Origin of the sequence: Actinoplanes sp. NPDC089786, assembly GCF_040684855.1 — a bacterium.
Lineage (GTDB): Bacteria > Actinomycetota > Actinomycetes > Mycobacteriales > Micromonosporaceae > Actinoplanes.
Window position 1 is genome coordinate 57334 of the sequence record NZ_JBFBGU010000019.1, and the last position, 40543, is coordinate 97876.

The 40543-nt window shown below is 71.9% G+C and carries 41 protein-coding genes (1 of these 41 cut by a window edge); 13 read left to right on the forward strand and 28 right to left on the reverse strand.

The genetic code is table 11. The features are described from left to right. Together AB0O15_RS36295 and AB0O15_RS36300 are read left to right on the forward strand one after the other, a co-directional pair. Window positions 1-606: the 3' portion of an aldo/keto reductase gene (locus tag AB0O15_RS36295; protein WP_364328549.1), read on the forward strand. It extends 324 nt beyond the left edge of the window; the window shows 606 of its 930 coding nt (coding positions 325-930); its start codon lies off the left edge, out of view; its stop codon occupies window positions 604-606. Beyond that, on the forward strand, window positions 603-1427 hold the full coding sequence (locus AB0O15_RS36300; protein ID WP_364328552.1) for a patatin-like phospholipase family protein: 825 nt from the start codon (window positions 603-605) through the stop codon (window positions 1425-1427). Before AB0O15_RS36295 ends, AB0O15_RS36300 begins: the two co-directional genes overlap by 4 nt. Here AB0O15_RS36300 and AB0O15_RS36305 read toward each other — a convergent pair. Further along, window positions 1424-2557: an FAD-dependent oxidoreductase gene (locus AB0O15_RS36305; RefSeq protein WP_364328555.1), complete on the reverse strand. Its 1134-nt coding sequence runs from the start codon at window positions 2555-2557 to the stop codon at window positions 1424-1426. The genes AB0O15_RS36300 and AB0O15_RS36305 overlap by 4 nt on opposite strands. A 48-nt stretch (window positions 2558-2605) precedes the next feature. Here AB0O15_RS36305 and AB0O15_RS36310 point away from each other — a divergent pair, with 48 nt between their 5' ends. Then, on the forward strand, window positions 2606-3205 hold the full coding sequence (locus AB0O15_RS36310) for a sulfite oxidase-like oxidoreductase (RefSeq protein ID WP_364328558.1): 600 nt from the start codon (window positions 2606-2608) through the stop codon (window positions 3203-3205). Beyond that, complete coding sequence (locus AB0O15_RS36315; protein WP_364328561.1) at window positions 3175-3885, forward strand: ferredoxin reductase; 711 nt, start codon at window positions 3175-3177, stop codon at window positions 3883-3885. Before AB0O15_RS36310 ends, AB0O15_RS36315 begins: the two co-directional genes overlap by 31 nt. Here the strand turns inward: AB0O15_RS36315 and AB0O15_RS36320 are convergent. The 6 genes from AB0O15_RS36320 to AB0O15_RS36345 all read right to left on the reverse strand — a co-directional run bounded on the left by AB0O15_RS36320 (window position 3846) and on the right by AB0O15_RS36345 (window position 10540). Further along, window positions 3846-4970 carry an NAD(P)/FAD-dependent oxidoreductase gene (locus tag AB0O15_RS36320; RefSeq protein ID WP_364328564.1) on the reverse strand — a complete coding sequence of 375 codons (1125 nt, stop codon included), beginning with the start codon at window positions 4968-4970 and terminating at the stop codon, window positions 3846-3848. The genes AB0O15_RS36315 and AB0O15_RS36320 overlap by 40 nt on opposite strands. A gap of 10 nt (window positions 4971-4980) precedes the next feature. Beyond that, a complete protein-coding gene (locus tag AB0O15_RS36325) occupies window positions 4981-5364 on the reverse strand; it encodes a hypothetical protein (RefSeq protein ID WP_364328567.1) in 384 nt (127 codons plus the stop codon). A 149-nt stretch (window positions 5365-5513) separates the two neighbouring features. Then, a complete protein-coding gene (locus AB0O15_RS36330; RefSeq protein ID WP_364328570.1) occupies window positions 5514-6833 on the reverse strand; it encodes an ABC transporter substrate-binding protein in 1320 nt (439 codons plus the stop codon). A 34-nt stretch (window positions 6834-6867) separates the two neighbouring features. Further along, window positions 6868-8379: an altronate dehydratase family protein gene (locus tag AB0O15_RS36335; protein WP_364328573.1), complete on the reverse strand. Its 1512-nt coding sequence runs from the start codon at window positions 8377-8379 to the stop codon at window positions 6868-6870. Continuing rightward, a complete protein-coding gene (locus AB0O15_RS36340) occupies window positions 8376-9170 on the reverse strand; it encodes a 6-phosphogluconolactonase (protein ID WP_364328576.1) in 795 nt (264 codons plus the stop codon). Before AB0O15_RS36340 ends, AB0O15_RS36335 begins: the two co-directional genes overlap by 4 nt. Next, complete coding sequence (locus tag AB0O15_RS36345; protein ID WP_364328578.1) at window positions 9167-10540, reverse strand: alpha-glucosidase/alpha-galactosidase; 1374 nt, start codon at window positions 10538-10540, stop codon at window positions 9167-9169. Before AB0O15_RS36345 ends, AB0O15_RS36340 begins: the two co-directional genes overlap by 4 nt. Window positions 10541-10741: 201 nt before the next feature. Here AB0O15_RS36345 and AB0O15_RS36350 point away from each other — a divergent pair, with 201 nt between their 5' ends. Both AB0O15_RS36350 and AB0O15_RS36355 read left to right on the forward strand, forming a co-directional pair. Further along, window positions 10742-11773 (forward strand): LacI family DNA-binding transcriptional regulator, encoded by a 1032-nt coding sequence (locus AB0O15_RS36350; protein WP_364328581.1) that lies wholly within the window; start codon window positions 10742-10744, stop codon window positions 11771-11773. Between the two features lie 117 nt (window positions 11774-11890). Next, the gene (locus AB0O15_RS36355) at window positions 11891-12682 is read left to right on the forward strand and encodes an SGNH/GDSL hydrolase family protein (protein ID WP_364328584.1); all 792 of its coding nucleotides are present in this window, start codon (window positions 11891-11893) and stop codon (window positions 12680-12682) included. Window positions 12683-12839: 157 nt separating this feature from the next. Here AB0O15_RS36355 and AB0O15_RS36360 read toward each other — a convergent pair whose 3' ends face one another. The 6 genes from AB0O15_RS36360 to AB0O15_RS36385 form a co-directional block, all read right to left on the reverse strand. Beyond that, window positions 12840-13460: a hypothetical protein gene (locus AB0O15_RS36360; RefSeq protein ID WP_364328587.1), complete on the reverse strand. Its 621-nt coding sequence runs from the start codon at window positions 13458-13460 to the stop codon at window positions 12840-12842. Between the two features lie 8 nt (window positions 13461-13468). After that, window positions 13469-14227: a hypothetical protein gene (locus tag AB0O15_RS36365; protein ID WP_364328590.1), complete on the reverse strand. Its 759-nt coding sequence runs from the start codon at window positions 14225-14227 to the stop codon at window positions 13469-13471. Beyond that, on the reverse strand, window positions 14224-15084 hold the full coding sequence (locus AB0O15_RS36370) for an ATP-binding cassette domain-containing protein (RefSeq protein ID WP_364328593.1): 861 nt from the start codon (window positions 15082-15084) through the stop codon (window positions 14224-14226). Before AB0O15_RS36370 ends, AB0O15_RS36365 begins: the two co-directional genes overlap by 4 nt. Further along, on the reverse strand, window positions 15081-15902 hold the full coding sequence (locus AB0O15_RS36375) for a hypothetical protein (RefSeq protein WP_364328596.1): 822 nt from the start codon (window positions 15900-15902) through the stop codon (window positions 15081-15083). Before AB0O15_RS36375 ends, AB0O15_RS36370 begins: the two co-directional genes overlap by 4 nt. Window positions 15903-15915: 13 nt before the next feature. Then, window positions 15916-16455: an RNA polymerase sigma factor gene (locus AB0O15_RS36380; RefSeq protein ID WP_364328599.1), complete on the reverse strand. Its 540-nt coding sequence runs from the start codon at window positions 16453-16455 to the stop codon at window positions 15916-15918. 65 nt (window positions 16456-16520) lie between these two features. Then, window positions 16521-17948, reverse strand: coding sequence for an MFS transporter (locus AB0O15_RS36385; RefSeq protein WP_364328602.1), 1428 nt, complete (start codon window positions 17946-17948; stop codon window positions 16521-16523). Window positions 17949-18026: 78 nt separating this feature from the next. Here AB0O15_RS36385 and AB0O15_RS36390 point away from each other — a divergent pair, with 78 nt between their 5' ends. Continuing rightward, the gene (locus tag AB0O15_RS36390) at window positions 18027-18764 is read left to right on the forward strand and encodes a TetR/AcrR family transcriptional regulator (RefSeq protein ID WP_364328605.1); all 738 of its coding nucleotides are present in this window, start codon (window positions 18027-18029) and stop codon (window positions 18762-18764) included. Window positions 18765-18845: 81 nt separating this feature from the next. Here AB0O15_RS36390 and tuf read toward each other — a convergent pair whose 3' ends face one another. From tuf to AB0O15_RS36405, 3 genes are all read right to left on the reverse strand, one after another. Continuing rightward, complete coding sequence (gene tuf / locus AB0O15_RS36395; RefSeq protein WP_364328608.1) at window positions 18846-20042, reverse strand: elongation factor Tu; 1197 nt, start codon at window positions 20040-20042, stop codon at window positions 18846-18848. 251 nt (window positions 20043-20293) lie between these two features. Then, complete coding sequence (locus tag AB0O15_RS36400) at window positions 20294-21070, reverse strand: L,D-transpeptidase family protein (protein WP_364328611.1); 777 nt, start codon at window positions 21068-21070, stop codon at window positions 20294-20296. Between the two features lie 26 nt (window positions 21071-21096). Further along, complete coding sequence (locus AB0O15_RS36405) at window positions 21097-22782, reverse strand: protein kinase (RefSeq protein ID WP_364328614.1); 1686 nt, start codon at window positions 22780-22782, stop codon at window positions 21097-21099. Between the two features lie 206 nt (window positions 22783-22988). Between AB0O15_RS36405 and AB0O15_RS36410 the strand changes: the two genes are divergently transcribed. Then, window positions 22989-25040 carry a response regulator gene (locus AB0O15_RS36410; RefSeq protein ID WP_364328617.1) on the forward strand — a complete coding sequence of 684 codons (2052 nt, stop codon included), beginning with the start codon at window positions 22989-22991 and terminating at the stop codon, window positions 25038-25040. Here AB0O15_RS36410 and AB0O15_RS36415 read toward each other — a convergent pair. From AB0O15_RS36415 to AB0O15_RS36435, 5 genes are all read right to left on the reverse strand, one after another. Beyond that, window positions 24976-25419 carry a roadblock/LC7 domain-containing protein gene (locus AB0O15_RS36415; RefSeq protein ID WP_364328620.1) on the reverse strand — a complete coding sequence of 148 codons (444 nt, stop codon included), beginning with the start codon at window positions 25417-25419 and terminating at the stop codon, window positions 24976-24978. The two genes, AB0O15_RS36410 and AB0O15_RS36415, sit on opposite strands and share 65 nt — an antisense overlap. Window positions 25420-25435: 16 nt before the next feature. Beyond that, complete coding sequence (locus AB0O15_RS36420) at window positions 25436-26002, reverse strand: hypothetical protein (protein ID WP_364328623.1); 567 nt, start codon at window positions 26000-26002, stop codon at window positions 25436-25438. A 28-nt stretch (window positions 26003-26030) separates the two neighbouring features. Beyond that, window positions 26031-26483, reverse strand: a complete 453-nt coding sequence (locus tag AB0O15_RS36425; RefSeq protein ID WP_364328626.1) for a hypothetical protein — start codon at window positions 26481-26483, stop codon at window positions 26031-26033. Continuing rightward, on the reverse strand, window positions 26480-26857 hold the full coding sequence (locus AB0O15_RS36430) for a hypothetical protein (RefSeq protein ID WP_364328628.1): 378 nt from the start codon (window positions 26855-26857) through the stop codon (window positions 26480-26482). The genes AB0O15_RS36425 and AB0O15_RS36430 overlap by 4 nt, the downstream gene beginning before the upstream one ends. 270 nt (window positions 26858-27127) lie before the next feature. Beyond that, a complete protein-coding gene (locus AB0O15_RS36435) occupies window positions 27128-28066 on the reverse strand; it encodes a ribose-phosphate pyrophosphokinase (protein ID WP_364328631.1) in 939 nt (312 codons plus the stop codon). Between the two features lie 55 nt (window positions 28067-28121). On the opposite strand from AB0O15_RS36435, the gene AB0O15_RS36440 reads away from it, so the two are divergent. Beyond that, window positions 28122-28949 carry an ATP-binding cassette domain-containing protein gene (locus AB0O15_RS36440; RefSeq protein WP_364328634.1) on the forward strand — a complete coding sequence of 276 codons (828 nt, stop codon included), beginning with the start codon at window positions 28122-28124 and terminating at the stop codon, window positions 28947-28949. A gap of 4 nt (window positions 28950-28953) precedes the next feature. On the opposite strand, the gene AB0O15_RS36445 is transcribed toward AB0O15_RS36440, so the two are convergent. Further along, complete coding sequence (locus AB0O15_RS36445; protein ID WP_364328637.1) at window positions 28954-29607, reverse strand: ATP-binding cassette domain-containing protein; 654 nt, start codon at window positions 29605-29607, stop codon at window positions 28954-28956. A gap of 50 nt (window positions 29608-29657) precedes the next feature. Here AB0O15_RS36445 and AB0O15_RS36450 point away from each other — a divergent pair, with 50 nt between their 5' ends. Together AB0O15_RS36450 and AB0O15_RS36455 are read left to right on the forward strand one after the other, a co-directional pair. Next, complete coding sequence (locus AB0O15_RS36450) at window positions 29658-31028, forward strand: Hsp70 family protein (protein ID WP_364328640.1); 1371 nt, start codon at window positions 29658-29660, stop codon at window positions 31026-31028. A gap of 7 nt (window positions 31029-31035) precedes the next feature. Then, entirely contained in the window at window positions 31036-31791 is a 756-nt protein-coding gene (locus AB0O15_RS36455; RefSeq protein WP_364328643.1) for a DUF6193 family natural product biosynthesis protein, read from the forward strand. A gap of 146 nt (window positions 31792-31937) precedes the next feature. Here the strand turns inward: AB0O15_RS36455 and AB0O15_RS36460 are convergent, their stop codons facing one another. After that, the gene (locus AB0O15_RS36460) at window positions 31938-32993 is read right to left on the reverse strand and encodes an aldo/keto reductase (protein WP_364328646.1); all 1056 of its coding nucleotides are present in this window, start codon (window positions 32991-32993) and stop codon (window positions 31938-31940) included. Window positions 32994-33076: 83 nt separating this feature from the next. Between AB0O15_RS36460 and AB0O15_RS36465 the strand changes: the two genes are divergently transcribed. Then, the gene (locus tag AB0O15_RS36465) at window positions 33077-34081 is read left to right on the forward strand and encodes a magnesium transporter CorA family protein (protein WP_364328649.1); all 1005 of its coding nucleotides are present in this window, start codon (window positions 33077-33079) and stop codon (window positions 34079-34081) included. 92 nt (window positions 34082-34173) lie between these two features. On the opposite strand, the gene AB0O15_RS36470 is transcribed toward AB0O15_RS36465, so the two are convergent. From AB0O15_RS36470 to AB0O15_RS36485, 4 genes are all read right to left on the reverse strand, one after another. Next, the gene (locus tag AB0O15_RS36470) at window positions 34174-34551 is read right to left on the reverse strand and encodes a hypothetical protein (RefSeq protein WP_364328652.1); all 378 of its coding nucleotides are present in this window, start codon (window positions 34549-34551) and stop codon (window positions 34174-34176) included. Window positions 34552-34593: 42 nt separating this feature from the next. Then, window positions 34594-36138 (reverse strand): helicase HerA-like domain-containing protein, encoded by a 1545-nt coding sequence (locus AB0O15_RS36475; protein WP_364328654.1) that lies wholly within the window; start codon window positions 36136-36138, stop codon window positions 34594-34596. 9 nt (window positions 36139-36147) lie between these two features. Continuing rightward, window positions 36148-38376 (reverse strand): tetratricopeptide repeat protein, encoded by a 2229-nt coding sequence (locus AB0O15_RS36480; protein WP_364328656.1) that lies wholly within the window; start codon window positions 38374-38376, stop codon window positions 36148-36150. A 347-nt stretch (window positions 38377-38723) separates the two neighbouring features. Continuing rightward, window positions 38724-39179 carry a nitroreductase family deazaflavin-dependent oxidoreductase gene (locus tag AB0O15_RS36485; protein WP_364328659.1) on the reverse strand — a complete coding sequence of 152 codons (456 nt, stop codon included), beginning with the start codon at window positions 39177-39179 and terminating at the stop codon, window positions 38724-38726. 84 nt (window positions 39180-39263) lie between these two features. On the opposite strand from AB0O15_RS36485, the gene AB0O15_RS36490 reads away from it, so the two are divergent. Then, on the forward strand, window positions 39264-39932 hold the full coding sequence (locus AB0O15_RS36490) for a TetR/AcrR family transcriptional regulator C-terminal domain-containing protein (RefSeq protein WP_364328662.1): 669 nt from the start codon (window positions 39264-39266) through the stop codon (window positions 39930-39932). Between the two features lie 8 nt (window positions 39933-39940). On the opposite strand, the gene AB0O15_RS36495 is transcribed toward AB0O15_RS36490, so the two are convergent. Next, window positions 39941-40462: a hypothetical protein gene (locus AB0O15_RS36495; protein ID WP_364328665.1), complete on the reverse strand. Its 522-nt coding sequence runs from the start codon at window positions 40460-40462 to the stop codon at window positions 39941-39943. Window positions 40463-40543: the final 81 nt, after the last annotated feature.

Here is a 40543-nt window from a genome sequence, read left to right on the forward strand (position 1 = left end):
AGCGCCGGGCGGCTCGGCGTCGAGCACCTCGACGTGGTGGTCCTGCACAGCCCGCCGGCCGAGGTCCTGACCAGCGCCGGCCACCACGAGGCGCTGCGCGAGCTGAAGACCAAGGGCCTGATCCGGGCGTACGGCGCGTCGGTCGACCAGGGCCGCGAGGTCGAGCAGGCGCACTGGGCGGAAGTGCTCGAGGTCCGGCTGTCCGCGCTCTACCAGGAGCCGCTGGACGCCCTGACCAACGCGCCCCGGCAGGGTTCGATCATCAAGGTGCCGCTGGAGTCGGGCTGGCTGTCCGGCGCGTACGACGAGGACTCCCGCTTCGACGACGTGCGGGCGCGCTGGTCGCCGGCCGACGTCGCGCTGCGGGCGTCGCTGGCCGGCGAGTTCCGGGCGCTGCTGCCCGAGGGGGTCGGCGTGGCCGAGGGGGCGCTGCGCTTCCTGCTCGCCCTCGACCCGGTCAGCACGGTCATCCCGGGCACGCGCAGCCGGGAACACCTGGCGGCGAGCGTCGCCGCGGCGGCGAAGGGCCCGCTCGATCCGGACACCGTGGACACCGTTCTCGGCTGGTACAAGGAACGACTCGGCGAACAGGCACTCCAGTGGTGAACCGGGCGGTTGTTCTCGGCGGTGGCGGCGTCACCGGTGTGGCCTGGGAGATCGGCATGATCCAGGGGCTGGCCGAGCGGGGTGTCGACCTGTCCGGGGCCGACCTGTTCGTCGGCACGTCGGCCGGGTCGGTGGTGGCCGCCCAGATCACCGCCGGGGCCGGGCTCGACGACCTGTACGCCCGGGAGCTGGCCGACACCACCGGCGACCGCAACGCCGTGATCAGCAAGGGTGTCGTGCTGCGCTTCGCCATCGCGGGTCTGCTGCCCGGGGCACGCGGCCGGGCCTGGCTGGGCCGGGCGGCGCTGAAGGCCCGCACCGTGCCCGAGTCGGAGCGGCGGAACGCGATCGCCGGCCGGGTGACCTCGGACGCCTGGCCGGCCACCCGGTTGCGGATCCCGGCCGTGGCCGCCGAGACCGGCCAGGTGGTGGTCTTCGACAACACCAGCGGTGTCTCGCTGATCGACGCGGTCGCGGCCAGTTGCGCGGTGCCACTGGTGTGGCCGCCGATGACGGTGAACGGCACCCGGTACGTGGACGGCGGAATCCGCTCGATCGCCAACGTCGACCTGGCCACCGGCTACGACCGGGTGGTCGTGCTGGCCCCGGCCACCTTGTCGGTGCGGAAGAGCACCCGACCGGGCGCTCAGACCGCGGCGCTCGCTCCGGGCGTACGCCGCATCTGTGTCGAACCCGGCGCAACCGCCCTCAAAGCCATCGGCAGCAACCCGCTCAGCCCGGAACGGCGCGCGGCGGCCGCCGAGGCCGGCCACGCCCAGTCGGCCGAGGTGATCGACGCGGTCGCCGAGGTGTGGGCCTAGAGCGGCGCCGAAGGGTCGGCGAGGCGCGCGAGGTCCACCGGCTCCCCGGCTCGGATCAGCTCCTGGATCCGGTCGGTGACGTCCCAGACGTTGACGTTCATGCCGGCCAGCACCCGGCCCTCGGTGGTCCAGAAGGCGATGAACTCCCGGGCCTCCACGTCGCCGCGGACGACCAGGTCGGGTGAGACGTCCGGCGGGACCCAGCCGGCGTACTCCATGCCCAGGTCGTACTGGTCGGTGAAGAAGTAGGGCAGGTGGTCCCAGCGCACGTCCTGGCCGAGCATGGCGCGGGCCGCGTACGGGCCGCCGTTCAGCGCGTTGGCCCAGTGTTCGACCCGGACCCGGGCGCCGAGCAGCGGATGGTCGATCGCCGCGACGTCACCGGCGGCGAAGATGTCGGGATCCGAGGTCCGGAACGACGAGGACACCAGGATGCCGTCCTCCACCTCGAGGCCGGCGTCGATCGCCAGCTGGTCGTTGGGCGTGACCCCGATCGCGGCCAGCGTCACGTCGGCCTCGAAGCCGTCGGGCAGCTGGTCGACGAACGAGACGCCGTGATCGCGGTGCAGGTTCGCGAAGAGCGTGGCCATCTGTACGCCGAGCACCCGCTGCAGGGGCAGCGTGCCCCGGGTCACCACGGTCACGTCGGCGCCGCGCTCACGGGCGGCCGCGGCGACCTCCAGACCGATCCAGCCGGCGCCGAGGATGGCCAGGCGGGTGCCCTCGGTCACGGCCGCGGCGATGCGGTCGGAGTCCTCGTACGTCCGCAGGGACAGCGTGCCCGGCAGCCGCCTCGGCGTGGCGCCGGTGGCGAGCAGCAGCTTCGTGTACGGGATCTCCTCGCCCCCGTCGGTGCGGACGACGTGAGCGGAACGGTCGACGCTGGTGACGGCCACGCCCGTACGCAGCTCGATGTTGTGCTCTTCGTAGAACCCCGGCGCGTGCACGTACGGCTCGTCCCGGCTCGCCGTACCCAGCAGCAGGCCCTTGGAGAGCGGCGGGCGCTCGTACGGCCGCTCCTGCTCGGCGCCGATCAGCGTGACCCGCCCGCCGAAGCGCTCGGCCCGCAGCGTCTCGGCCGCCTTGGCCCCGGCCAGCCCTCCCCCGACGATGACAAATGCTTGATCCATCACACAACCTTTCCATCGAGGCGGCCGAGTGCGGTTTACTCAGTCTCCATGAGCATCATCTCGACCGGCTTCGGCGGCCGGCGACGGTCCTCCGAACCCGAGCTGCCGCCGGGGCAATACCTCACGACCGACTTCCCGGTGCTCTCGATCGGGCCGACCCCGCGCATCCCGCTCGATCGCTGGCGCTTCACGATCACCACCGAGTCGGGTGACAAGCAGCAGTGGACCTGGGACGAGTTCACCAAGCTGCCGGCCGAGGACGTGACGACCGACATCCACTGCGTCACCAAGTGGTCCAAGCTCGGCACGACGTGGCGCGGGGTCTCGGTCGACACGATCCTCGAAGACGTGGAGACCGCGGCCGACTTCACCATGGTCCATGGGTACGGCGGCTACAGCACCAACGTACCGATGGAGGATCTGACCAACGGCCAGGCCTGGATCGCGTACGAGTTCGACGGCGAACCGCTGGCCCCCGAACACGGCGGACCGGCCCGGATGCTCATCCCCCACCTGTATTTCTGGAAGTCGGCGAAGTGGGTCAACGGCATCGAGATGCTGAACGACGACGAGCCGGGCTTCTGGGAAGAGGCGGGCTATCACATGTACGGGGACCCATGGCGCGAGCAGCGGTACCAGGGCGACTGAGCTGGCGGGTGGCCACGGTCACCGAGATCCGCCCGGAGACGGCCACCGCCAAGACCCTCGTGCTCGACGTCCCCGACTGGCCCGGCCACCTGCCCGGCCAGCACATCGACGTGCGGCTCACCGCGCCGGACGGCTACCAGGCCCAGCGCAGCTACTCGATGGCCAACGCTTTCCGTGCCGGCGCCGAGGACAGGCTCGAGCTGACCGTGCAGCGGGTCGACGACGGCGAGGTGTCGGAATACCTGACATCCGGTGTCTCGGCCGGCGACAAGCTGGAGCTGCGCGGGCCGATCGGCGGCTGGTTCGTCTGGCGCTCCGCGTCGACCGCGCCGGTGCTGCTGGTCGCCGGCGGCTCGGGGGTCGTGCCGCTGATGGCCATGATCCGGGCGCGCGATCGTCAGCCGTTCCGGCTCGTCTACTCGGTGCGGACGCCGGACGACGTTCTTTACCGGTCGGAGTTGTCGCGGTTCAAGCCCGGGCTCGACGTGCACTACGTCTACACCCGGGTGCCGCCGGCCAAGCGGCTGAGCGTGGCGACCCTCAACACGCACGGCTGGCCGGCCGACTTCGAGCCGGAGTGCTTCGTCTGCGGGCCGACCGCGTTCGTCGAGGCCGCGGCCGACATGCTGGTGGCGCTGGGTCACGACCCGCGACGGGTCAAGACCGAGCGATTCGGGTAGCCAGCCGCTTCGCCTCGATGCCGGCCTGGCGCAGCATGCCGCCGAGATTCACGTCGTACCCGATGAAGTACAGGCCCGGCCGGGCCGGTGGGCCGCCGCGGACGAGCGGCACCCCGGTCTCGTCGAACAGCGCCGGGTCGGCGAACAGCTCGCGCAGCCCGGTGCCGTAGCCGGTGGCCGCGACCACGGCGTCCGGTCGCACGCTCGTGCCGTCGGCCAGCAGCACCGACGTCTCGGTGAAGCCGGTCACCGCGGCCACCGGGACCACCCGTCGGGCCAGCACGTCCCGGACGATGCCGACATCCTGCAGCGGCACGTAACGCTTGGTGCGCAGGCGGGTCTTCAGCCCCCTCGGCCGGGCGGACGATGCCGTACGCCCGCAGGTCGGGCACCTCGAAGCGGGCCAGGGTGGCGGCCAGCGGGTTGAAGACGCGCTCCGGCAGCCCGCCCAACAGCACGCCGCTCAGCTGGGCCGGCCAGCCCGCGACCTCGCGGCGGATGATGTGCGGTGGCGTCCGGATCGCGATCCGCACCGAGGCGGCGCCGCCCGCGGCCAGGTCGCTGGCGATCTCCGCGCCGCTGTTGCCGATGCCGGCGACGAGCACGTCCTGGCCCCGGAACGGCTCGGCGTTGCGGTACGCCGACGAATGCAGCAGCGTGCCCGCCCACGACTCCCGGCCCGGCCAGTCGGGCACCACCGGCGTGTGCAGGTAGCCGGTGGCGACGACCAGGGTCTCGGTGGTGTGCTCGGCGCCGTCGGCCAGGGTGAGCGACCAGCCCGGCTTGATCGACTCCACGGTGGCGCCGGTCCGGACGTCGAGATCGAACTTCGCGGCGTACGCCTCCAGATAGCGCACCAGGTCGTCGCGCCGCACCCAGCGCCCGTACTCCCGGGGGATGGGCAGGCCGGGGAGGCCGGACAGCCGCCTCGTGGTGTGCAGCTTGAGCCGGTCGTAGCGGCCGCGCCAGCTCGAGCCCACGCCCGGGCCGCGCTCGAGCACGACGGAATCCACGCCGCGGGCCTTGAGCGCCGCCGCCACCCCGAGGCCGGCCGCGCCCGCGCCGAGCACCGTCACGTTCTCCATGCGGAGCAGCTTAGAAGTTGCGGAGGGTGCCCCTCAATCGATCGCCCAGCGTTTTCGGGGACGGCGGCGGCGTCTTCACCGGAGCCCCCGGACGCGGCGTGGACCGCCCGATCGGCTGGTCGTAGTCGGCCCGCGCGATCGCGTCGGTGATCTGCGCGTCGGAGAAGTTCTCGGAGCCCGGGATGGACGGGACGAACCCGACGAGCACGCCGTTGCGCATCACCTGCGCCTCGAGTCCCGCGGTGCCGTCGTTGTCCCAGACCGCCTCGCGGCCGTCCGGCAGGACGACCCGGATGCCGTACTGGGTGATGCCGGCATGCGGCAGCTTGATGTGCGCGAAGACGTTGCGCTCCCGAAGGACGGTGATGATGCGCTCAGCCTGTGCCTGTTCCATGCCTCGAAATTAGCGCCGAAGCCTGGAGAAACCCTGAGCGTTGGCTAAACGCGAGCTATCGGGTGACGCCGGTGAACGCCATCGACGCGACGAACCAGCGTTGCGCGAGCACGAAGCCGGTGAGTCCGCGGGCCAGGACACCGCGACGCTCAGCCATTCGTGAGCGCCGGAGCGGCCTTGCGAGCCGCCTCGTCCAGGGCCCCCTTGGCCGGGGCAGCGCCTTGCAGGACCTTCGAGATCTCCTCGCCGACGTAGCCGGACATCTCCACATATCCGGTCACGGCCGGCCGTGGCTGTTTGGCGTTGGCGAAGTTGTCGAAGAACTTCTGGGCCCCGGGCGCGTAGGTTGTGACATAGTCGGCGAACTCGGTGCTGTCCTTCTCGGACGCCCGCAGCGGAAGGTTGCCGATCGCCAGGTTCCAGCGCGGGTCGACCTCCTTGCTGGTCAGCCAGCGAACGAAGTCCCGCGACGCGCCGGCCCGGTTGGGGTCGCTGTGGTTGTAGAGCACCCACAGGTCGGGGCCGGACACGGTCTGGTGGTCGCCGTTGAAGCCGGGCAGAGAGGCGACGCCGTAATCGACCTTGTTCGCTTTCAGGTCGTAGAGCGTCCACGGGCCCGACATGACCATTCCTACGCTGCCCGAGAAGAACAGCGGAAGGTACTTCTCGTTGGTCTGGTCCAGATACATCGATTTGTCGTCGACGGCCATGGATCGCAGGAACTCCAGGGCGGCCACCCCGGCATCAGAGTTGAACGCCGGCTTGCGCCCGTCGAGAATCTTGCCCCCGCGCTGCCACAACAACGGCCACAAGTGCCATGTCGTGTCTTCGCTCCCGGCGACCGAGTACGCCGTTCCGTAGATGTTCCGGGACGGATCGGTGAGCTTCTTCGCCGCCGATCGGAAGTCGTCCCACGACCAGGTGTCCGTCGGGTACGGCACGCCGGCCCGGTCGAAGAGCTTCTTGTTGTAGATCAGGCCGAGGTTGTCCACCACCGCCGGCACGCCGATGACCCGTCCCTCGACGGTGGCCGTCGCCCGCGCGGCGACCGGGAACTCTTCCCACGCCACGGCCGGATCGGCGACGAAGGTGGTGAGATCCTGGGCGCGGCCGCTGCCGGCCAGCTCGGCGGCCCAGGTTCCGTAGGCGTACGAGATGTCCGGGTAGGTGCCGGAGGTGAACGCGGCGGACAGCTTCGTCAGCAGCTCGCCGGTCTCCGCGGCGCCGGCCGAGACGTTCAGCGTCACGTTGGGGTGCGCTGCCTGGTATTCCTTGGCCAGTTTCTCCGCCAGCGCCTGGGCGTCAGCGGTTTGACCGGTCCACCAGGTGAGCGTCACGGGCGCCTTCGGGTCGTACCCTTCGGCTGCGTCCTTGCTGTTGTCCGGTACGCCGGCATTGTTCGTACAGCCGGCGACGGCCAGGATCGATGCGGCCCCCGTCGCCAGGAGAAGCCTGCTGATGCGTTTCATGATGTCCTCCAGGGGTGTTGGTCAGGTGTCGCCGTCACAGCACCGCCCCCAGCTGCCACGGCACGAACTCCTCGGCGCCGAATCCCAGCTGTTCGCTGGCCGTGCGCCGGCCGGATGCGGTCTCGAGGATGCGGTTGAACAGTCGCCGGCCGACCTCCACAACGGACTCCTGCCCGGTCAGGATCGTTCCGGCGTTGAGATCCATGTCCTCGCTCATCGCCGTGAACGTGGAGTTGTTGGAGCAGACCTTCAGGCTGGGCGCGGGGCGGCAGCCGTAGACCGATCCGCGGCCGGTGGTGAAGCAGACGATCTGCGCGCCGCCCGCGACGATGCCGGTGACCGAGACCGGGTCATAACCCGGCGTGTCCATGAACACGAGGCCGTTGGCCCTGATCGGTTCGGCGTAGCGGTACACCGCCCGAAGGGGACTGCTGCCGCCTTTGGCCACCGCGCCGAGAGACTTCTCGGTGATGGTGGTGATCCCGCCGGCCTTGTTGCCGGGTGACGGGTTGCCGTCGAGGGTGGTCCCGGACGCCGCGGTGTAGCGCTGCCACCAGGCGATGCGTTCCAGCAACGCCTCGGCCACGGCGGGCTCGGCGCGGGCGGTCAGCAGATGCTCCGCACCGTAGATCTCGGGGGTCTCGGCCAGCACCGCGGTGCCGCCGCACGCCACCAGCAGGTCGGCGGCGACACCGAGCGCCGGGTTCGCGGTGATGCCCGAGCACGAGTCCGAGCCGCCGCAGTTCAGCCCCAGGATCAGCTCCTTGGCGGCGACCTTCTGACGGCGGACCGCGGCGGCGGCGGGAAGGAGCCGGCCGACCGCCTCCACACCGGCCCGGACGGCCGCGGTGGTGCCGCCGTGTTCCTGGATCAGGACCCGCTGCACCGGTGTGGCCCGGCCGGCGTCGCCGAGGTCCAGTTCGTGCACCTGGTTGACCTCGCAGCCCAGGCCGATGGCGACGACACCGGCGACGTTGGCGTTCGCTCCGTACCCGGCCAGGGTCCGCCGCAGAATCCGCAGCCCTTCCCCGTCGGCGAGCCCGCAGCCGCCGGTGTGCGTCAGCGCGATGACGCCGTCGATGGCCGGTTCCCGGGCCAGCAGGGGCTCCACCCGGGCCGCGACGAGTTTGGCGACGGTCGCCGAGCAGTTCACCGACGTGACGATGGCGAGGTAGTTGCGGGTGGCGACGCGGCCGTCCTCGCGGACGATGCCGTTGAAGCTGGCGTCGGCCGGCGGTGTCGGCGACGGCGCCGGGCCGCCGGCCGGGCGTTCCGGCCCGGTGGCCGTGAAGGCGAGGTTGTGCGTGTGCACGTGATCGCCCGCCCCGATCGGCCGGCCGGCCACGCCGATGATCTGGCCGTACTTGCGGACCGCCTGGCCGGCGGCCAACGCACGGCGGGCGAGCTTGTGGCCGGCGGGGACCCCGGACGTCACGCTCACATCGGCACCGTCGGCCCGGGCGGCTACCCGTTCGCCGGGGCGCAGCGCGCGCAGGGCCACGGCGACATCGTCATCCGGGTGCAGCACCAAGGTGTCCGCGTTCACTCAGCGTCTCCCGTGCGTTCCGGGTTCCTCGGCTCGAGCAGCGAAGCCGAGTCGCGGTCCAGCAGGAGCCGGGCGTGCGGGGTACGCCGGAGAATCGATGCCGGGCAGGTGCCGTCGACCGGCCCGGTGAGAGCGCGGTGCACCGCCTCGGCCTTCCGGCGCTCGGGCGCCAGGCACAGCATCGTCGCGGCACTGCGAAGACCGGTGATGGTCAGGGTGATCGCCCGTGCCGGGACCTCGTCGAGCCGATCGAAATGTCCTTCACCGACCTGTTGCCGGCGTGAGCGTTCGTCGAGGTCCACGACCTTGACCCAGTCCGCCTCGCCGAAGTCCGCGGGCGGGTCGTTGAACGCCAGGTGCCCGTTCTCGCCGATGCCGAGCACGCACAGATCGACGGGATGGGCGCGGAGCAGCGCCTCGTATCCTTGGCACGCCAACGTCAGGTCGGCCGGGTGGCCGGGCACCGGGTAGAACGCCCGAACCCGCACCTCGTCGAGGAGGTGGCGGCGCAGGAACTCGGGGAATCCCGCCGGATGGCCGGCCGGCAGGTTCAGATATTCGTCCATGTGGAAGACGGTGACCGCCGGCCAAGCGATGTTCTGCTTCCGCAGGGCCGCAAGAAAGGTCACCTGCGAGTTGCCCGTGGCCAGCACCAGGTTGGCGGTGCCCGAGCGTTCCACCGCGGCATTGATGATCTGGGCGGCCGCGTCGGCGGCCGCCACGCCCATCGCCTGGTTGCCGGGATGGATCTCCACATCGAGGTCGTCGATGCGGAACGTCGCCGTTTTCATGGGGTGTTTCCTTTGCGCGAGGCGTGGGTGACGGTGTTGGCCGGGGCGACCGCGATCAGCCGGCGGCTCTTCAGGTCGGGCAGTGCCGGTCCATGCGCGGCCAGCAGTTCGTCGACCAGAGCGACCGCCCGGTCGGGTTTGAGGATCGCGGAGACCTGCGGATCGACGAGCGCCGCTTGACGGACGAGGTCGAGGTCGTGCTGGAGGACCGCCTGCACCGTGAGCTGCTGCACCGCGACGGCCTGCCGGTTGAGGGCCGCGGGCCCGGGCGGCAGATCGGGTACCCGGTCGAGAGATACGGCACCGTTGCGGACCGTGCAGGCGACCTCGACGGCGGCCTCGGCCGGCAGATTGCCGATCAGGACGCCGTCGGCGATCTGGTTGGCGACGTTGGGGTGGAACGTGTAGGGACGGCCGGATTCGAGGGCCGCGATCAGGGCCGGCGCGTACTCGTTGCTCGGCTCGGTCAGCAGCGCCTGGGCGCCGCCCAGCCGCCCGGCGAGCGCGTCGTGATCGGCCTGCTGCTGATCAAGAGCGTCCAGGCGCTCCCGCCCGACCGGAATCCGTAGTCGTTCGGTTTCGCCGTCGTGCGGCAGGAAGTAGGAGAAGTACTCGGCCGTGTGTTTGCTGGATTCGCTGCAGAAGTAGCCGAAGTGGCGCATCAATGCGAAACGAACGCCGTCGCCGGCGACCAGGCCGGGGTCGGAGGCCGGGAGCGCGAAGAGGCTCGGATACAGGTCGTGGCCCCCGGACTCCAGCCGGGTGAACCACGCCATGTGATTGACCCCGGCCGCGTCCCACACCAGATCGGCGAACGGGACGTCGAGGTAGCCGGCCAGCTCCTCGGCGGTGTTGACGATGCTGTGACACAGGCCGAAGTGCCGCACTCCGGTGGCGGCGGCCAGGGCCATCACCACCATGGACATGGGGTTGGTGTAGTTCAGGAACAGCGCGCCGGGCGCCAATTCCTCGATGTCGTGGGCGATCCGCAGAATCTCGGGGATGGTCCGAAGACCGCGTGAAATACCGCCTATGCCGAGGGTGTCCCCGACAGTTTGGGTGATGCCGTATTTCGCCGGGATCAGCAGATCCGCCTCGATGCCCGGCCGGCCGCCGACCAGAATCGTGTTGATCACATAGGTGGCGCCCGGCAGGGCCTGCCGGCGGTCCAGCCAGGCCGTGACCTGTGCTCCCGCCTTGCCGCCTTCGGCCACGAGCCGACGGCAGAGGGCGGTGGCAAGGGCCAACCGGGCGGGGTCGGTGTCGACCAGCCGCAATTCGACGTCGCGGGTGGCCGGGTCCTGCATGAGGTCGCTGACCAGCATTCGCGTGAAAACGGTGCTGCCCGCCCCGATGATGACGATTGCCATGGCTGCTCCGGATCTGCGTCGCTTGGTGTACCGGTCTACTAAACCGGTACACCGACCCTAGCGGCGAGGCTTCCTCAGGGCAACGGGTCTCGCGGCGGAGTTTCGATCAGCTGCTGAGCCGCGGTTCTCCCCCACCTATCTGCCGCACAACCGGTGGGTACGGTGGACCGGTACACCACGTGGACGTAGCGACGGGGCGGCATGCCAGCAGATAGGCGCAGACGGTCGACGCAGGTCACGATCCGTGAGGTCGCGGCGGCCAGCGGAGTCTCGGTGAGCACGGTGTCCAACCTGCTCAACGGTCGTACCGCCGCGATGACCTCCCGGACCAGGGAGCGAATCGAAGAAGCCATGCGTTCACTCGGGTACCGGCCCAGCCGGATAGCGCAGAGCCTCACGACCAAACGGACCCGGACCATCGGGCTCGTCATCGACGAGATCAGCACCAACCTGTTCCTGGCGGCGTTGACCGCCATCGAGCCTCGGGCCAGGCAGTCGGATCGAAATCTCGTGGTGTGTCATGCCTCCTCGGCGCAGGAGGAAGCCGCGGTGGTCGAAGTGCTGATGCAGCAGCAGGTCGACGGCATCATCTTCCTCTCCACATCGCAGTTCCGGGACGACTCACATCTGGCGGCGCTGACCGATCAGGGGATGCCGGCGGTCCTCATCAACCGCGGGCAGGCCAACCCGTCGTTCTGCGAGATCAGCTGGGACAACGCGGAAGGGGTCGCGGCGGCGGTCGATCACCTCTACCACCGAGGCCACCGCCGCATCGGACATCTCTACGGACCGGCGGGCCGGCGGAGCACCGAAGACCGCATCAAGGGATATCGCTCAGCGATGTCTCGCCACGGGCTGGTCGTCGACGAGCACCTTCTCGCCCAGGCCGACTACACCGAGCCGGCGTCCCGATGGACCCAGGTCGCTTCCGACATGCTCGGCTCCGAGCGTCGCCCGACGGCGGTCATCGCCGCCGACGACACCGTCGCGGCGGTCATCCTCCAGGTCGCGGCCGGCCTGGGCCTGCGGGTTCCGCAGGACCTCGCCGTTGTCGGCATCGACGATCAGCATTTTGCCGCGCTTCTCGTGCCCCCGTTGACGACGGTCAGCCTGCCGATCGCGGAGGCGGCCACGCGCGCTTTCGACATGTTGCTCAACCGCCTCGACGACCCCGGCCTCGCACCCGAACGACTTCGGCTGCCGGCGAGCCTGACGACCAGGGGGTCGGCCTGAGAGGGCCAAGACATCGATACACGTTACTACGGAGTAACAATAAAAACACCATGTTTCTTTTGTTACACCCTTGACTTACCGTCGAGTAACCCTCACCCCGCTGAGCGGAGGAACTCGATGAGACGCACCACCGTCCTGGGAACTCTCGTCATCTCATCCCTACTCACCCTGGCCGTCGCGACCCCGGCCGCGGCGGCATCGGGCAGCGTCGACTACGTCGCGCTGGGCGACTCGTACTCGTCCGGGGTCGGCGCCGCCGGGCAGAGCGGCCTCTGCCTGCGCAGCCCCAACGGCTACCCCGGCCTGTGGGCCGCGGCCAACGACCCGCGCTCCTACCGGTCCGTCGCCTGCGGCGGCGCCACCACCGACACCCTGCGGGCGACCCAGCTCATCGCCCTGAGCCGGAAGACCGACCTGGTCACCGTCACCATCGGTGGCAACGACGCGGGCTTCGCGCCCACCGTGATCAGCTGCACCATCGTCACCGACGCCGCCTGCCAGGCCGTCGTCGACGACGCCGCGGTCGTGGTCCGCGAGGAACTGCCGGCCAAACTGGACGCCACCTACCGTGGCATCAAGCGCGGCGCCCCGAACGCCGAGGTGCTGGTCCTCGGCTACCCGATCCTGTTCGACGTGAACGCGCCGAGCTGCGGGTTCGCCGGCATGAGCATCCCGAAGCGGCGGGCCATCAACGCGGCCAACGCGGAGCTCAACGCCCTGATCGAGGACCGCTCCGAGGCAGCCGGGTTCACCTATGTCGACGTGACCGACGAGTTCGCCGGGCACGGGATCTGCGCCGGTGCCAACTGGATCCACGGGTTGCAGATCATCCCGCCGACCAACTCGTTCCACCCCACGGCCGACGGTTATCGCTACGGCTACCTGGCCGCCCTCTCGTCGGCGCTGTGAGCCCGGGGCGCGCGGCGGTCGGTGCCGGGTTGCTCGTCGTCGCCGGCGCGAGCTCGGTGTTCGGAAAGATTGGGTACGCCCACACCACCTGCTCGCCCTCTCGGCGAGCAGGTGGGTGGTCCGGCCCGTGCCGCCCGTTCCGGGCGAAGATCGATGGTCACCGGCCAGACCGCCGCGCGGCCGGGTCGCGCATCGCGGCCAGCAGCACGCAGGTCGCGCCGGCCAGCACGATCGACCAGCGCAGGTGCGCCGGCGTCCATTCCGGGCCGGGGCCGACCAGCATCGGGGCCCGGCCGATCGACGCCGCCACGAACAGCGACGCCAGCAGCGCCGGCGTGGTGATGATGCCGGGGTGCTCGAACCCGTGGCGGCGGGCCCCGGCGGCGACGGCCCAGACCAGGGCGAGCGCGGCGACCAGCTCGGTCGTGAGGCCGAGACCGAGAGCCCACCGCTCGCCGGCCGGCGCCGAGGGAAGCAGGTAGGCGAGCACGGCCGTCCACAGCGGAGCGACAACCGCCACGGCCCCGGCGAGACGCAGCCCGAGCCGGCGGGCGAGACAGTACGGGCTGGCCTGCAACGTGACCGCCGCATCGTCGTCGAGGACGTACCCGCTGCTCAGCGCCAGCAGCAGGCCCAGCACCCGGAGGTCGCCGATGACGTCGGGACCGCCGTCGAGGCGGGCCGCCAGGTACAGCACGACGGCGACGGCGCCGGCCGCGAACGGGGCCAGGCGCAGGCTGCGCGCCAGGTGGCCGCTGCGGAGGAGCTCGGCCGCCACGGACGGTGTCATGACAGTTGGAGCCAGCCGACGGCGAGGGTGGCGGCCAGGACCGGCAGGCCGACCAGGGCCAGGCGGGTCCGCTGGGCACGACCGCGGTAGACGGCGGCCACGGCGGCGCAGGCGCAGAGGCCGGCCAGGTAGACGACGTGCAGCCACGGTTCGCCCGGCACCGGCGCGCGGCCTTCCAAGGGAAATCCGGTCGTCCACCACATCCACCAGATGCCGGAGTCGAACCGGCCGAACACGACCACTGCGCCCAGGGTGGCGACGACGAAGGTGATGAGCGCCCCGCCCGCGAAGGGCAGCCGGCGGGCGGCCAGGACGCCGAGCAGCCCGGCCCCGGTGAGGACGAACGGCAGCTGGGCGAGCTCGCCGGCGGTCAGCAGGTCGTCGGGCGGGATGGTGAAGCCGCGGTCGATCAGCGCCATGGCGCCGGCCGCGACGGCGCCGGCCGCGGCCAGGGGCAGCGCGACGCCCAGGCACATGGCCCAGGTCCGGTCGGTGTCCGAGGTCGGCGTGACCCGCAACATCTCCTCGGCCCGGCTGCGGCGGGCGCGGCCGGCGACCAGGTTCGCCGGGAAGATCACGATGATCGGGCCGAAGAACGCGACGGCGGTGAAGATGGTGCCGTACCAGTAGCCGGCGGTCCGGCCCCCGGTGGCCGAGTCGGCGGCGCTGGTCAGGGCCACGACGACGGGTATCAGCCAGAGCACCGGATGGCGGGCGAGATGGCGGGCCTCCCGGCCGATCAGGGATCGGGTCATGAGTGGGTGACCTCCCGGCCGGGTTCGCCCATGAGCAGCAGGTACGCGTCCTCCAGGGTGGGCGGGATCAGCTCCGCGCGGGCGGGCGGGTCGCCGACGTTGCGGTAGGTGCCGTCGCCGGTGCGCCAGGCCGTGATCGCGGCGGGTGAACGCCGCTCGTCGGTCCACACGCGGCCGTCGGCGCGGGCGGTCAGCTCGGCCGGCGTACCGGTGAATCGGGCCCGGCCCTGGTGGATCACGGCGATCGTGGCGCACAGGGCGGTGATGTCCTCGGTCTGGTGGCTGGACATGACCACGGTGCGGCCCTCGCCGGCCTGCGAGATCATCTCCCGGAACCGCAGCCGCTGCTCGGGGTCGAGGCCGACCGTCGGCTCGTCGAGGACGAGCAGGTCGGGGTCGCCCAGCAGGGCCTGGGCCAGGCCGACCCGGCGGCGCATCCCGCCGGACAGGGCCCGGATCCGCTTGGCGCTCACGGCCGCCAGCCCGGTCAGCGCGATGACCCGGCGCACCTCGTCGTGCCGGGGCCGCCGGTCGGTCATCTCCTTGAGGATGGCCACGTAGTCGATGAATTCGAAGACCGTGAAGCCGCGGTGGAAGCCGGCGTCCTGAGGCAGGTAGCCGAGGCGCTCGCGGATCCGGGTGCGGTCGCCGGGACGGGCCGGGTCGCGGCCCATCAGCGTCACGGCGCCGCGGTCCGGGGCCAGGACGGTGGCGATGACGCGCAGCAGGGTCGTCTTTCCCGCCCCGTTCGGGCCGAGCAGCCCGGTCACGCCGGGGCCGGCGTCGAGGGTGACATCGTCCAGCGCCGTCGTCCGGCCGAAGGTCTTGGTCGCGTTCCGCACGCGTACCGTGGTCATGCGCTTCTCCCCAGCTTGATCGAGACGGCGTTGCGGGTGACGGCGAGCCCGAGGCCGCCGCCGAGGGCCACGGCGAGCCAGACGACCTGCGCGCCGGGGCCGAAGGCGAGGTCGGCCCGGCCGGCGACGGCGGCCGGGGCGGTCACCAGCAGCCAGGCCGTGGCCACCACACCGACCGCGACGACGGGGGTGAGGCGGCTGGTCAGCGCGAGCGCGGCGCCGGTGAGCCCGGCGGTGGGCAGCAGCCAGGCGACGGCCGGCCACCACGAGCCGGGCAGCGCGAGCCCGGCCAGGGCGACGATCGGCGTGGTGACCGCCAGGACCGCGACGGTCCGGATCAGCAGCAGACGCAGCCCCGAGTACGGCGTGGCCAGCCCGATCTCCCGGGTGGGGTCGAGGCCGCCCGCGAACGCTCCGGCCACGCCGGCCAGTGGCCCGAGCGGGGCGACCACCAGGAACATCAGCAGGAAGCGGTCATCGACCTGAGCCGCCCAGGCCGCCAGCGCGAGCACTCCCGCGACGGCCAGCAGCCACGGGCCCCGCAGCGTCGGTGTCGCGGCCACCAGGCGCGCCGTCGCCTCGCCGGCGCCGAGCCGGACCAGCATCCGTTCCGGTCCGCTCCGCCGGGGGGCGTCGACCCGGTCGGCCACCTCGTGCCAGATCGCCTCGGCCCGGCGGGGGTCGACCAGGGCGCCGATCACTTCCCGGCAGGTCGCGCAGCCCATCAGATGGGCCTCGGCCGACGCGGCCAGACCCGGCGGGACGGAGCCCCGCGCGTACCGTCGGATCGCCTCCGGGTCGAGGTGCCATGCGGTCATCCCAGCCTCCCCGTCATGCCAGCCGCTCCCGCATCTGGGCGCGGGCGCGCATCATCCGTGTCTTGACCGTGCCGGGCGGGATTCCGAGCAGCCGGGCCGCCTCGCGGGTCGTCAGTCCATCGAGGACGGTCGCCTGCACCACCGCCCGCAGCTCCGGCGACAGGCTCGCCAGGGCCGCGCCCACGTCGCCGTACTGGACGGCGAGCAGCACATGCTCCTCGGCCGAGGTCTCGACGCCGGCGAACTCGATCAGCTCCCCGGCCGGCGGCCGGGTCCGGCGCAGCGCGTCGACCAGGCGGCGGATGCCGATCCCCCAGATCCACGCGGCCACCTCGCCCCGGCGGTCCCATCGCCCGGCCGACCGCCAGACCGCCACGAACGTGTCCTGCACGACCTCGTCGAGCAGTTCCGGCGACGCGCACCGCCGCCCGAGCCGCACCAGCAGCCACGACAGGTGTCGCCGGTACAGCTCGGCGAACGCCTCCCGGTCGCGGCCGGCGATCGCCGCGAGCAGCTGGGCATCGTCGCGCGGATCCGGCGGTCGCCTCAGCATGCTCGACCTCCCGGTCCCCGGCTCCCCTCCACATCCTGTTCGTCGTGGCGAGCGGGGTAAACGGTTCACACCAGCGACGGAGTTTCCACCCGCCGGCTCCGGACGATCCCCCAGCCCACCAGCGCGGCAGCCACCACGGTGAGGGTGAGGCCGGCGACCGTGACCGCCGCACGGAACTCCGCGGTCTGCCGCACGCTCCAGCCCCCGGCGGCGATGTCCCCGGTGAACAGGACGGCCAGGGTGGTGCCGGCGATGGCCAGGCCGGCGCCCGAGGTGACCTCGGTGGCGGTGTCGGTGAGCGCCACCCCGATGGTGGTCCGGTTCTCGGGGAGCCCGCGCAGCACGTTGACCCCGGCGACCACGCCGACCACGCGGAGCCCGGCCGCCACCAGCACGAGGGCGATCGCCACGAACACGTACCCGTAGTTGCTCAGCAGGCCGTAGACGGCGAGCCCGGCCACGACCGAGACGGCGCTGATCCACGCGGCCCGTTCCAGGCCGGCCCGCCGCACGAACGGGTTGACGAAGGCGCCGCCGGCGACGAGCACGATCACCTGCGGCAGCAGGCCGACGGCGGCGAGCGCGGGCGACCAGCCCCGATCGAGCTGGAGCTGGAGCGTCACCAGGTAGCCGAGGCTGGCCGTGGCCAGCCCGGCCGCGGCCTTGAAGGCGAGGCCGCTGGAGACCAGCGGGTGGGCCACGAGCTTGAGGTCGAGCAGCGGGTGGCGGGCCGAGCGCTCGCGGACGACGAAGAGGACCGCGCCGGCGACCGCGGCCGCGGTGGCCGCCCACGGGCGCCACGATCCGGCGCCGGCCTCGACGAACAGCGTCGGGGCGACCAGCGCGACCACGATCGTGACCGTGCCCAGCGCGGCGCCGGCCACGTCGACCGGGTCGCGGTGCAGGCCGGCCGGGTCGTCGGCGGCGATGCCGACCCGGACCCCGATGATCGCGAGCACCGCGATCGGCACGTTGGCCAGCAGCAGGACCTGCCACGGCGCCACCGCGAGGACCAGGCCACCGGCGGTCGGGCCGATGGCCAGGCCGACCAGCCCGACGGTGGAGATCAGGTTGATCGCGCGAACCCGCAGGCCGTCCTCGGCGAAGAGCCGGAAGGCCAGGGCCATCGAACCGGGCGTGGTCATCGCGGCCGCCACGCCCATCGCCACCCGGACGGCGATGAGCTGCTCGGCGGTGGTGACGAAGGCGGTCGCCAGGCTCGCGACGGCCAGCAGGACCAGCCCGATGAGCATGATCTTCCGCCGGCCGGCCCGGTCGGCCAGCGCGCCGAAGGCCAGCATCAGCCCGCCGAACACGACCGCGTAGGCGCCGGTCACCCACTGGAGCGCGGTGGTCGAGGCGTGCAGCTCGCGACCGATGGTCGGCAGCGCGACGTTCAGGATCGAGTTGTCCAGCATCTCGAACAGGAACACCGCGCTCAGCCCGGCCAGGGCGGGCCACGCCTCCCGCAACGAGCTGGGTTGAGCGACCACGAGCCACCTCCGGGAGATTCATACGAACGCTGTTCCTATACGTTAGAACACCGTTCCCCTTGCGTGTAAAGTGGGCGCATGGCTCGATCTCCCCACCAGCGGCGTAACGCGCGTCACCAACAGCTCCCGGCTCCGGCCGAGAAGACGCCGGCGGCGGTCCGGCGCGGCCCGTCCGGCGGCACCAAGAAGCCGATCACGGTCGACGCCATCGTCGAGGCCGCGTTCCAGCTGATCGCCGAGGAGGGGTATGACGCCCTGACGATGCGCCGGCTGGCCGCCGTGCTGGAGACCGGTCCCGCCTCGCTCTACGCCCACGTGGTCAACAAGGACGACCTGGGCGAGCTGCTGATCGGCCGGCTCTGCACCCGCGTCGAGCTGCCCGAGCCCGACCCGGCGACCTGGCGTGACCAGCTCGCCGGGGCCTGCGCCCGCCTTCGCGACGAATACCTGCGCTACCCGGGCATCACCCGGGCGACCCTGGCGGTCGCGCCGACCAACCTCGAGACGCTGCGGCTCAGCGAGGGCCTGCTGGCGATCCTGCTGGCCGGTGGGGTGGCCCCGCAGACGGCGGCCTGGGCGCTGGACGCCCTCACGCTCTACGTCAACGCGTACTGCCTGGAGCTCTCGCTCCGGGACGCCCGCCGCGCCGGCCCGGACGACGCCTGGGTGGTCAGCCGCGACGAGCTGAGAAGCCGCTTCGCCGCCCTGCCCGACGGCTTCCCGCAGACCAAGCGCTACGCGGCCGAGCTGACCGCGGGCGACGGCCACGACCGCTTCGACTTCACCGTCGACCTGATGATCAAAGGGGTCGGCTGAGCCGAACAAGCAAAGCTGAGCCGAACAAGCAAAGAAGTCGGCCCGGGTCCGATGAGGACCCGGGCCGCGAACGGTGAAGCGTCAGTCGAGCAGCTCGGTGACCGTGCCGGCGGCGACCGTGTGGCCGCCCTCACGAACCGCGAAGCCGAGCCCGACCGTCATCGGCACCTCCTTGCCCAGGTGGACCGTGACCGAGCCGGAGTCGCCCGGCAGCATCATGTCGATGCCGGGCGCGAGCTCGATCGACCCCGAGACGTCGGTGGTGCGGAAGAAGAACTGCGGCCGGTAGTTCGCCACGAACGGCGTGTGGCGGCCACCCTCCTCCTTCGTCAGCGCGTACAGGTTGGCCCGGAACTCCCGGTGCGGCGTGACCGAACCGGGCACCGCGACCACCTGGCCGCGCTGCACCTGCTCGCGCCGGACGCCGCGCAGCAGCACCGCCGCGTTGTCACCGGCCTCGGCCGTGGGCAGCGACTTCCCGAACGTCTCCAGCCCGGTCGCCACCGTGGCCACCGTCGGGCCGAGACCGACCACCTCGACCGGCTCGCCGACCCGCAGCGTGCCGCGCTCCACCTTGCCGGTGACCACGGTGCCGCGTCCGCTGATGGTGAGCACGTTCTCGATCGGCATCAGGAACGGCTCCTCCAGCGAGCGCTCGGGCACCGGCACGTAGGCGTCCACCGCGTCGAGCAGGTCCACGATGGACCGCTCCCAGCGGGGGTCGCCCTCGAGCGCCTTGAGCGCGCTGACCCGGACCACCGGCACCTCGTCGCCGGGGAACCCGTACTCGGACAGCAGCTCGCGGACCTCGAGCTCGATCAGGTCGAGCAGCTCGGCGGCGGCGGCGGCGACCGCGTCGCTCTTGTTGAGCGCGACGACCAGCCACGGCACGCCGACCCGCTGGGCGAGCAGCACGTGCTCACGGGTCTGCGGCATGGCGCCGTCCTGCGCCGAGACCACCAGGATCGCGCCGTCCACCTGGGCGGCGCCGGTGATCATGTTCTTCACGTAGTCGGCGTGTCCGGGCATGTCGACGTGGGCGTAGTGACGGCCGGCGGTCTCGTACTCGACGTGGGCGATGTTGATCGTGATGCCCCGCTGCGCCTCCTCCGGCGCCTTGTCGATGCCCTCGAACGCCACGAACCGGTTGGTTGCCGGGTCGCGGTCGGCGAGAACCTTGGTGATCGCGGCGGTCAGGGTGGTCTTCCCGTGGTCGACGTGTCCCATCGTGCCGATGTTCAGGTGCGGCTTGGTGCGCACGAATTGGCTCTTGGCCATGATGTGTCCTCACTGGATGCGAGAAACGAAAAGGCATTCTTCGGTACGCGGTGACGGGTGCCCACCCCGCCTGCGTCAGAACCGAGCAGCGCTCAGCGACCCGTCCCCGGGTTCTGCTGCCGCTGGGGACGGGTCAGATTCGCGAATCGTAGAGATCACACGCGGGAGCGGCCGCGAAGAGCGGCAGCTGCAGACCGGGCGCGAACATGATGATCACGGTAGGCGGTAACGCCGTACCCGTCGAATGTATTTCAGGCCTTGCCGATGCTCGCCTCGGGCGCCATCACGATGCGCGGCTTCTTGGCCGGGTCGAGCCACTTGAGCACGGCGATCATGTTGGTGCGGGAGATCGAGACGCAGCCGGCGGTGGAGCCCTTGCCGTTGATGTGCAGGAAGATCGCCGACCCGCGCCGGACGTCGACCGGCTTGCTGGTGACGTACTCGCCGTAGGTGGCGTTGTAGCTGAGCGAGTTGTTGGCCGGGCGGTTGAAGTCGATGACCGCGGCGTACTCGTACTGCGTGGGGTAGGCGGCGATCCGCTCGGCCTCGCTGGTGCGCCAGGTGCGCTTGGGCGACATCGAGGGCTGGAAGATGTTGTACGTCTTCGCGTCCTTGTTGTCGCCGACCCAGTAGTCGTTGCTGTCCGCCGGCCGGTAGAAGATCTTGGTGCCGGGGTTGGCCTTGAGCCCGAACGCCGTGGTGATCGGGAACGTGCCGGCGGGGCTCGTGCCGGTGTCCTGCTTCCGCACGTTGTACCAGGCCCAGCCCGCGTAGCCGTTGCGGGCGGGCATCGCCGCGAACCGCTCGGTCCAGGTGCCGTCGGCCCCGAGCTGGTAGGTGCGCAGCGTCGAGTAGGTCGACGGGATCGACTGGCCGGTGACCACCACGAGCTGCTTGGCGTCGCCGACGTGGGCCAGCCGGGTCGGGTGGTAGATGGGCACGGCGGCGGCGAAGGCCTGCTGGGTCACGACCACGCCCGCGGCGCCGAGCAGGGCCGCGGCGGCGATCACCACCAGTGACTTCTTCATCGCCGGGCACTCTATCGCGCGCCGGCTCAGAACGGGAACCCTTCTCCGGACGCCTGCCCGTTGTTCACCCTCCCCTCCCGGGAGAACGACCAGGTCATGCGGATGGTGTAGGTGTGACCGCGAGTGGCGGACGCGGTCCGGGGTCCACAGTCCTGGGTCGTGTCGTCCTCGGTGAAGATCAGGTTCGAGCAGGTGTACGGTCCGGCCACGGTCCGCCCGTTCTCGACCAGGGCGACGGAGACGCGGGCGGTCCCGCCCGCGCGCGCGGTGAGCGAGGCGGACATCTGCACCCGGTCGCCGACCGACTGGCACGGCTTGGCCACCAGCGGGTTGGTCATGTTCAGCGAGACGACCTGACGGCAGGTCCACGGCCCGTACGGGCGGGCCTCCGGCTGCGGCGCCCGGGTCCTCGCCGGTTTCGTGACGGTCGGGCGTACCGCCCCGGGTTTGTCACCGGCCGCGACCGGCGCGGCCCGATCGGCCACCGCGCCGGTCCGGCGCGCCGCGGCCGGCTGGGTCGCCGCGACCTTGGCCCGCGCGGCCGGCGAAGCGGACGGCACCGACCGGGCCGACGCCGGGATCGGCGGCGCGGCGATCATCTGGACGTCCTGCGCGTCCGCCCCCGAGCGGGACACGTGCCAGGCGGTGGTGGCCACGCCCGAGGCGAGCATGGTGCCGGCCAGCACGGTGAGCACCGTCCCGGGCCGCCGCCACCGCCAGCTCCGCGGCTTGTTGTGCGGGCGCTTCGGAACGCGCGGGGCGGGGACCACGCTGTGCTGGAGCGAGTTGGGCCGCGGCTGCTGCGGCAGGACCGGCGGGGCGGGCAGCCGCGGTGAGCCGGACACCGCGCGGGCGACGTCGGACAGCTCGCCGACCAGTTCCTCGGCGCTCGGGCGCAGCCGTGGCTTCTGCTCGAGACACGACTCGATCACGTCCCAGAGCTGGTCCGGGATGCCGTCCGGGCGCTCCGGGCCGCCGGCCAGGTGCCGCTGCATCAGCTCGTGCACCGAGTCGCCGCTGTAGGGCGGGCGGCCGGTGACCATCTCGTAGAGCACGATGCCGAGCGCGTAGATGTCGGCCGCCGGGCTCGCCACCGACCCGTGGAACGCCTCGGGCGACATGTAGTGCGGGGTGCCGACGACCGCGTTCGGGGTGGTGATCGAGGGCATGGTGAGGACCCGGGCGATGCCGAAGTCGGTCAGCCGGGTCTCCAGCCGGTCGTTCTCGGTCTGCAGCAGGATGTTGTCCGGCTTGAGGTCGCGGTGGATCACGTTGAGGCCGTGCGCCTCGGCCAGGGCGGCGGCCAGCTGACCGCCCAGCCGGGCCGCCTCGCCGGCCGCGACCGTGTGGTGCTCGCGCAGGTGGTCGCGGAGGCTGCCGCCGGCCACCAGGTCCATCACCAGGCCCAGCGACTCGCCCACGCTGAACAGGTCGCGGACCCGGACCACGTTGCGGTGCCGCAGCATCATCAGGATGGTCCGCTCCTGCACGAAGCGGGTGACCAGCTTGGGCTGCCGCAGCAGGCTCTCGTGCAGCAGCTTGACCGCGACCGGTTCGCCCGAGGCCCGGTCCACGCCTCGCCACACCGTTCCCGTGGCGCCCTGGCCGATCGGCCGGACGAGGATGTACGAGCTGCCGACGCACCGCCCGCTCAGATCCAGCGTCGAGGCGCCGTCGGGCAGGCTGCTGCTGCTCGTGGGATCCTGGTCCACCCGGAGGTTCCTTCCCGCCGCCGACGATTCGCCCAGAGATCCTGCTGTTTGTCCAGATCACTTCTCAACCTGGCGTGCCCGAGTTCGCACCTGACGGACGAGTCGCGTGGCACCCGTACCGATAGTCGGCCTGGATCGTTCGGCCGGATGGTTGCATTCCGCCCGAACCGCCCGCACCGCCGCCCGAATCGCCCGATCATTGCGGCATGGGTGTGATGGCTTATCCGCTTCGGTACGCGCTCGCCGACCTCGCCTTGGCGCTGAGCCGGGCGGCCGAGGACGAGGCCGAGGTGCGGGCCACCGCCGCCCGGGCCGCGGCCGACATGATCGGTGACGGCGCCGGTGTCCAACTGCTCGGTGACGACGGCCGGTACGACGGGATCACGTTCCACCATCCCGACGTGGACCGCGGCGGCACCCTCCAACGGGCCCTGGACATGCGGGGCAAGCTGCCCGAGGACGACTTCTCGACCACGCTGGCGGCCAGCCGCCGGCCGGTGGTGCTGGCCGCGGACGGGCGGGAGCCGCTCCCCCAGTTCTCGACCGGCATTCACGCGGTCGTGCTGTGCCCGATCATCGTCGACAACACGTACGCGGGCTATCTGATCCTGACCCGCGGCGAGGTCGGCTCGTTCTACGCCCAGGCCGAGGTCGAGCTGGCCCGGGACATCGCCGGCGAGCTGAGCCTGGCGCTCTCCTCGGCCCGGGCCCGCGAGCGCCTCAAGGCCAGCGAGGCGAAGTACCGCCGGGTGCTGGAGACGATCCCCGAGGGTGTGCTCCAGCTCGACATCGAGGGCGTGGCGACCTACGCCAACGAGCCGATCGGCGTGGTCCTCGGGCTGCCGCGGCACCAGCTGGTGGGCACGTCGCTGCGGGGCTTCCTGGACGACCAGGGCCAGAAGGAGCTGAGCCGGCGGCTGGCCGAGTGCAAGGCGGGCCGGTCCACGGTCGGCGCCACCCGGCTGATCCGCGCGGACGGCTCGCACCGCAGCGTACGCGTGAGCATGATGCCGTTGATCGATGAGTGCGGGCACTACTCGGGCGTCGTCTGCATGGTCACCGACACCACCGACCACATCGACGCGCGCGGCCTCAAGCGCCAGCTCGACCACCTGCGCCGGCTGGACAGCCTGGGCCAGCTGATCGGCGGCATCTCGCACGACTTCAACAACCTGCTGACCGTGGTGGCCGGATCGGCCGACATGATCGCCTCGACCACCGCCGAGGGGTCACCCCAGCACCAGATGGCCCAGGACATCATGGCCGCGGTGAACACCGGGCGCAGCCTGACCCATCAGCTGCTCGCGTTCGGGCGTACCGAGGGGAACCGGCCCGAGATCATCCCGATCCCGGACCTGCTCACCGACGTGCAGAGCCTGTTCTCCCGCACGCTCGGCGAGCACATCGGCCTCGACCTGGCCTTCGGGCCGGACGTGTGGCCGATCCGGGCCGAGCGCGGGCCGCTCGAGCAGGCCCTGGTCAACCTGGCCGCGAACGCCCGGGACGCGATGCTGCGCGGCGGCATGCTGCGGGTGGCCGCGATGAACGAGGTGGTGCTGCCGGGCCAGCTGGCCGAGGGCGCGCCGACCGGCAAGCTGGTGCACATGGTCATCACCGACACCGGCGTCGGGATGAGCGACGAGACCCGCCGGCGGGCGCTGGAGCCGTTCTTCACCACCCGGCCCACCGCGGCCGGGCTGGGGCTGGCCACCACGGCCGGCATCGTGCAGGGCATCGGCGGGCACATCGTGCTGGAGTCCGAGCCGCGGATGGGCACCACGGTGCACCTCTACCTGCCGGCGGCCGAGGAGCGTCCGGCCTCGGCCATCGACCGGCAGACCACGCCCTCGGTCATCGGCCGGGTGCTGATCGTCGAGGACCAGCCCGAGGTGGCGCAGCTGGTGCAGCGGCTGATCGAGCCGGCCGGATACGCCATCACGGTGGCCACCGACGCGCTGATGGCGGTCACCCAGGTGGCCGCCGGCGAGCACCCGGACCTGCTGATCACCGACGTGGTGATGCCCACGATGACCGGCCCGGAGCTGGCCAACGCGCTCCGCACCCACCAGCCCGACCTGCCGGTGCTCTACATGTCCGGGTACACCGCGGCGTCCCTGGGCCCGCAGCTCAACCTGGACGCCAACAGCATGCTGATCGAGAAGCCGTTCACCCGCTCGACGCTGCTGGGCGCGATCAAGAGTCTGTGCGGCCCGCAGCCTCCGCGGGAAGCCAGTCATCCGCGTCCTGAACCGTCCTGATCTCCAGGTGCTTGGCCAGCTTGGCGGTGGTCTGGCGCGCTTCCAGGTGCAGGCGGGCGATGTTCAGGCCGTCGTCGCCGACGACCGCCAGCAGGGCGAGCTCGCCGACCGCGTACACGGCCATGTAGCCCTTCTGGTTGCGGATCGTGCACTCGTGGAAGCCGCCCTGGTGCAGGGCGCCGCCACAGGTCCGGCTGATGCCGTGCGCGCCGGCGGCCAGCGCGGCCAGGTCGTGCGGCTCGGCGGTGGACATCGTGTCGTGCAGGATCAGCAGGCCGTCCACGCCGGCTACGACGCACCCCTGCACACCGGTCACCGCGTGCCGGAGATTCGCCAGCTCGGCACGGGCGGACTTGAACGGGTCGTGGGGGGTCTGCACGGTTGCTCCCGGGAGTTCAGAGTTGTCTCAGGGTTCCGATGATCCGGTCGAGCACCGTCTCATCGTTCACGTACGGCTGCCCGACCAGTTCCAGCCAGCCCGGCGGGACCAGGTCGTCGCGTTCCTGGAAGGCGGCCGCGGGCAGACCGTTCCTGGGCCGCCGGGGAAGGACCGAGCCGTTCGGCCGCCGAGGCTCGGCCTTCTCCGCCACCGGCGGGCCGGACTCCGGCGCGGCCAGGTACCGGTCGGTGAGCACCTTGAACTCGCGCCGGGCGAGGGCCAGGTTGGCCGCGCCCCGGCTGAGCGTCAGGTGGGCGACCTGCGTGCCACCGACCTCCGGGTCGAGCACCCGGAGGACGTGGAACGCCGATGTGGTGGTGAGCAGGATGTCGCCCAGCTCGTCGTCCGGATCGACCAGCCGGACCAGCGTGACGGCCGCGCCGGCCAGCGCGCCCGCGGCGACCGCGTCGTCGCCGTCGGGTTCGTGACCGCCGGCCCACCAGGACGCCGCCGCGTCCCGGATGGAGAAGACCGCCACCGAGAGGGCTCCGCCGATCTCGAGCGCCAGCTCCAGCGGCTGCATGGGTGTCCGTCCGTTGGTTCCGAGCCGGTCAGGCGAAATCGGCGTCCATCTGCTTCATGACCACGCGGGCCTGGGCGAACAGCATGCCGATGTTCGACACCCGCTTGCACACGATCACCGCGACCAGGTCCTGGTGCCGGTTGCTCCGCAGGAACAGGTGGACCAGGTCGTCGCTGTTGACCAGCATCTCCTGGAAGTAGTGCCGGTCGCTCGGCGCGTGGCGCTCGGCGAAGACGTCCCGGATGATCGACACGTTCCGGCCCTGGAAGAGGTCGAACGTGGCCGCCGCGAGCAGGTCGAGCTGCTCGTCCGGCTGCTGGTCGTCCAGCGTGTCCACGGCCAGCAGCATCCCGGTGGACATGTCCACCAGCGCCGCCGTGATGGCCTCCGGAACCTGGTTCCGGAACGTCCGCACGGTGTCGGTGACGACCTGCGACATGCTGCGCTCGGTCGTGACCGGCTTCTCGTCGACGGTGGTCATACGTCGAGGTCGGCTTCGATCTTGCGGAGCTGGTGGCGGGCCAGACCGAGGTTGGCGCGGCTCTTGCTGAGCGCGAGGTAGAGGAAGAGCGCGTCGCCGGCGCCCTTGCGGGTCGGGATCAGCCGGATCAGGTGGTACTGGCTGTCCAGCGTGATCAGGATGTCCTCGATGTCCTCGCCGAGGCCCAACATCTCGACCGCGCGCATCTTGGCCCGGACCACGTCCGTGTTGCCGGCCGCCGCGACGTTCATGTCCATCGTCGGCGAGCCGCCGATGACGCCCAGCGTCAGACCGCTGGTGTAGTCCACGAGAGCCACGCCGATCGCGCCCTCGATGGCCATCGCTTCCTTGAGTGAGGTCTCGATGTTGGCCACTTGTCGTTCCTCCGTGGTGTGTCGAGGCCCCGGTCCGGCCGACCGTCCCCCGCCGAGGTGGTCGTACCGGAGCTCTGCGGATCTTGCCGTCGACGAGCGTGACACAGGTTCACTCGAAAGGGGACCACTGAGCTGGGATTACGGGGAGGATCGGCTGATCATCGGTGGGTACTCAGTCCGATTGATGGAAATTGCATCAGGCTGGACTATGGACACGGTGCGTGCCCGAGGAGTAACCGCACCGTGACGGATTGTCCGGGTATGCCAGGCTTAGGCGAACAGCGCGCTGACCGATTCGCCGTTGTGGATGCGGCGCATCGCCTCGGCCAGCGGCGCCGCCACCGACAGAACGGTCAGCTTGTCGGAGTGCTTCGAGCGCGGGATCGGCACGGTGTTCGTACACACGATCTCCTCGACGTCCTTCTCCGCGCTCAGCCGCTCGATCGCGTCGCCGGTGAACAGGCCGTGCGTGCAGGCCACCCGGACACTGCGGATGTTGCGCTCGCGGAGCCGGCCCAGCAGCTCGAAGACCGTGCTGCCCTTGGCGATCTCGTCGTCCAGCACGATCACGTCCCGGTCGGTCACCTCGCCGATCACCGAGCTGATCACCACCTTGTCGTCGGCGAAGCGCTGCTTGGCCCCGGCCGCCACGTCGATGCCGAGCATCCGGGCGAAGGTGGCCGCCTCCTTGGCGTTGCCCAGGTCGGGCGAGACCACCACGGTGTTGCTCAGGTCGTAGCCGCGGAAGTGGTCGGCCAGCTCGCGCAGCGCGTGCAGGTGGTCGACCGGGATGCTGAAGAAGCCGTGCACCTGCGGCGAGTGGAGGGTCATGGCCAGGATCCGGTCGGCGCCGGCCTGGTTCAGGAGGTCGGCGACCAGGCGGCCGCCGATGGAGATGCGCGGGGCGTCCTTCTTGTCACTGCGGGCGTACGCGTAGTGCGGCAGCACCACAGTGATCCGCCCGGCCGACGCGCCCCGGGCCGCGTCCAACATGAACAGCAGCTCGACCAGGTTCTCCTGGGTCGGCGGCACGAGCGGCTGGATCAGGAACACGTCACGTTCCCGGCAGTTCCCCTGGAGCTGCACCTCGATGCAGTCGTTGGCGAATCGGGACACCCGCGTCCCGAGCAGGGGCACCCCCAGGTGGTGGCAGATCTCGGCGGCCAGGTCGGGATGGGCACTTCCGCTGAAAACGGCGATGTCACGCACGGGCACCACCCTAAGCGGGCGCCTTCCGACACGGACGGGCGACTATCGTGATCGCATGAACGGGCTGGCTGTGGCTTGTCGCCGCGTTGTGCACATCTACCGCGCCGAGGCGGGTGACGTGGTGGCGCTGGCCGGTGTCGACCTGTCCATCGCGCCCGGCGAGACGCTGGCGCTGGTCGGGCCCTCCGGCTCCGGCAAGTCGACGCTGATCGCGCTGCTGGCCGGGCTGATGCGGCCGTCGGCCGGGCGGATCAACATCGGCACGTACGACATGGGCAAGCTCTCCGACGCCGAGGTGTCCCGGTTGCGCGGCACCGAGATCGGGGTGGTGCTCCAGGGCGCGGCGCGCAACCTGCTGCCCTACGTGTCCCTGCACCGCAACATCTGGCTGGCCCAGCGGCGGGCGGCACACACCCGCGGCATCGAGCTGGACGACCCCGACCGCATCCTCGACCTGGTCGGGCTGCCCGGCCAGGGCCGCGCCCGGCTCGACGACCTCACCCCGGGCGGGCGGCAGCGGGCCGCGCTCGCCGTGGGCATCGCCGCCGGGCCCGGGCTGCTGCTGGTCGACGAGCCGACCAGCCGGCTCGACACCAAGGGCCGCGACGAGGTGCTCGCCGCGATGGAGACGGTCAACCGGGAACGGCAGACCACCATCGTGGTGGTGACCCACGACAACGAGGTGGGCGCCCGGCTCGGCCGCGCGGTCACCATCCGGGACGGCCGGGTCGGCGCCGAGGGCCGCGACGGTCAAGACTTCGCCGTGGTGGCCGGCGACGGCACCGTGCAACTGCCGCCGGACGTGCTGGGGTCGTACCCGCCGGGCACGCTCTTCACCGTGCAGCACGTCGACGGCGAGGTCACGCTCGTACCCGGTTCCTAGTTCTCTAGGAACGCACCCAGGTCGCCTCGCCGTCGAGCAGGTGCAGCTCGCGGTCGCCGAGGGCGGCCGCCTCCGGGTCGTGGGTGGCCAGCACGACCGCGGCCCCCCGCGCCGCCTCCGACCTGAGCATGTCCATCACCTTCTGCCGGTTGGTCGCGTCCAGCTCGCTGGTGACCTCGTCGGCGAGCAGCACGTCGCCGCGCAGCGCCAGGCCGCGGGCGATGGCCGTACGCTGCTGCTGACCGCCGGACAGCTCCTCGATGAGCTGGTCGCCGTGCCCGGACAGGCCGACCCGGTCGAGCGCCTCGGCGGTGAGCCGCCGCGCCTCGGCCGGGGTGCCGCCGGTGGCGATCACCGCGACCGCGATGTTCTCGGCCGCGGTGAGAATCGCGGCCAGCCCGTTGTCCTGCGGGATCAGCACCACGCCGAGCGCGACCGCCTGATCGCGGTCGGCCAGTGCCGCGTCGTCGACCAGAACCTTGCCCGCGGCGGGCGTGAGCAGACCGGCCATGGCGGCCAGCAGCGTGGTCTTGCCGGCGCCGGACGGGCCGGTGACCGCGAGGATCTCGCCCGGACCGACCACGACCGACACGTCGCGCAGCACCGGGTCGCCCGAGCCGTAGCCGATCGACGCGTCCTCGACCCTGAGCGTCCTCATCGGATGTCTCCCCCTCGCCCGTCCGGATCTCGGGGAGCATACTTCCCTTGATGGACTACGCACTGGGTGTCGACCTGGGCACCACCCATATCGCCGCGGCCGTCAACCTCGACGGGCGGATCGAGGTGGTGCAGCTCGGCGACCGCCACAAGGAGATGCCGGCGCTCCTCCACCTGGCCGAAGACGGCCGGATGACGGTCGGCGACGGCGCCGGGCGCCAGGGCCGCACCGACCCGTCCCGGCTGGTCCGTGAGGTCAAGCGCCGGATGGGCGACCCGGTGTCGATCCTGGTCGGCGGGGCCCCGTTCTCCGCGCACGCGCTGCTCGGCCGGTTGCTCAAACACGTCGTCCAGACCGTCACCACGCTGTACGGCGGGCCGCCGGCGCACGTCGTCGTGACCCATCCGGCGAACTGGGGTCCGTACAAGCGCGAGCAGCTCGAGCAGGTCTTTCTGGCGGCCGGGCTGACCGGCGTGCGGACGCTCACCGAGCCCGAGGCGGCGGCCCTGCACCACGCGGCCGGCAAGCGCATCGCCCCCGGCGAGCTGATCGCCGTGTACGACCTGGGCGGCGGCACGTTCGACGCGGCGGTGCTGCGGCGCACCGAGGACGGGTACGAGATGCCCGGCCCGCCCAGCGGCATCGAGCAGCTCGGCGGCATGGACTTCGACGAGGCCGTCTTCGCTCACGTCACCCAGGTCCTCGGTCCGGAGGCGACCGACCGCGGCGATCCCGACTTCGAGGCGGCCATCGCCCGGCTGCGGCGCGACTGCGTGGAGGGCAAGGAGTCGCTGTCCTTCGACACCGAGGTGCAGATCCCGGTGGCGCTGCCCGGTTTCCACACGCGGGTGCGGATGACCCGGGCCGAGTTCGAGGCCGCCGTCGCGCCGGCGCTGACCGACACGGTCGAGGCGCTGGGCCGTGCGATCCGCGGCGCCGGCGTTTCCGCCGACGACATCTCGATGGTCCTGCTGAGCGGGGGATCGTCGCGCATCCCGCTGGTCACCCAACTGCTGACCGCCGGGTACGGACGACCGGTCGCGCAGGACCCGCACCCCGAGCACAGCATCGCCATGGGCGCCGCTCTCGTGGCCGGCGTCCCTCCGGCTCCCACTATTTCTCCTGAGACACCGGTCCTCGGCGAGCCGTCTCCTGAGGCGCCGGTCCTCGGCGAGCCCAGGCCTCCCCTGCCGAAGGCGACCGTGCGGGCGACCGCGCGCTCGGGCGAGACCACCCAGGAGTTCGCCCTCACCGGTCCGCCGGCCGCGGAGCCCGGCCCCGACGAGTTCCGCCGCCGCCAACGGATAGCGCTGATCGCCGCGATCGTCATCGTGCTGATCGGCGCGATCGGCGGTGTGGCCCTGGCGTTGGAGGGCCGCGACGAGGTCCGCCCGGCCGGCAGCACCACCGTCACCCGGTAGCCGGCCGATGGCGGACGCACCGGATCCCTACCTGTATCCCGAGGTCGCCGCGGCCGGTGACCTCGCCACCCTCCTGCAGACGGAGTTCGACGCCGCCCACGCGCCGCTGCGGGCCCAGCGCCCGGCCTCGCCCGGCTGGGCGCGGGTGAGCGCCGAGACGCACGCCGCCGACCGGTCCGCGTCCGTCGTGATGGCCATGCACGAGCGGGCGTTCCTGCTCCAGTTCTGGATGCGGGGCGTGCAGATGGCTCAGGGCAGCGCGACCGGCATCGCCGACGCGGCCGCCGCGACCTGGATGTTCCTGTCCGGCGCCCCGGTCCGGCGGCTGGCCTCGGTGTGGCCGTTCGTCACGTTCAGCGGCTTCGCCGAGGCCTTCGAGCGGGGCGAGTCGGCGGCCATCGCCTACCGCTGGCAGGAATACCTCGACATCTCGTCGACCCGCTCCCTGCACCTGCTCGACCTGCACGCCTTCCTGACGGCGGCCGCGGCCGAGCCCCGGCTGCGCGCGCTGTTCCCCTTCACCAGCCACATCGACCTGGGCTTCCGCCGCTCGATCGGCGACCCCCGGGACAGCGCCCTGGCCTGGGTCCGCCCGCACGGCGAGGGCCGCTACCTGGTCACCGGCCCCGACCGCGACCGGCTGGGCAAGCCGGGCCCGATCCGCCGACCCGACCTCGGCCCGGTGTCCGGCGCCCTGGGCCCGGCCGACCCGGTGGCCACCGTGGCCCTGGTGCTGATGGCCATGACAAATTCCCGCGGATGAACGCCGTGGGGTCTTCTAGGGTGACCACGCACGCGGAATGAAGGGTGCGCGGCTCTGTTCTGGCCGCCCCGCGGCCTTGGAGCCGCGCACCCGGCCTCGGCGGGAGCTGCGGTCAGCACCACCCACCCAGGTGCGACATCGTGGATCTACTTGTCGAGGAACGGCGCGATCTGGGTGAGGTCGGCCGGGCTCAACCGGTCGGCGCTGGTGTTGCGCTGGTGCCAGAACGGGTAGCGGAGCGGCGAACCGCTGACGTCGTCGAGGGCGGCCACCTCGTCGGCGGTCAGCTCGAGGTCGGCCGCGGCCAGGCTGTCGCGGAGCTGCTCGGGCGTGCGCGCGCCGACGATCAGGGACGTGACGCCGGGCTTGCTGAGCAGCCAGGCCAGCGACACCCGGGCCGCGGACACGCCATGGGCCTCGCCGATCTGGACGGCCTTCTCGATCGTGTCGTAGAGCTTGTCCTCGTCGTGGACCGGCGGCTCGTCCCAGTCGGTGAGATGGCGGCTGCCTTCCGGCGCGTCGACGCCGCGGCGGTACTTGCCGGAGAGCAGGCCGCCGGCCAGCGGGCTCCAGACCAGCACGCCGAGGCCCTGGTCGACGGTCAGCGGGATGTGCTCGGCCTCGATGTCCCGGTTCTGCAGGCTGTAGAACATCTGCTGGCTGACGAACCGCTCCAGGTGGCGGGCGTCGCTGACCGCGAGCGCCTTCATCAGCTGCCACGCGGCGAAGTTGGAACAGCCGATGTAGCGCACCTTGCCGCTGCGGACCAGGTCGTTCAGCGCGCCCAGGGTCTCCTCGAGCGGGGTGTGACCGTCCCACTCGTGCACCTGGTAGAGGTCGATGTAGTCGGTCTTGAGCCGGCGCAGGCTGGCCTCGGCCGCGCGGATGACGTGGTGACGGGACAGGCCGGCGTCGTTCGGGCCGTCACCCATCGGCATCCGCACCTTGGTGGCGACCAGCCAGTCGTCGCGCTTGTCGCCGAGCGCCTCGCCCAGGATCTCCTCGGACCAGCCGGTCGAGTAGACGTCGGCGGTGTCGATCAGGTTGACGCCGAAGTCCTTGGCCACCGCGATCTGCTCGCGCGCCCCGGCCACGTCGATCTTGCCGACGTTGGCGGCGAACCCGGTGCCGCCGAACCCCATCGTGCCGAGCGTGAACGTCGAGACCCGGAGACCGGATCGTCCCAGTTGCCGATACTGCATGTGTTCCCACACCCTTTCGTCTTCTCCCTGAACCCTTACCCTCCGCCGAGCCACTGTCCACCGAACCGGGTAAGACTTCAGGTGTGACCACCACGACTTCCGGCCCGCCCGCCACCACCCGGCTCTACCAGGCCGGCAAGGTGGTCGAGGAGGGCTTCCCGCCGGAGCGCATCCCCGACCTGCTGCGCGAGCACCCCGGCGCGGTGCTCTGGCTGGACCTGCTCGACCCCGAGGCGCCCGACCTGGCCGAGGCGCAGAAGATCTTCGGGCTGCACCCGCTGGCCGTCGAGGACGCCGTCCAGGACCACGAGCGCCCCAAGCTCGACCGCTACCCGGAGCACCTGTTCCTCAACCTCTACCAGGTTCGGGTGCAGACCGCCCCGCCGTCGCTGCGCAAGACCGAGATCAGCGCCTTCATCCTGGAGAACGCGCTGATCACCGTGCACAAGCAGCCGGGCGACCTGGCCGCGCTGACCGCCCGCTGGGACCTCGACGCCGAGACGCTCGGCGCCGACAGCGGCGTCGCCTTCCTGGTCTACGGCCTGCTCGACGTGGTGATGGACGCCCAGCTGGACGGCGCCCAGAAGCTCGACCGGGCGATGGACGGCGTCGAGGACACCCTGCTCGAGGAGGGCGGCGCGCCCCGCGCGGTGCGGGCCAAGGGCTTCGAGCTGCGGCGCACCCTGGCCATGCTCCAGCGCGGCGTCGCCCCCATGCCCGGCATCGTCGCCGAGCTCCTCGACATCGGCGCCCACCTGCGGCTTTCCGACCAACTCAAGCCCTACCTGCGCGACGTGCAGGACCACGCCCAGCACGCCGCGGAGACCACCGAGATGGCCCGCGAACGCATCAACGGCCTGCTCGACGCCGACCTCAACGAGCAGAGCAACGCCCTCAACGACATCACCAAGAAACTGGCGGCGTGGGCGGCGATCATCGCGGTGCCGACGGCGGTGACCGGCTATTTCGGCCAGAACGTGCCGTACCCGTCCTCGGGCACCTGGGTGGGGGTGGTGGCGAGCGCGGTCCTGATGCTGGGCGCGGCCGGTTCGCTCATCTACACCTTCAAGAAGAAGAACTGGCTCTGACGATCACCATCAAATTCTGGAGGTCGTAGCGGGGTGGGTGGCGCCGACCGTCGCTCCCGCCGAGGGTCGCTCCGCTCCACCGGCGTGCGTGGTCACCCTCGAGAACCCCGGAACCACGCCCGTGCCGCCGCGGCATTCACCAGCAGCGCGTAGACCACCGGCCAGACCAGCCCACCGATCGCGGTGGCCAGGTCACCGGTGACGAGCTGGTAGACGCTCTGCGCCACCCCGGCCATGGAGAGGACCAGAATCGTCGGCCGCGCCCAGGGCCGGGCGCGCTGGACGGCCCGGGCGAGCACCAGGTAGAGCACCCCGAGCAGCAGGGACACCCCGGCCAGCCACGCCCCGGACACCAGCCCCGCGATCGAGAACAACACTGACAACGCGCCGCCGACGACCAGCAGGATCGCCAAGGCCTGAATGACCCCGGGCGCCCGCCGTCCGTCACCGTCATGATCGAAGCTGAACACGGCGACGAGTATGGCCCGTGCCCGCCCGGACCGCTGCCCCGCCTAGCGACGGCGTTTGGCGGCTCCGAAGATCGAGCGGACGATCTCGCGGCCGGCGGCCGTGGCGGCGGTCTTGAGGGCGTTGCGGACCGTCGCGTTGCTGAGCGCCTTCTCCAGGAACGACTTGTCGGCCTTCTTCGGAGGAGCCGGAGCCGGAGCCGGAGCCGGAGCCGCCGGAGGGGCGGCCGGTGGCGGGACGGCCACCTTGGCCAGGAGCAGCTCGTAGGCCGACTCGCGGTCGATGCGGGCGGCGTAGCGGGCGTTCAGCGCCGACCCGGAGACGATGCCGGTCGCCACGGACGGGTCGACCTGGGCCATCAGGGAGCGCGGCGGAGGCAGCCGGGTCCACGCCACCGGGGTGGGGGCGCCCCGCTCGGACAGCACGGTCACGATCGCCTCGCCGGTGCCGAGCTTGGTGAGCACCTCGGCCAGGTCGTACCCGGACCTGGGGAAGGTCGAGACGGTCGCCTTGAGGGCCTTGGCGTCCTCGGGGGTGTAGGCCCGCAGGGCGTGCTGGACCCGGTTGCCGAGCTGGGCCAGCACGTCGCCGTGCACGTCCTTGGGGGTCTGGGTGACGAAGAAGATGCCGACGCCCTTGGAGCGGATCAGCCGGACGGTCTGGGTGATCGCGCTCAGGAACTCCTTGGACGCGTCCTTGAACAGCAGGTGGGCCTCGTCGAAGAAGAACACCAGCTTGGGCTGGTCGACGTCGCCGACCTCGGGCAGGTCCTGGAACAGGTCGGCCAGGAACCACATCAGGAACGTGGCGAACAGCTCGGGGCGGTTCTGCAGGCTGGGCAGCTCGAGGATGCTGACCACGCCGCGGCCGTCGGGGGCCACGCGCATGAAGTCGCGGGTGTCGAACTCGGTCTCGCCGAAGAAGTCCTCGGCGCCGGCGTCGGCGAACGCGATCAGCTCACGCAGGATCACCCCGGCGGTGGCCTTGGAGAGCCCGCCCAGCTCGGCCAGTTCGGCCGCGCCGGCCGACGAGGTCAGGTGTTGGATGACGGCGCGCAGGTCGGCCAGGTCGAGCAGCGGCAGCGCCTGCTTGTCGGCGAAGTGGAAGACCAGGCCCAGGCTGGACTCCTGGACGTCGTTGAGGCCCAGCACCCGGGACAGCAGCAGCGGACCGAACGAGGTGATGGTCGCGCGGACCGGCACGCCGGTGCCGTGGCCGCCGAGGGCGAAGAGTTCCACGGGGTACGAGGCCGGGCTCCAGTCGTACCCGATGTCCTTGGCCCTGGAACTGATCTTGTCGTTGGCCCCACCGGGCGCGGCCATGCCGGACAGGTCGCCCTTGATGTCGGCCAGGAACACCGGGACGCCGGCCGCCGACAGCTGCTCGGCCAGGCCCTGGAGCGTCTTGGTCTTGCCGGTGCCGGTCGCGCCGGCCACCAGCCCGTGCCGGTTGACCATGGCGAGCGGGATGCGCACCTTGGCCGTCGGGTCGCCGGCGCCGTCCGGGCCCACCAGCGCGCCGAGTTCCAGGGCCGGACCGGTGAACGCGTAACCCGCGCGTACCTCGGCCGGAATGTCGATGTCCGCCATGGCAGCAACCTAACGCCTGGAGCGGCCGGCGCGAAGCCTGGCCAGGTTGCGTTCCACCTCCTCGGCGGCGTGCGAGCCGATCTCGCGGTAGATGTCGAGCGCCTCCTGCCAGCAGCGGCCGGCCTCGTCGGCGTGGCCCAGGTCGTGGTGGGCGGCGCCGGCGTGGCTGAGCACCTCGGCCTCGTGGAAGCGGTCGCCGGAGGCGTGGAACAGCGCGGCCGACCGCTCGTACATGGTGGCGGCCAGCGCGACCTCGCCCCGCGCCTCGTACGCCACGGCCAGGCTGTCGGTGGTCGCGGCCTGGCCGTTCAGGTCGCCGCCGGCCTCCTGGATGGCCAGCGCCTCGCGGCAGTTGACGATGGTCTCGTCGTAGTCGCCCATGTTCGCCGCGACCCAGCCGACCGCGTTCAACGCCCGGGCCAGGCCGGCGCGGTAGCCGGCCCGGCGGTAGAGCTCGACCGCCCGCCGGGAGTGCCCGATCGCGTCGGCCGGCCGGTCGGACTGCAGGCAGATCTCGCTCAGGTTGTGTTCGGCCTGCGCCTCGCCGAGCAGGTCGCCCAGGCCGGCGTAGAGGTCGCGGGCGGTGCGCATGCCCTCGTCGGCCTCGGCCAGCCGCCCGGTGCGGGAGTCGGCGCGGGCCAGCAGGCGGCGGGCGGTGGCCTGGCCGAGGAGGTCGCCGGAGCGGGTCGCGGAGCCGAGCGCCAGCCGTTGCAGCGGCCCGCTCTCGGACCAGCGGGCGCCGGGCGCGTAGAAACAGACGAGGTACGCCGCCAGCCGCCACGGGTAGGCGTCGGCCCCGGTGTCGGCGGCGTCCCGCAGGATGCCGGGCAGCACCCGGTCTTCCTCGGTGAACCAGGCTGTCGCCTCGGCCTGGGTCATCGGCGGGGCGGCGGTCGCGGCCGGCATCGGAACCTTGAGCCACTGCGGCTGGAGCGCGTCCCCCGCCGCGCACGCGAGCCGCAGGTAGTGGTCGTACATGCGGAGCCGGGCCGCGGTCAGGTCGTCGGGGTCCTCGGCGCTGCGCGCCAGTTCGCTCGCGTACGCCCGGAGCAGGTCGTGGAACGCGAAGCGGCCGGGCCGATGCTGGGCCAGCAGATGGAGCCGGGTCAGCTCGGCCAGCAGCGGCGCCGCCTCGGCCTCGGGCAGGTCGGCCAGCGCGGCCGCGGCGGTCACCGTCAGGTCGGGCCCGGGGTGGAGCCCGAGCAGCCGGAACAGCCGCCGCGCCTCCTTCGAGCAGGCCAGATAGGACCAGCTGAAGACGCGCCGCACGTCGCCGTCGGCCAGCGCGTCGAGCGGCCCGGCCGGCGCCCGCAGCTCGGCCGCGAAGGTGGACAGCGGGAACCCGGGGTGGGTGGCGATGCGGGCCGCGGCGATGGTCAGGGCCAGCGGCAGCCGGGCCGTGTACGCGATGATCTCGGCCGCCGCGTCCGGCTCGGCCGCCACCCGGGCGGCGCCGGCCCGAGCGGTGAGCAGCGCGTACGCCTCCGCCTCGGACAGCACGTCGAGCATCACCGGCCGGGCGCCCTGGGCGGCGACCAGCCCGGCCATCCGGTCGCGGCTGGTCACCACGACCGCGCAGCCGCCGGCCGCGGGCAGCAGCGGGCGCACCTGCTCCTCGTCGCGGGCGTTGTCGAGGACCACGAGCACCCGCTTGTCGCCGAGCACGGTGCGGTAGAGGGCGGCCCGCTCGTCGAGGGTGCCCGGGACCCGGCCCGGCGGCACGTCCAGCGCCTGGAGGAACGCACGCAGCACATCGGACGGATCGGCCACCGACTCGGCGGCGTCGAAGCCGCGCAGGTTCACGTAGAGCTGGCCGTCCGGGTAGTCGTCGCGGACCCGGTGGGCCCAGTGCAGGGCCAGCGCAGTCTTGCCGACCCCGGCCATCCCGGCCACCGCGGACAGCACCACGGTGGCGGGCCGGTCGCCGGAGCCGCCGACCACGTCGTCCAACCGGGACAGCTCGCCGGAGCGGCCGGAGAAGTCGGCGATGTCGAGCGGCAGCTGCCGTGGCCCGCGGGCCGGGGCCTCGGCGTCGGCCGAGCGCAGGAACCGCTCGCGGCCGGCGCCCCTCAGGCGGAACGCGTCGGCCAGCAGGCGTACCGTGCTGACCCGGGGCCGGGCCACCCGCCCCGCCTCGAGATCGCGGATCCCGCGCACGCTGATTCCGGTTCTGGCGGCCAGTTCTTCCTGGGTGAGCCCTGCTTCTCGCCGGAGTTCCGCCACCGATCGGCCGAACACCCATCCACCTCCGCCGTTCCGTTCCCCCGTGAACCTGTCAGCCTACGGCTTCGGAGCGTTTCGCAACTGCCGGTCAACTGCCGGTCGGTTTCCTGGCCGGTGCGGGGGTTCATTGGCGAAAGTAGAACCCGGAACTCGGTCGTGCCCGCCCGGCCACTGGGGTTCGACGTCGTCAGGTGCGCGCGCGTGCGCCAGAACGGGGGGATGACGTCGCCCTGGTCGAACGGGGCCCTGGGCGGGCACGGCCGGGCGTCGTGCGCCGAGTCGAGCAGCCGCGCCGCGTCTGTCCCCCCGTTCCGGCCGGCGCGGCTGCTCCCACCCCCCGCGATCACGCCCACCCCCCGCGATCACGCCGGCGGCCCCAGCAGCACCACGGCCGTCTCCCGGCCTCGCCTGGCGGCGAGCGCGTCCAGTTCGCCGTACCCGGAGGAGCCCCGCAGGGTCGCCCACAGGCGCTCGCGGTCGGCGCCGGTGGCCTCGCGGGCGTGGACCACGCGCCGGCCGCCGGCCAGGTCGACCGTCGCCTCCGGCCGCGCCTGGAGGTTGAGCCACCAGCCCGGGTCGGGCCGCGCCCAGCCGTTCATGGCCAGGGTGACCAGGTTCTCGCCGTCCTCGATGTAGCCGAGCACGACCGCCCGCGGCTTGCCCGACCGCCGGCCGACGGTGTGCAGCCGGAGCATCCCGAACCTGCCGTCCTTGGTCGGGGTGGACAGACCCAGCCGGTCCCTGGTGAGGCCGAGCAGCGCCTTGTGCGCGACCCAGGCGGTGCGGATGAACCATCGTGGCGGCAGCGTGCTGACCATGGCGTCTCCTTGTTCTACGGTGTAGGTCTACACCGTAGGGCACACGCGCCACGCGAGGGAAGAGGAAGAAAGTAAGCTCGCGAGGTGCCACGACGTTCCGCCTCCGGGTCCGCCGCCCGCGCCAACTCCCGGCTCAGCCGGGAAAGCATCGTCACGGCGGCCGTCGACCTGGCCGACCGCGAGGGCCTCGACGGCCTGAGCATGCGCCGGCTGGCCCAGCAGCTCGGGGTCGACGCGATGTCGATCTACTACCACCTGCCGGACAAGAACGCCCTGCTCACCGCGATGACCGACGCCGTGGTCGCCGAGATCGAGCCGCCGGCCCCCACCGACGCGCCCTGGACCGAGGAGCTCCGCGCGCTGATCATGGCGGCCCGGCAGGCGATGGCCCGGCACCCGTGGGCGGCCCGCGTCCTCGAACAGCGACAGGATCCGTCGCCGGCGGTGATGCTGCACATCGAGCGGGTGCTGGGCGTGATGCGGCGCGGCGGCTGCTCGATCGACCTCGGCCACCACGCCATCCACCTGCTGGGCAGCCGCATCCTCGGCTTCAGCCAGGACCTCTTCGACGACACCCCGGCCGCGGCGGCGCCACCACCGGAGCAGTTCGAGGCCACCATGCCCCACATCGCCGAGCTGGCCGCCGCGGTGTCGCACGACGGCCCGCTGGGCGGCTGCGACGACGACATCGAGTTCGCCTTCGCCCTGGACGTGCTGCTCGACGGCCTGGAACGCCGCCGGGCCGGGTTGTAGGCCTGGCCTCAGGAGGGCTGGGGCGTCGGGGCGAGCGCCTTGCACGCCTCGCGGGCCTTCGTCAGGGCCGCGTCGTCCGGCGCTGGCGAACCCTCACCGAGCGTCGCGCCGTTCTCCTGCAGGCAGTTCCGGTACGCCGGGGACATCTGGCCGCGCCCGCCTCGCCCGTTGCCGCCGCTGCCCGGCCCGAAGCTCGGCCGCACCGACGCGCACGCCGCCTGCGCCTTCTCCCAGGTGGCGTCGTCGACCCCCTCGGGCTTGCCCCCGAAGCCGCCGCCACCCGGCCGAGGCTGGCCGGAGGGCCGGGGCTCACCGGACGGCCGCGCGTCGCGGGAGGGCCGGGCATCACCGGACGGCCGGGTGATCGTGACACCGTTTTTCTGCAGGCACTCGAAGTACGCGTTCATCCCCTCGCCGCCCGGGCCGCCCCGGCCGCCGGTCGTGGGCGCCTGGTCGCCGCCGCCGCAGGCCGCCGCGCCGAACAGCATTGTCAGGGAAGCAAGGACCAGTCCGGTGCGGTGCAGCGTCACGATCGACTCCTCTAAGCGGGGGTGGTGGGCAAAAGCCGGACGGTCACGGACGAGTTGGGGCGGATGGACCGCACGGGCAGT

Coding starts and splice junctions, on each gene's coding strand:
- AB0O15_RS36475 (WP_364328654.1), bottom strand. CDS start 36,138: ATGGCGGACATCGACATTCCGGCCGAGGTACGCGCGGGTTACGCGTTC.
- AB0O15_RS36310 (WP_364328558.1), top strand. CDS start 2,606: ATGAGCATCATCTCGACCGGCTTCGGCGGCCGGCGACGGTCCTCCGAA.
- AB0O15_RS36440 (WP_364328634.1), top strand. CDS start 28,122: ATGAACGGGCTGGCTGTGGCTTGTCGCCGCGTTGTGCACATCTACCGC.
- AB0O15_RS36345 (WP_364328578.1), bottom strand. CDS start 10,540: ATGGCAATCGTCATCATCGGGGCGGGCAGCACCGTTTTCACGCGAATG.
- AB0O15_RS36485 (WP_364328659.1), bottom strand. CDS start 39,179: ATGGTCAGCACGCTGCCGCCACGATGGTTCATCCGCACCGCCTGGGTC.
- AB0O15_RS36380 (WP_364328599.1), bottom strand. CDS start 16,455: ATGCTGAGGCGACCGCCGGATCCGCGCGACGATGCCCAGCTGCTCGCG.
- AB0O15_RS36370 (WP_364328593.1), bottom strand. CDS start 15,084: ATGACCACGGTACGCGTGCGGAACGCGACCAAGACCTTCGGCCGGACG.
- AB0O15_RS36355 (WP_364328584.1), top strand. CDS start 11,891: ATGAGACGCACCACCGTCCTGGGAACTCTCGTCATCTCATCCCTACTC.
- AB0O15_RS36460 (WP_364328646.1), bottom strand. CDS start 32,993: ATGCAGTATCGGCAACTGGGACGATCCGGTCTCCGGGTCTCGACGTTC.
- AB0O15_RS36390 (WP_364328605.1), top strand. CDS start 18,027: ATGGCTCGATCTCCCCACCAGCGGCGTAACGCGCGTCACCAACAGCTC.
- AB0O15_RS36425 (WP_364328626.1), bottom strand. CDS start 26,483: ATGACCACCGTCGACGAGAAGCCGGTCACGACCGAGCGCAGCATGTCG.
- AB0O15_RS36320 (WP_364328564.1), bottom strand. CDS start 4,970: ATGGAGAACGTGACGGTGCTCGGCGCGGGCGCGGCCGGCCTCGGGGTG.
- AB0O15_RS36410 (WP_364328617.1), top strand. CDS start 22,989: ATGGGTGTGATGGCTTATCCGCTTCGGTACGCGCTCGCCGACCTCGCC.
- AB0O15_RS36330 (WP_364328570.1), bottom strand. CDS start 6,833: ATGAAACGCATCAGCAGGCTTCTCCTGGCGACGGGGGCCGCATCGATC.
- AB0O15_RS36455 (WP_364328643.1), top strand. CDS start 31,036: ATGGCGGACGCACCGGATCCCTACCTGTATCCCGAGGTCGCCGCGGCC.
- AB0O15_RS36315 (WP_364328561.1), top strand. CDS start 3,175: ATGGCGCGAGCAGCGGTACCAGGGCGACTGAGCTGGCGGGTGGCCACG.
- AB0O15_RS36365 (WP_364328590.1), bottom strand. CDS start 14,227: ATGACCCGATCCCTGATCGGCCGGGAGGCCCGCCATCTCGCCCGCCAT.
- AB0O15_RS36400 (WP_364328611.1), bottom strand. CDS start 21,070: ATGAAGAAGTCACTGGTGGTGATCGCCGCCGCGGCCCTGCTCGGCGCC.
- AB0O15_RS36375 (WP_364328596.1), bottom strand. CDS start 15,902: ATGACCGCATGGCACCTCGACCCGGAGGCGATCCGACGGTACGCGCGG.
- AB0O15_RS36305 (WP_364328555.1), bottom strand. CDS start 2,557: ATGGATCAAGCATTTGTCATCGTCGGGGGAGGGCTGGCCGGGGCCAAG.
- AB0O15_RS36340 (WP_364328576.1), bottom strand. CDS start 9,170: ATGAAAACGGCGACGTTCCGCATCGACGACCTCGATGTGGAGATCCAT.
- AB0O15_RS36420 (WP_364328623.1), bottom strand. CDS start 26,002: ATGCAGCCGCTGGAGCTGGCGCTCGAGATCGGCGGAGCCCTCTCGGTG.
- AB0O15_RS36450 (WP_364328640.1), top strand. CDS start 29,658: ATGGACTACGCACTGGGTGTCGACCTGGGCACCACCCATATCGCCGCG.
- AB0O15_RS36445 (WP_364328637.1), bottom strand. CDS start 29,607: ATGAGGACGCTCAGGGTCGAGGACGCGTCGATCGGCTACGGCTCGGGC.
- AB0O15_RS36325 (WP_364328567.1), bottom strand. CDS start 5,364: ATGGAACAGGCACAGGCTGAGCGCATCATCACCGTCCTTCGGGAGCGC.
- AB0O15_RS36350 (WP_364328581.1), top strand. CDS start 10,742: ATGCCAGCAGATAGGCGCAGACGGTCGACGCAGGTCACGATCCGTGAG.
- tuf (WP_364328608.1), bottom strand. CDS start 20,042: ATGGCCAAGAGCCAATTCGTGCGCACCAAGCCGCACCTGAACATCGGC.